Genomic DNA, 54788 nt, shown 5'->3' with positions numbered 1-54788 from the left:
TAAATCTAGGACGCCACCGGGCAAATTGCCAGAGGCAGTTGCGCGGGTGCGAACAGCTTTCGGTGAGGGGAGTGACGGGGCGCTGCGGCGGCCCGGGGGAAATCCCGCCGGGGTCGTTATTCCGGCCCGCGCAAGGGGGGACTGCCGAAGAGTCATCGCTAGGTCCCGGCTCTGCGCTCCGGCTGCGCCTTCGCTGGGCCGGGACACGATCGCACCGCTTCCCGGACAAACGGCGCGGGGCGCAGAGCCCGGACCCAGCCGAGCGACACCGGCCTCACCCCACCTTGAGCATGATCTTGCCGATATGGGCGCTGGTCTCCATGCGGGCATGGGCCTCGCTCGCCTTCTCCAGCGGGAAGGTCTGGTCGAGCACCGGCTTCACGGTGCCGGCCTCGATCAGCGGCCACACCTTCTCGACCAGCGACGCGGCAATCGCCGCCTTCTCCGACTTGGGCCGCGAGCGCAGGGTCGAGCCCATATGCGACAGCCGCTTGAGCATCAGCCGCATGAAGTCGATCTGCACCTTGGAGCCTTCCATGAAGGCGATCTGCACCAGCCGGGCCTGCGGCGCGGCGGCCTCGTAATTGCGGGCGATATAGGAGCCGCCCACCATGTCGAGGATGACATTGACGCCCTTGCCGCCGGATTGCTCCTTCACCACCGCGACGAAGTCCTCGCTCTTGTAATCGATGGCGACATCGGCGCCGAGTTGGCGGCAGACCGCGCATTTCTCGGCGCTGCCGGCGGTGGTGAACACCGTGGCGCCGAAGGCCTTGGCGAGCTGGATCGCCGTGGTGCCGATGCCGGAGGTGCCGCCATGCACGAGGAAACGCTCGCCCGCCTTCAGCCCGGCGAGGTCGAACACGTTGGTCCAGACGGTGAAGAAGGTCTCGGGCAGCGCCGCCGCCTCGACCATGGAGAGGCCGGCCGGCACAGGCAGCGCGGAGCCCTCGTCGGCCAGGCAATACTGCGCATAGCCGCCGCCGGAAACCAGCGCACACACCTTGTCGCCCAGCTTCCAGCGGGTCACGCCCTCGCCGAGCGCCACCACCTCGCCGGAGATTTCGAGGCCGGGAATGTCCGAGGCGCCGGGCGGCGGCGGATACAGCCCATTGCGCTGCATCACGTCCGGCCGATTGACGCCGGCAGCCGCGACCTTGACGAGGATCTCGCCGGCGCCGGGCGAGGGCACCGGCCGCGGCTCGGGAACCAGGGCTTCCGGCCCGCCGGGCGTGGGCAGGCCGATGGCGGTCATGGTGGCGGGCAGCTCGGTCACGGCGTTTTCCTCGTGCTGTCGTCGGCTTCGCGGTCGAAATCGTCTTCCGTCCTAGGTCAAGGCGCCATCGCTGGCAACCGCGGGCCCGGACGGGTAAGCTCAGCCGGCGTGCAGGCGACGAGAAGGAGCAGAGCGATGGCGATCGACGACGACCTCTTCCCCCTGGCGACACCGGTGCTGAGGCCGGCGGGTCACACTGTCGGCAGCGACATTTCCGCCCTCTCCGAGGCCGAGATAGAGGAGCGCATCGCCCAGCTTTCCGCCGAGATCGAGCGGCTGACGCGCGCGCTGGAGGCCAAGCGTGCCTCGCGCTCCGCCGCCGAAAACTTCTTCAAGCGTTGAGAAGCGACGACTTAACACGATATTAAGCTTTCCAACCTATTACTCGCGACGGTCCAGTTTTGACCGCGAGTGGCCTCTGTCCACTCTGTTTGACGCATCCCTGTCTACCACTTAGCGAGCCGCCCCCGGGCGGCTCTTTTTTCATCCCCGCTATCCCAAGCCGAAACGCGCTGAGGCCGAATCCGGCCCGGGCGACTGGACAGCGCGCCGGCGCTGCGCGACAGACTGGGGCGGCAGGCGCGCGGACGCGCCGTTCAGGAATGTCGGGGCGATGGGCAGCATCCGGGAAGATTCGGACGAGAACGGCACCTCCGAACAGGCGGGCCCGGCGCCCGGCGCCGAGATGATCCGCTTCGCCGAACGGCGCCTCGCCTCGCCCGCCTTCCTCGTGCTGTTCGCGGACGGCATGCAGCTCGTCGACGACACCGCCGCCTATCTCGACGGCGAAGGGCGCGAAGCCAGCCGCGCGCTCCCCCGGGGCGCGGCGGCGGCCTATGTGCAGCAGAGCATGCGCCACTCCACCCGCCTGATGCAGCTCGCGTCCTGGCTGCTGCTGTGCCGCGCCGTCGCCGAAGGCGAGATGAGCCGCGAGACCGCGGCACGGGAATCCGCCAGGATCGACCTCAAGGGCGCCCCGCGCGATGTCGACCAGGAGGCGCTGCTGCCGCCGCCGCTGGCGCGGCTGGTCCTGCGCGGTTTCGAGCTGCAGCGGCAGATCGTGCGGCTGGAGAGCGCCCTCGCCGGGCCATCGCCGGTGGAAAACGCCGGCCTGCGACCGAATGCCGTCGCCGGCCAGATCGGCCGCCTGCGGCGCGCCTTCGAGCACCGCTGAGCGACGCCGCGCATGCGATCACCGGAACGCCGGGCAAACGAAAACCCTCGCGCGGGGGCGTACCCGGCGCGAGGGTTGATATCGATGTGTCGCGAAGGCGCCCTGGGGCCGCCGCTCCCCGGCCGATCAGGCCTTGAGGAAGCCCGCGAACTTCTTCTGGAACTTGGACACGCGGCCGGCGCGGTCGAGCAGCTGCCCGGAGCCGCCGGTCCAGGCCGGGTGCGAGGTCGAATCGATATCGAGCTGGAGGACGTCGCCCTCCTTGCCCCAAGTCGTCCGGGTCGTGTACTCGGTGCCGTCCGTCATCACCACCTTGACGAAGTGGTAGTCGGGATGGATGTCGCTCTTCATGGGTAGCATCCTCAGCCGCCGCAGGCCGGCCCCTCGCGGGAACCACGCGGCGATCTACAAAACGATCCTGCCGGAAATCCGAGCGGCTCTATAACCGAGACATGCCTGTGACACAAGCCGCCTCCACACCTTCCGCCACCGCATCCACCGCCGCTTCCGCGACGCCGCCCCCGGCGCGTGCGCCGGAGAAGCCCGCCGCGCGGCGCCCGCGGCTGCGCCCGCTGATGGCGCTCTGGCCGCATCTGCAGCGCTATCGCGGCCGGGCGCTGGCCGCCGTGGCGGCGCTGGTGGTGGCCGCCATCGCCACGCTGGTGGTGCCGATCGCGGTGCGGCGCATGATCGATTTCGGCTTTGACGAAAGCCATGCCGGCTTCATCGACCGCTATTTCGCGGTGATGATCGGCGTGGTGGCGGTGCTCTCGCTGGCGTCGGCGGCGCGCTACTACCTGGTCATGACGCTGGGCGAGCGCATCGTGGCGGATCTGCGCGCGCAGGTCTTCACCCACCTGCTCACCCTCGACGGCGCCTTCTATGACGGTGCCAAGTCGGGCGAGCTGATCTCGCGCCTCACCGCCGACACCACCCAGATCAAGTCGGCGGTCGGCGCCTCCGCCTCCATCGCGCTGCGCAACATCGTGCTGTTCTTCGGCGCGACGGTGATGATGGTGGTCACCAGCCCCTGGCTGGCCGCCACCCTGCTGGTCGCCATCCCGGTCATCGTCGCGGTGCTGCTCGGCGCCGGGCGCGGCGTGCGCAAGCGCTCGCGCGGCGCGCAGGACACGCTGGCCGAAGCCTCCGCCTATGCCGCCGAGGCCATCGGCTCGGTGCGCAGCCTGCAGGCCAACACCGCCGAGGCCGCCGCCTCCCGCCTGTTCGGCGGCGAGGTGGAGCACGCTTTCGAGGCGGCGCGCAATGCCGTGCGGGCGCGCTCCTGGCTCACCGGCGTCGGCATCTTCCTGGTCTTCGCCAGCGTGGTCGGCATTCTCTGGGCCGGCGCCAACGCCGTGCTCGCCGGCTCGATGACCGCCGGCACGCTCGGCCAGTTCGTGCTCTACGCGGTGCTGGCGGCGAGCGGGCTCGGCCAGCTCGGCGAGGTGTGGGGCGAGATTTCGCAGGCCGCCGGCGCCACCGAGCGTATCGCCGAACTGCTCGACGAGAAGCCGAAAGTGGCGCCTCCCGCCCGGCCCGTGGCCCTGCCCGAGCCGGCGCGCGGCGCCGTCGCCTTCGACGAGGTCTTCTTCGCCTATCCCGCCCGGCCGGACCTGCCGGCGCTGGCCGGGGTCAGCTTTTCGGTGAAGCCGGGCGAGCGGGTCGCCGTGGTCGGCCCCTCGGGGGCCGGCAAGAGCACGCTGTTCCAATTGCTGCTGCGCTTCTACGATCCGGTCGCCGGCCGGGTGACGGTGGACGGCGTCGACATCGCCGAGGCCGATCCCGAGGCGGTGCGCGCGCGCATCGCGCTGGTGCCGCAGGACGTCGCCATCTTCGCCACCTCGATCCGCGAGAACATCCGCCTCGGCCGGCCCGACGCCACCGACGCCGAGGTGGAGGAGGCCGGCCGGCTGGCCCGCGCCGACGAGTTCGTGGCCCGTCTTCCCGAAGGCTGGGAGACGCCGGTGGGCGAGCGCGGGGTGACGCTTTCCGGCGGCCAGCGCCAGCGCCTCGCCATCGCCCGCGCCATCCTGCGGCGGGCGCCGATCCTGCTGCTGGACGAGGCCACCTCGGCGCTGGACGCGGAGAGCGAGACGCTGGTGCAGCAGGCGCTCGATCTCTCGATGCAAGGCCGCACGACGCTGGTCATCGCCCATCGCCTGGCGACGGTGCTCTCCGCCGACCGCATCCTGGTGATGGAGGGCGGGCGCATCGTCGAGGAGGGCACCCATGCCAGCCTGGTCGGACGGGGCGGCCTCTATGCCCGGCTCGCGGCGCTGCAGTTCGGCGAGGCGGGCGCCGGCAAGTAGGGGCCGGATGGCCTGAAGGTCAGGCCTTCGCCCGCGGGGGTCCGCCCCTGCGTTCCATGCGGAGCGTCGGGCGGCCGGAGGTCGGGTTGACGCCGTGGCCCACCACCGCGAAGCCGGCCTTCTCGTAGAAACGCACGGCACGCTCGTTCTGCTCGTTGACGTCGAGCACGAGATGACGCGGCGAGCGGGCGACGGCGGCGGCGACCAGCCGGCTCGCCACCCCCGCCCCCCAATGGTCGGGATGCACGACCAACTGGTCGACATAGCCGGTGCGCGGGTGCACGCAGACGAAGCCGAGCAGTTCCCCCGGCGCGCCGTCCTGCCCTTCCGCCAGCGCGAGATCGATAGCGGCGCCCTCCTCGATCAGCGAACCGATGCGGTGGCACAGCCAGCCGCGGCGCGCCTCGAAATCGATCTCCGGCAGCGCCTCCTGCCAGGCTTCAACCCACAGGTCGGTCATGTCCGGCATGCGGCTCCAGTCGAAACCGGTCAGCACGGTGGCGCGCGGCTCGCTCATCGCCGTCGGCTCATCGCTCGGTGAGCTTGAGCTCGATGCGGCGGTTGCGGGCGCGGGCCTCGTCGTCGCTGCCGGGGTCGATCGGCTGGTATTCGCCGAAGCCGGCGGCGACGAGATGCTGGGGCGACACGCCCTTCTGCGCCAGATACTGCACCACCGCGATCGCGCGCGCGGCCGAAAGCTCCCAGTTGGAGGGGTAGAGCGGGGTCGAGATCGGCCGGTCGTCGGTGTGGCCGTCAACCCGCAGCACCCAGGGCAGGTCGGCCGGTATCTCCTTCTCCAGCGCGATCAGCGCGCTCGCCAGTTTGTCCAGCGCCGGCAGCGCGTCGGGCCGCAATTGTGCCGCCGCGAGGTCGAAGAAGATTTCCGACTGGAACACGAAGCGGTCGCCCACCACCCGCACATCCGGCCGGTCGCCGAGAATGGCGCGCAGCCGGCCGAAGAACTCGGAGCGGTAGCGCGTCAGTTCCTGCACCCGCTGGGCGAGGGCGACATTCAGCCGCCGGCCGAGATCGGCGAGGCGGGACTGGCTTTCCTTGTCCTTCTGTTCGGAAATATCCAGCGCCTGCTCCAGCGCCGCGATCTGCCGCCGCAGGGCGGCGATCTGCTGGTTGAGGATGGCGATCTGTGCCGCCGCCTGGGCGGTGGCGTCCTTCTCCTGCCCCAGTTCGCGGGCGAGTTCGGCGCTGCGGCTCTGGGCCGAGGCGATTTCCTCGGGACTGGCGATGGCGGTCGCCGCCTCGCGCAGCGCGTCGCGCTCCTGCTCCAGCCGCAGCAGGCTGGCGCGCAGCGCGCCCATCTGGCTGTCGGCCTCGGCGTCGTTCGCCCGCTCCAGCGCCAACAGGTCGGTCAGTTCGCGGATCTGCGCCTGAAGACGCGCCATGGCGTCGTCCTTGGTGCCGATCTCCTGGGTAAGGACGAACTGCGCCAGCACGAACACCGACAGAAGGAAGACGAACACCAGCAGCAGCGTCGACAGCGCGTCGACGAAGCCGGGCCAGTAGTCGATGTGGCGCTCGCCACGGCGGGAACGTCCCAGTGCCATCAGGCGCTCTCGCGATCCGACTTGGTTTCGGCGATGCGCTCCAGCAGGCGCTTGATGTCGCGCTGCTGCTCGGCCTGGGCCTCGACCCAGTCGCGCACCATCTGCTGCTCGCTGCGCATGTGCTGCACCAGCCCCTGCAGACTCTCCGCCAGATGCGCCATGGCGGTGGTGACGCGCTGCGAGCCGGCCTCGGTCATGGTGCGCTCAAGCCGCGCGATGGCGGCCGACAGGTCGCTGAAATCCGGCGCCGGGGCCGGCGGTGGCGGCAGCGGCAGCGGGCCGACCGGCGCCACATGGGACGGCGCCGTATGGGAGGGCACCGGAACCGGCCCGCGGGCGCGCGCCGCTTCGGTGCCCAGGTCCTCGACCGTGGTCGAGAGCCAGTCTTCGAGGTCGATGTAGAAGCGGTTCTGCGCCTGCCCGGCCTGAAGATCGAGAAAGCCCAGCACCAGCGAACCGGCGAGACCGAACAGCGAGGACGAGAAGGCGATGCCCATGCCGCCGAGCGGGGCGGCGAGGCCGGTCTTCAGCGTGTCCAGCACGGAGGCCGATTCCGGCCCCACCTCAAGCGAGCCGATCACCCCGGCGATCGAGCTTACGGTCTCCAGAAGGCCCCAGAAGGTGCCGAGCAGGCCGAGGAAGACCAGCAGGCCGGTCAGGTAGCGCAGCAGGTCGCGGGCCTCGTCGAGGCGGGTGCCGATGGATTCGAGGATCCCGCGCATCGTCGCCTGCGAGATCGACATGCGCCCGATCCGGTCGCCAAGCAGCGCCGCCATCGGCGCCAGCAGCACCGGCGCCTGCCGCACCTCCAGCCCCGGATCGGCGATGCGGAAGCTGTTCACCCATTCGACTTCCGGCAGCAGCCGGACCACCTGGCGGAAGGCGAAGATGATGCCGATCAGCAGAACGCCGAAGATGACGCCGTTAAGGCCGGGATTGTTGAGAAAGGCCCGCCAGATCGGCTCGTGCAGAATAGAGGCGAGCGCCACGCAGAGCAGGATAAAGACGAACATCCGCACCAGAAAGATGCGGGGCGATGACAATTTATGAAATGAATCCGTAGCGCTCATACCCTCGGCCGTCCCTTGGAAGGACGGCGATGGCTCGAAAAACCGCCCTTCGGGCCGGACTATGCCACAGACGCACGGAAAAGGAACGCAGCAGCACCGCCGTGGCCGCGCGTTATCTCTCTACCGCTGCTGCTATTTTTGCTATGCCTTGTCGACCAGCGTCAGCAGGTCGCGCCGCACCGTCTCATTGCCGACGATGATGTCGCCCTTGGCCAGCATCTTGTCGCCGCCTTCGAGGTCCGACACATAGCCGCCGGCCTCGCGCACCAGCACGATTCCGGCCGCCATGTCCCACGGGCTCAGCCCGCGCTCCCAGAAGGCGTCGAAGCGTCCGGCCGCCACCCAGGCGAGGTCGAGCGCGGCCGTTCCGGTGCGGCGCAGGCCGGCCACCTTGGGGGCGACGGCGGCATATTCGCGGCCGAACTGCGCGAAGTCGCCGCGCCCCATATGCGGCAGTCCGCAGCAGACGACGCTGTCGGCGAGATTGCGCCGCGCCGCGACCCGGATGCGACGGTCGTTCATGAACGCCCCGGCGCCCTTTTCGGCCATGAAGAGTTCGTCGGTGACGGGATTGTAGATCACGCCCGCCACCGGCACGCCGTCGCGCGCCAGCGCCAGCGAGACGCAGAACAGCGGGATGCCGTGCAGGAAGTTGGTGGTGCCGTCGAGCGGGTCGATGATCCAGCGGTGGCTCTCATCGGCCCCGTCGACCTCGCCGGCCTCCTCCATGATGAAGCCGTAGTTCGGCCGCGCCTTGGTGAGTTCGTCCTGGAGGATACGCTCGGCCTTGCGGTCGGCATTGGAGACGAAATTGGCCGGCCCCTTGAGGGAAACCTGCAGGTTCTCGACCTCCCCGAAATCGCGGATCAGGGAGCGGCCGGCCTTGCGGACGGCCTGGACCATGACGGTCATCAGGGCGGTACGGATCATAGCGAATTCCAGATGAGGCGCGATGCGGGGCGATAGGACGGTCTGCTCCTGTGCGCCGGGCGGCAGGCCGCGTCAAGCCCGCCACCCCCGCCCGCGCCGCGCCATGAAGCGGCAAGGAGAGGCGAGGATTCAAGCCGGCGCAAGGGTTTCAGCCCATGCCGACACCGCTGGAGGGGCTGGTGCCGAGTTCGCGGGTCAGCCGCTCCAGGCGCTCGGCGGCGGCGCTGACGCCGCGCGCCACGCGCGCTTCGGTCTCGTCCAGCCGGCGGGTCGCGGCGCTGCGGGCGGCACGCTCGGCGGTGGCCTCCTGCTCCAGCGCCTGGATGCGCCGGCGCGCCTCGCTCAACTCGTCGGCGATGGTGATGGCGGCCATGATGCTCAGACGCTGGTCGCCGATCTCGCCGAAGGCGACGCGGAGCTGGTCGATGCGCGCATCGACTTCCTCGCCGAGGCCGCTGAGGTGGTCCTCCTGGCCGTCGTCGCAGGCCATGCGGTAGGCGCGCCCGCCAATACTGATGGTCACATAGGCCATTGCCGCCCCCTCAGCGTTCGTGCGCGGCGAGCACCGCGCGGATGGTTTCCATGGCGCTGCCGAGCCGGCGGGCGACCTCCTCATTGGCGGTGTCGAGCCGCTCGGCCCGCGCCTGCGCACCATCAAGGGCATCGGCGAGGCGCGAGCGGTCGGCCCCGAGCACATGAAGCTGCTGGGCGAGGGCGGCCTCCTGCCGCTCCACTTCCAGCCGGCGCTCGATCGCGCCTTCGAGCGCATCGACCGCGCTGTCGAAGCGCCGCAGCGCGGCTTCCAGGACGCTCGTCGGTTCGCCCGCCTCAGGCGCGTTCATGACATCTCCGCTCTTTTGCCCCGAAAGGCGGGAAGAAGGTGGGCAACGCGCTCTCTCACGCATCGCCCCGCGATTCATCTCCGGACGATTCCGGCGATATTGAGCCCGCGGGCCGGAACAGCGTCAACTGCGCGCCCCTGCCGGATGGCGCCGCCGGGCGCGTCGTGAACTTCGGTGGCCGCGCGCGGCGGGCAATTGGGGCGCAGGCGTGTCTTTGACAGCGCGCCCGGGGGTGCTATCACTCGCCGGCCTCGCCCGCATGCCGAACTGGCCGGCCCGAGTTGGCCAGTCTTGGAGCAACACCGCTCGGCCGCGGCCCCGATACGTCGCCGCATTTGACACACCAACCCATCTGTCTCGGAGACATCCGTCCTCATGTCGAACCGCGAGAAGCATGATCGCATGGCCAATGCCATCCGGGCACTGGCCATGGACGCCGTCGAAGCCGCCAATTCCGGCCATCCCGGCATGCCGATGGGAATGGCGGATGTCGCCACCGTCCTGTTCGGCAAGGTGCTGAAATTCGATCCGACCGACCCGCGCTGGCCGGACCGCGACCGCTTCATCCTCTCCGCCGGCCACGGCTCGATGCTGCTCTATGCCCTGCTCTACCTCACGGGCTATGAGGGCATGTCGATCGACGACATCAAGCATTTCCGCCAGCTCGGCTCGCGCACGCCCGGCCATCCGGAATATGGCCACACGGTCGGCGTCGAGACCACCACCGGGCCGCTCGGCCAGGGCCTCGCCAACTCGGTCGGCTTCGCGCTGGGCGAGCGCATGCTCGCCGCCCAGTTCGGCACCGATCTGGTCGACCACCACACCTATGTCATCTGCGGCGACGGCTGCCTGATGGAAGGCATCTCGGAGGAGGCGATCGAGATCGCCGGCCGGCAGAAGCTGAACAAGCTCACCGTGTTGTGGGACGACAACCACATCACCATCGACGGCTCCACCGCGCTGTCGGTGGCGACCGACCAGCTTGCCCGCTTCGAGGCCTCGGGCTGGCACGCCACCCGCATCGACGGCCATGATCCGGACGCCATCCTGGCCGCGCTGGAAGCGGCCAAGACCAGCGACAGGCCGACGCTGATCGCCTGCCACACCACCATCGGCTATGGCGCGCCCAACAAGGGCGGCACCAATGCCGTGCACGGCGCCCCGCTCGGCGCCGCCGAGATCGCCGCCGCCCGCGCCTTCCTCAACTGGGAATACGAGCCCTTCGTCATCCCCAGCGACATTCTCGACGCGTGGCGCCTCGCCGGCCTGCGCTCGCGCCAGGCGCACAAGAACTGGACCCAGCGGCTGAACGAAGCCGATGTCGCGCTGCGCGGCGAGTTCGAGCGCCGCGTGCGCGGCGACCTGCCCTCCAAGCTCGGCGAGACCATCGCCGGCGTGATCGCCAAGGCCCGCGCCGATGGCGGGGCGGTGGCCACCCGCAAATCGTCCGAGATCGTGCTGGAAGCGGTCACCGCGGCGCTGCCGGAGATGGTGGGCGGCTCGGCCGACCTCACCCACTCCAACAACACCAAGACCAAGGCGACCTCGGTCTATGTCGAGCCGCCGAAATATGACGGCCGCTACGTCAACTGGGGCATTCGCGAGCACGGCATGGCGGCGGCGATGAACGGCATCGCCCTGCATGGCGGCTTCATCCCCTATGGCGGCACCTTCCTGGTGTTCTCCGACTATTGCCGCCCCTCGATCCGCCTCGCGGCGCTGATGGGCGCGCGCGTCGTCTATGTCTTCACGCATGATTCGATCGGCGTCGGCGAGGACGGCCCCACCCACCAGCCGGTGGAACAGGTCGCCGCGCTGCGCGCCATCCCGAACCTCCTGGTGTTCCGCCCCTGCGACACGGTGGAGACGGCGGAAGCGTGGAAGATCGCGCTGGAGCACAAGACCGGCCCCAGCGTGATGGCGCTCACCCGCCAGAACCTGCCGCTGCTGCGCACCGACGACAGCGAGCGCTGCCTCACCGCGCGCGGCGCCTATGAACTGGCGGGCGCGTCCGACGAGGCGCAGGTGACGCTGTTTGCCTCCGGCTCGGAAGTGTCGCTGGTGATGAAGGCGCGCGAGCAGCTGGAAGCGCAGGGCGTGCCGACCCGCGTCGTCTCCGTGCCCTGCTTCGAGCTGTTCCTGAACCAGCCCGAGGAAAGCCGCCGCCAGGTGGTGGGCAAGGCGCCGGTGAAGATCGCCGTCGAGGCGCTGATCCGCCAGGGCTGGGACGAGATCGTCGGCTCCGACGCCGCCTTTGTCGGCATGACCGGCTTCGGCGCCTCCGGCCCGGCGCCCGAGGTGTTCGCCCATTTCGGCATCACCGTCGAGGCCGTGGTCGCCACCGCGCTCAGCCGCCTCAAGCGCTGAGCCCGTTCGGCGACAAGCCATGCGGCTGGCGCATACATCATGCGCCAGCCCTGCGCCCAGCTAGCAGCGTCAAAAGAGCGACTGGTGTCCTAGCGTCCGCCGCGCTATGAGGCCCACGCGCGGATCGTGATGAGACAGCTTACCTGGGGATTAAACGCATGACGCTCAAGGTTGCCATCAACGGCTTTGGACGCATCGGTCGCAACGTGCTGCGGGCCATCATCGAGTCCGGCCGTACCGATATCGAGGTCGTCGCCATCAATGACCTCGGCCCGGTCGAGACCAACGCGCACCTGTTCCGCTTCGACAGCGTCCATGGCCGCTTCAACGGCACGGTGACGGTCGACGGCGACACGATCGACGTCGGTCGCGGCCCGATCAAGGTGACGGCGGTGCGCAACCCTGCCGAACTGCCGCACACGGCGCTCGGCGTCGACGTGGCGCTCGAATGCACCGGCATCTTCACCGCCCGCGACAAGGCCGCCGCCCATCTCGCCGCCGGCGCCAAACGCGTGCTGGTCTCCGCCCCGGCGGACGGCGCCGACCTCACGGTGGTGTTCGGCGTCAATCATGACAAGCTGACCAAGGACCACCTCGTCGTCTCCAACGCCTCCTGCACCACCAATTGCCTCGCGCCGGTGGTCAAGGTGCTGAACGACGCCGTCGGCATCGACCACGGCTTCATGACGACGATCCACTCCTACACCGGCGACCAGCCGACGCTGGACACCATGCACAAGGACCTCTACCGCGCCCGCGCCGCGGCGCTGTCGATGATCCCGACCACCACCGGCGCCGCCAAGGCCGTCGGCCTGGTCCTGCCCGAGCTGGCCGGCCGGCTCGACGGCACCTCGATCCGGGTGCCGACGCCCAATGTCTCGGTGGTCGACTTCAAGTTCGTCGCCAGGAAGAAGGTGACGAAGGACGAGATCAACGAGGCGATCAAGGCCGCCGCCGCCAGCGGCCCGCTCAAGGGCATTCTCGGCGTCACCGACCAGCCGAACGTGTCCACCGACTTCAACCACGACCCCCATTCCTCGATCTTCCATCTCGACCAGACCAAGGTGCTGGAAGGCAATTTCGTCCGGGTACTGTCCTGGTACGACAATGAATGGGGTTTCTCGAACCGCATGTCCGACACGGCGGTCGCCCTCGGAAAGCTGATCTGAACATTCGGCCGGCCGGGCCTTCCGCCAAGGAGGTCCGGCCGTTTCGCATTCAGGATCAACAATCCAAGGGGAGAACACCATGAGCGAGGCTTCCGCCTTTCGCACCCTCGACGACGCCGAGATCGCCAATAAGCGCGTGCTCGTGCGTGTCGATCTGAACGTGCCGGTCGACAATGGCCGCGTCACCGACGACACCCGCATCCAGGCCGTGCTGCCGACCATCCGCGAAATTTCCGACAAGGGCGGCAAGGTGATCCTGCTCGCCCATTTCGGCCGTCCCAAGGGCGAGGACCCGGCTCTGTCGCTGGCGCCCATCGCCGGCGAAGTGGCGAGCCGGCTCGGCAGGCCGGTCGCCTTCGCCCCCGCCACCACCGGCCCGGTGGCCGAGGCGGCGGTGGCCAGGCTCCAGCCCGGCGAGGTGCTGCTGCTGGAGAACACCCGCTTCGACAAGCGCGAAGAGAAGAACGACCCCGACTTCGTGGCGGCGCTGGCGCGCCTCGGCGACCTCTATGTCAACGACGCCTTCGCCACCGCCCACCGCGCCCATGCCTCGACCGAGGGCCTCGCCCACAAGCTGCCCGCCTTTGCCGGGCGCTGCATGCAGGAAGAGATCGAGGCGCTGGCCAGGGCGCTGGAGAAACCCCAGCGCCCGGTGCTCGCCGTGGTCGGCGGCGCCAAGGTCTCCTCCAAACTCGACCTGCTCGGCAACCTCGTCGCCAAGGTCGACATTCTGGTGATCGGCGGCGGCATGGCCAACACCTTCCTCGCCGCCCAGGGCAAGAATGTCGGCAAGTCGCTGTGCGAGCACGAACTGGCCGGCACCGCGCTGGAAATCCTCGACAAGGCCAGGGCCGCCAGTTGCGAGATCGTGCTCCCGGTGGACGCCCTCGCCGCCACCGAGTTCAAGGCCAATGCGGCGCACCGTGTCGCCTCGGTGGATGACATCCGGCCGGACGAGATGATGCTCGACGCCGGCCCGGCCTCGGTCGAGAACGTCGTCGCCCGGCTCGAGGACGCGAAGACCATCGTCTGGAACGGCCCCTTCGGTGCCTTCGAACTGCCGCCCTTCGACACCGCGACGGTGGCGGTCGCGCGAGCGGCGGCGGAACGCACGGACGCCGGCGGACTTCTGTCGGTGGCGGGCGGCGGCGACACGGTGGCCGCGCTCAACCATGCCGGGGTCGCCGGGCGCTTCACCTATGTGTCGACGGCCGGCGGCGCCTTCCTCGAATGGCTGGAGGGCAAGGCCCTGCCGGGCGTCGAGGCGCTGAGACGTTGAACGGCGCCCGGGCGACCAGCGGTCCTGTCATTCAGGTTCGCGCCGCCCGGTGCTAGTATCCGATCGGTCCGGCCCCGCGCTCGATCCGGCTGCGGTGCCGGCCGGTCAGTTTCGCGCGGGAGAGAGAGAATGACGGCAAGCCTCGAAGAGGTCGCGTACAAGCTAGCGGCGGGCGGCAAGGGCCTGCTGGCGGCGGATGAGAGCGCCAGCACCATCAAGAAGCGCTTCGACGCCATCGGCGTCGAATCCACGTTCGAGAACCGGCGCGATTATCGCGAGATGCTGTTCCGCTCCGAAGCGATGACGCAGTACATTTCCGGCGTCATCCTGTTCGACGAGACCATCCGCCAGAATGCCAAGGACGGCACGCCGCTGGTCAAGCTGATCGAGGCGGCGGGCTCGATCCCGGGCATCAAGGTCGACCTTGGCGCCCGGCCGCAGCCGGGCTGCCCGGGCGAGACCATCACCGAGGGCCTCGACGGCCTCGGCCAGCGCTTCAAGGAATATTACGATCTCGGCGCCCGCTTCGCCAAGTGGCGGGCGGTGATCGACATCGGCCAGCACATTCCCAGCTACACCTCGATCCTCGCCAACGCGCAGGCGCTGGCGCGCTACGCCGCGTTGGCGCAGGCAGCCGGCATCGTGCCGATCGTCGAGCCGGAAGTGCTGATGGACGGCGACCACGACATCGACCGCTGCTACGACGTGACCGAATGGGTGCTGAAGGAAGTGTTCCAGCAGCTGTTCTACGCCCACATCAAGCTCGAAGCCATGGTGCTGAAGCCGAACATGGTCATTGCCGGGCGGAAGTCGCAGAAGCAGGCGTCGGTCGCGGAAGTGGCGGAGAAGACCGCGCGCTGCCTCAAGAACTGCGTGCCGTCGGCCGTTCCCAGCGTGGCCTTCCTCTCCGGCGGCCAGTCGGACGAGGAGGCCACCGCCCATCTCGACGCCATGATCCGCGCCGGCGGGCTGCCATGGAACCTCACCTTCTCCTATGGCCGCGCCCTCCAGGCGGCACCGCAGAAGGCGTGGTCCGGCAAGGAGGAGAACGTCGCCGCCGGGCAGGCCGCCTTCACCCATCGCGCCAGGATGAATTATCTGGCGGCGCTGGGGCAGTGGACGCCGGAGATCGAGCAGAAGAAAGCCGCCTGAAAAGACTGACTTCTAGGATTAACGGGGACGCCGCCGCAGGGCGGCGTCTTTGTTTTGTCGGCTTCTATTCGACAGATCGAAATATCGCCCCATCTTGACCTTGCGCAAGGTGCGAACGCCTCGAGCCTCTAGCCTTGCACCACAGCATGGGAGAGACGCGCGTGCGACACGATCTCAAGACAAGCTTTCCACCCAACAGTTTCGGAGCGCAGGGCCTCGCCGCCTCCGCGCGGGCGGGCGAACCTTTGCCGAGCCCGGTCAAGCTCGACCTCCGCCATGTCGGCTTCCGCTTCGGCTCCAAGCCGGCATTGCACGACATCTCGTTTCCGATCCACGCCAACCGGGTGACGGCACTGATCGGACCGTCCGGCTGCGGCAAGTCCACCCTGCTGCGGGTTCTCAACCGTATGGCGGACCTCTATGAGGACCAGCATGCGGAGGGCCAGGTGCTGCTCGACGGGCAGGATATCCTCGCCCCGGACGTCGACGTGCTGACGCTTCGCCGGCGCGTCGGCATGGTGACGCAGAAGCCCTCGCCGTTTCCGATGTCGATCTATGACAATGTGGCCATCGGCCTGCGGCTCAACGAGGAACTCACCGGCGCGCAACTCGACGCGCGGGTGGAGGACGCGCTGCGCCGGGCCGCACTGTGGGAGGAGGTCAGCGGCATTCTCGACCATTCCGCCCTCAGCCTCTCCGGCGGCCAGCAGCAGCGCCTGTGCCTCGCCCGTACCATGGCGGTGGGGCCGGAGGTCATCCTGCTGGACGAGCCGTGCTCGGCGCTCGACCCGATCTCCACCGCCAGGATCGAGGAGACGATGGAGGCGCTCCGGAGCGTGAGCACCCTTGTCATCGTCACCCATAATCTGCAGCAGGCGGCGCGCATCGCCGACTACACCGCATTCCTGTATCTCGGCGAACTGGTCGAGTTCGGCCCGACGGCGCAGATGTTCACCCGGCCACGCGAGGAGCGTACCCTGAGCTACGTCTCGGGCCGGATGGGCTGATCCCGCCTGGAGCAACGTGGCAAAAATCCCCGGCACGCGGCCGGGGATGAGGTGTCGCGATCGGTATCGAGCCGGCGCGGCTCAGCGGCGCCCGCCGCCAAAGCCGCCGTGGAAACCGCCGCCGAAGCCGCCGCCGCCGCCGAAACCGCCGTGGAAGCCGCCGCCGCCATAACCACCGAAATGGTCGCCGCCGCCAAAGCCGTCATAGCCGCCGGCGCGGGCGAAGCTGTCGGCGCGCTGGTCGCCATAGCCCTGGAACTGGCGCTGCTGGTCGAGCCGGCCGATCTGGTCGGCATCGGTGTCGCCCTTCCAGCCGTCGATGGACTGGTGCTGCCAGCCATTATTGCCGTCATACTGGTGAATCGAGCCGTCATGGTCGGTGTAGACGTGACCATTGTTCCAGGCCACGGCATTGCCGGTCTTGGCATTGCCCGCCACGCCGCGGCTGTCGACGCTGACATGGCCGTCATTGTCCACCACGCCGGTCTGCGAGGCATGGCCGATGCCGGTCGTCGGGTTATAGCCGGCCGATTCGCGGCCCGCCACGGCGTTGCCGGTATAGGCATTGCCGGCCACGCCGGCGCGCGCCTCGCCATGGGCGCCGGTATAGGGGTTGAAGAACGCGGCCGAGCGCCCGGCGGCGTAATTGCCGGTCCACGGGTTGAAGGCGGCGCCGGAGCGGCCGGCGAAGTCGGTGCCCCAGCCGGTCACGCCATGCACCGAGTTGCCGGCCCAGGCGGTGCCCCAGGGGCCGACGCCCCAGGCGTGGTCCCAGGTCGCCGCGCCGCCCCAGGCGCCATAGATGTTGGTGCGGGCGATGTCGACGCCGGCCCAGGGGCCGTACCACGGACCCGGACGCCAGTAGGGGCCCCACCAGGGATACATCGCACCCCAGCCGAAGGCGGCGTCGTAGCCGAAGGCGAAACCGGTGGTCCAGGCGAAGGCCGCGTCATAGCCATAGGTCGCCGGGCAGCCATACCAGTAGGCGCCGATATAGCCGACGCAATTGTAGCCGGTGCCGTAGACCACCGTACCGCCAGGCTCGATCACCACGCCCATATAGCCGGGTGTGTAGCCGACGGTCACCACGTCCGCGGTCGAGGCATAGACCCGCACATAGGTGACGTAATGGAGCGGCGAGGATACCGGGATGGTGTAGATCGCGTCCGGCACCACGTCGGTGACCAGCCACGGGCCGGTCGGCGTCGCCGAGACGAACCAGGCACCCTGGAACAGCGCGTAGTAGCGCGCCGGATCGAGCTGGATCACCGGGGTGCGGGTGTTCACCGCATAGGACAGGATGGTGCCCTTGATCGCCTCGAACTTGGGCGCGCCGCCGTCATATTTGATCGTCAGCTGGGTGTCGCGCTTGATCGAGGCGGTCTGCGGCACGGTGGCGGCGATCGCCGCCTCCTTGGCCTGCGGCGTGCCGGGCACCGAGACCAGCGCGTTGGACGCAGGATCGGTCGGCGCGATCTTGGCGAAGCCGGCCGGCAGGCTGGTGCCGGGAACGAAGCTCCATGGCCCCTTGAAGCCGGCGGCGCGGAACCAGCGGCCGGAGATCAGCACATAGTACTGGTTGCTGTCGGGATCGAGCAGAATCGCGTGGTCGGCGTTGCTCACGCGCAGCAGCGAGGTGCCGCCCACCGGCGTCATCTGCGGCGCGCCGGCGGTGATGACCAGTTCGGTCGGGGTGGTGGAGACGATGATCGCCGGCGGGCTGGCCGGCTTCTGGCCGTTGGCCGGCAGCATGGTCTGCGCCGGCTCCTCATAGGTCGCGGTGCTGCCTGCTGCCTCCAGCGTGGGGTCGGGCTGCGCGGTGACGGTCCACGGCCCCTCGACCGCGGGCGCCTGATACCAGGTTCCCGAGGCCTGCAGGTGATAGAGCCCGGCGCTGTCGACCAGCATCAGCGGCTGGGTGTTGACGATGCGCTGGAAGCCCTGCACCCCGTCGATCGGGCGCGGCACCGGCTTGCCGGCGACCAGCACCAGCAGGGTCGGCGTGTCGGCGAAGACGATGCGCGGCGGCGTGTTCTCCACCGGCTGGGTCATTTCCTTGTCGAGCTGCTTGGTGGCCGCGTAGCTGGTCATCAGATGGTCGAGGGCGACGGTCATGCCCTGCGGCGAGATGCGCGACTGCAGCGCGCTCAGCAGTACCGCGTCCTGCGACGTATCGGTCGGCACCTCGACCGAGGTGATGTGGATATTGCTGAGCTGCGCCAGCCTCGAGGGCTTGTCGACCACGACCCGTGCGGTGAAGCGGGCGAGGCCGTAGGTCGGGCCGGTCGCGGAGGGCGTCGCGGTGCCGGACGCACCCGTATCCGGCTTCGGCCCGATGGCGACCGCGGCGCGGCCGGAGAGCTGGTCGCCGTTCCATTCCTCGATGAGTGGCTGATAGACCTGCATCAGCTTGTCGCCGAGATCGAAGCTGCGCGGCCAGGCCAGCGCGGGCGGAAGGGCGGAAGGCGCGGCGGCCACGCCGGCCTGCGTCGCCGGGGCCGCCGGCTGCTGCGCGAGGGCCGGCGTGATGCTGACGGCGATGGCGGCCGCGAAGACGGCCAGAGACTGAGGATGAAGGCGCATGTTTCCCCCATACGGGCGGCGACGGCCGGCGACAGGCCGGGCATCTCGGTCCCGCGAAGCAATAGCACCGCCGGTTCGCGGCGATAAGACACCGTCCGGGCACGAAGCGGACGGGCGGGCAGAACGCCCTTAAAATGTTACCGCATTATGGCAACGCTCCGCATTCTCGCCGCCGCCCGCGCGCCCCACTGGCGCGCCTCACTGGACCACCGTAGGCCGCTCGCGCTAGAGAAAGCGCCGCGTGCCGTGCTTTCGCCGCCATCCTCGCCGATGGCTTCCCTATGGCTCGTCACAAGACTGTTCCCTGATGGCTCGTTCCTCCACCCGACCCAATTCCGAACCGGCACGCCCGGTGCCCCGCCTCTATGTTCTCGTGCCGGCCGCCGCCGGGGAGAGCGCCGTCGCGGCGCAGGCCGAGGCGCTGAGGCAGGCCGCGCGCGAGACCGATATCGCCGCCGTCCTGATGCGGACCCGGCAGGACAGCGCCTCGGCAACGCTGCAGCCGCTGCTTGACGCCTGCCACGCCGTCGGCGCCGCCGGCCTGGTGGAGGGCAACGCCGCGCTGGCTGCCGCGATGGGTGCCGACGGCGCGCATCTGGAAGGCGCCACGGCGCTGAAGGCCGCGGCGGCGACGCTGCACCCGCATGGCATTGCCGGTGCCGGCGGCCTGCGCAGCAAGCACGACGCCATGACGGCGGCCGAAGGCGGCGCCGATTATGTGATGTTCGGCGAGCCCGATGCGGAGGGACGCCGCCCGCCCTTCGAAGCGACGCTGGAGCGCACGCAATGGTGGGCGCAACTGTTCGAGCCGCCCTGCGTCGGCTATGCGCGCACGCTGGAGGAGGTCGAGGCGCTGGTCGAGGCCGGCGCCGATTTCATCGCCGTCGACAGCCTGATCTTCGAGCATCCGCATGAGGGTGCGCGGGCGCTGGCCGCGCGGCTGGCGGCCACCGGAGACGCCTCCTGATGCGCCCGCCGCGCGCCCCCGGTCGAGGCGCGTCCCTGCGGCTGGGCGCGGGCCTGCTCGCCGCCGGTCTCGCCGTCGCGGGCCTGGCGACGGCGGCGGCCGCTCAGGGAAAGGCGGCCTCCTCCCCCGCGCCCAGGACAACCGCGAAGCCCGCCTCGTCGAACACCGCGCCGGGGCAGGACCCCGATCCGGCCTACACCGCCTTTCAGCGCGGCAGGTTCCGGACGGCGCTCGACCTTGCCGTTTCGCGCGCCAACGGCGAAGGCGACGTGGCGTCCATGGTGCTGGCGGCGGAACTGCTCTCCCAGGGCTATGGCGTGCGCCAGGACCCGGCGGCGGCCCAGAAATGGTACGAGGCGGCGGCGGCGAGGGGCAATGCCGATGCGCTTTTCACCCTCGGCGCGATCCTGATGGCGTCGCCCTCGGCGGTGAACAAGGACCAGGCGGTCGACTTCTTCCGTCGCGCCGGCGAAAACGGCAGCGCCCGCGCCGCCTACAATCTCGGCCTCGTCTATCTCCAGGGCGAGGTGGCGCCGAAGGAGCCGGCGATCGCCGCGGAATGGTTCAAGCGCGCCGCCGAAACCGACCAGCCCGACGCGCTCTATGCGTTGGCGACGCTCTATCGCGACGGCAATGGCGTGCCGCGCGACCCGATCGAATCGGCCCGCCTGCTGCAACGCGCCAGCGAAGTCGGCAACGACGTCGCCACCACCGAACTCGCCATCGCGGTGTTCAACGGCATCGGCATGCCCAAGGATGAGGAGCGCGCCGCCGCGCTGTTCCGCAAGGCCGCGCTGCAGGGCAACGTCATCGCGCAGAACCGCTATGCGCGCATCCTCTCCGCCGGGCGCGGCGTTCCCAAGGACGTGATCGCCGCCGCCGGGTGGCACCTCGCCGCCAAGGCGCAGAAGCTCGACGACCCCATGCTGGACAAGCTGGTCGCCGGGCTCACGCCCGACCAGCGGGCGCAGGCGGAAAAGCTCATCAGGCCATGGGCGCCCCCCGCCGCCTATTAGCCGGGCGCCGGCGGTCCAAATAACGACCCAATTGCCGGCATGGTGCTTCGTCTCTCGGGCCGGACCAGGACGGCGCAACGCCCGAACCGCGCGCCGCGCCCATCGCGCCGGCGCAACGTGCCGTGCTCATCCTGCCTTGCTCATGCCGCCGGGCGTCGTTACTCATCGGGGCGCGTCGCCGTTGGGAGCCGGTGGCGCGGCGTACAAGGCTGCATTCTGGGGAATTCTCTTGGTCATCGCTGGTCCAGTCCCGTCGCGGGAAACGCCGCGCTCTCCCTCCCGCCGACCGGCTCTGGTCCGGGCGCTCGCGGTGGTGGCGACGCTGCTGGTCGCGATGCTGGCGCTGGGCGTGCCGGGCGCCCGTGCGCTGGAAGCGGTGGCGATCCGGCTCGACGCCCCCGTGATCGACCTCGCCCCGGCGATCGAGCGCCGCACCAGCGACACCGACCGCATCCAGGTTTCCACCGTGCCGGGCGCCGACGGCATCGTCCGCCGCATCGAGGTGCGCTCGGTGGCCCCCGGGCCGAATGGCAGCAAATGGGCGATTCTGGCCCTCGCCAACAACACCGACGAACAGGTCGACCGGCTGATCGTCGCGCCGCATTACCGCATGGTCGGCTCCGGCGTGTTCTGGCCGGACCTCGGCAATCGCCGCATCCTCAATATCACCACCAGCCAGGGCTTCCGCCCCGAACTGCAGAACGCGCCCGACGCCGACGTGTTCTTCCTCACGCTCGACCCCGGCACCACCGTGACGCTGGTGGCCGAACTCGGCGATGGCGGCCTGCCCCAGCTCTATCTGTGGGAGCCGGAAGCCTACAAGGACAAGGTCAACAGCTTCACCCTCTACAACGGCATCGTCATCGGCATTGCCGGCCTGCTGGCACTGTTCCTCACCATCCTGTTCGTGGTGAAGGGCAGCGCGATGTTCCCGGCGGCGGCGGCGCTGGCCTGGGCGGTGCTGGGCTATATCGGCCTCGATTTCGGCTTCTGGTCGAAGGTGTTCGGCATCTCGCCGCTGGCGCAGCAGTTCTGGCGGGCGGCGGGCGAGGCAATCCTCGCCGCGACGCTGGTGGTGTTCCTGTTCGCCTATCTCAACCTCAACCGCTGGCATGTGCGCTACGCCCATGTCACGGCCGGCTGGCTGGTGTTCCTCGCCGCCATTGTCGGCCTCGCCCTGCTCGATCCTTCCGCCGCCGCCGGCATCGCCCGTCCCTCGCTGCTCGTGGTCTCGTTCATGGGCTTCGGCATCGTGGTCTGGCTGGCGCTGCACCGCTATGACCGGGCGGTGCTCATCATCCCGACGCTGTTCCTGCTGATGGTGTGGGTCATCACCGCCGGCATGGCGGTCTCTGGCCGCATCGGCAACGACCTCGTCGCCCCGGCGCTGCTCGGCGGGCTGGTGCTGATCGTCATGCTGATCGGCTTCACCGTCATGCAGCACGCCTTCGCCGGCATCGGCTCGGTCGCCGGCAGCGCGCAGGAGCTGGAGCGCCGGGCGCTGGCGGTGGCCGGCTCGGGCGACATCGTCTGGGACTGGGACGTCGACACCGACCGCATCCATGTCAGCCCCGAGGCCGAGCACATGCTGGGCCTCAAGCAGGGCACGCTGGAGACCGAGGCCGCCGGCTGGCTCGACATCATCCATCCCGGCGACCGCGACCGCTTCCGCGCCACGCTGGACGGGCTGCTCGACCAGCGGCGCGGGCGCATCGACCAGGATTTCCGGCTGCGCGCCCATGACGGCCATTATCTCTGGTTCAACCTGCGCGCCCGGCCGGTGGTCGGTACCGATGGCGAGGTGGTGCGCTGCATCGGCACGCTCTCCGACGTCACCGACAGCCGCACCGCCGAGGAGCGCATGCTGCACGACGCGGTGCACGACAACCTCACCGGCCTGCCCAACCGCGAACTGTTCCTCGACCGCGTCGCCGCCGCCAGCGGCCTCGCCCGCACCGACGACCATATCCGCCCGACCGTTCTGCTGATCGACCTCGACCGCTTCAAGCAGGTGAACGCCACCCTCGGCATGCCGGCGGGCGATTCGATCCTGCTCACCGTTGCCCGGCGCCTGATGCGCCTCGTCAAGCAGCAGGACACGCTGGCCCGCCTGGGCAGCGACCATTTCGCGCTGATCCTGCTTTCCGAGCGCGACCCCGAGCGCATCACCGCCTTCGCCGACACGCTGCGCCGGACGCTGCGCGCGCCTATTACCTTCGGCGAACGCGAGATCTTCATCACCGCCTCGATCGGCCTGCTGCTCGCCGACGGCCAGAAGCGCACCCCGCTGGAGACGCTGAAGGACGCCGAGCTGGCGATGTACTTCGCCAAGCGCGTCGGCGGCGACCGCATCGAGGTGTTCCGGCCCAACATGCGGGCGCAGAAACTCGACCGGCTCACCATGGAGCAGGACCTGCGCCAGGCGCTGGAGCGCGGCGAGATCGGCGTGCTCTACCAGCCGGTGGTCGACCTCGCGACCCGCCAGATCGCCGGCTTCGAATCGGCGATGCGCTGGCAGCATCCCACCCTCGGCACGCTGGGGCCGGACGATTTCCTCAGCCTCGCCGAGGAATCCGGCCTGATCGTCGATCTCGGCCTGTTCATGCTCGACACCGCGGCCCGTCAGCTCGGCGTGTGGCAGCGCACCCTGCGCGGCGAGCCGATCTTCATCTCGGTCAACATCTCCTCGCGGCAGATGCTGCGCCACGACCTGTTGCAGGACCTGAAGGCGGTGCTGGCCCGCAACGTCGTCACCCCCGGCACGCTGAAGCTGGAACTTTCCGAATCGCTGGCGATGGAGAACCCGGAATATGCCGCGCAGATCCTCCTGCGCATGCGCGAACTCGAGGCCGGCCTGACGCTGGACGATTTCGGCACCGGCTATTCCGCCCTCGCCTATCTCCAGCGCTTTCCGTTCGACAGCATCAAGGTCGACCGCACCTTCATGAAGGCGCTGGGACGCAGCGGCGACAAGGCGCAGCGCCCCATCATCCTGCGCACCATCATCAACATGGCGAACGATCTCGGCATGGACATCATCGCCGAGGGCATCGAGACCGAGCAGGTCGCCGCCGCGCTCGGCAAGCTCGGCTGCCGCTACGGCCAGGGCCGTCTCTTCGGCGAGGCGATGACCGCGGACGAAGCGCGCAAGCGGCTGGTGCCCGAGCAGCCGCCCGCCTCGCTGCTGGAACGCGGCCGCCAGCTCTCGCGCGGCGCCAAGGCGGCCGTGAGTTCCGCCGCCGCCCGGCCCGCCGGCGCCGGCCAGGCCGCACCGTCGCCGCCGGGGACCCCGGCGCCCGCCACCGCCACCCCCGCACGCCCGGCGGCCACGCGCCCGGCGCCGACATCGAGCTGAAACCCCGACAAGGGTGAGATGTGCAACGCGGCGCCCAGCCGCGGCTCATGCGAGGGCAAGCGGGCGCTCAGGCGTGCCCGGCCTCGGTCGAGAGCATGCCCGGATCAATGCCGATCTTGCGCAGGGCGAGATCGTATTTCTGGCTCGCCTCGGCCTCGAACACCAGCGCCGGATCGGCCGGGCAATGCAGCCAGCCATTCTGCTGGATCTCGTTTTCCAGCTGCCCCGGCGCCCAGCCGGCATAGCCGAGCGCCAGCATCGCGCTGGCCGGCCCGCTGCCGGTGGCCATCGCCTTCAAAATGTCGAGCGTGGCGGTGAGGCAGATGCCGTCGTCGATCGGCAGGGTCGAATCCTGGATGAAGAAATCGGCGGTGTGCAGCACGAAGCCGCGCCCGGTCTCCACCGGCCCGCCGCGCAGCACCTTCACCCCGCCGGCGGAATGCGGCAGACGGATGCGCTCATCGTCCGGGATGACGTCGAGCTGCACCAGAAGATCGGGAAAATTCACGTGATTGGCCGGCTGGTTGACCACGATGCCCATGGCGCCCTCGGAGGAGTGCGCGCACAGATAGATCACGGCACGGGCGAAACGTTCGTCGCGCATGCCCGGCATGGCGACCAGCATCTGTCCATCGAGGAAGGTCCCGTCCATGGTGCCGCCGAAACCTTGGGAGCGCTCTCGTCCGATCCACATGAGGGAAAGCGTAAACCCCGCCGGGGCATTTTCAAGCCCGTACCGGTGCGGGCCTGCTGCCGGGACGGCAGGCTCACACGAAAGTGCGACCCGCGCCGCTTCCCCATCCCGGCCTGAAGGGCTATCGCCAAGGCCATGCTTGCTCGTCTGCGCCCCCTCCTTCTGTGCTCGCTCGCCCTCGCGCCGTTCGCCGGCTCCGCCCTTCCCGGCATCGCCCTGGCCGGCGAGATGTCCGCCTGGTCGGCGCCGCAAGGCACCGCCGCGAGGCTGGTGGCTGGCGGTTCGGAAGACGGGACCCTGCTTGGCGGAGTCGAGATCCGGCTCGCGCCCGGCCTCAAGACCTATTGGCGCTATCCCGGCGACAGCGGCGTGCCGCCGCATTTCGACTGGAGCGGCTCGCACAATGTCGAGGCCGTCGAGGTGCTGTGGCCGGCGCCTGTGCGCTTCGACGATGGCGGGTCGTTCTCGATCGGTTACAAGCACGATGTCGTGCTGCCGCTGCGCATCACGCCGAAGGACCGCGCCAGGCCGGTCGAACTGAAGCTCAACCTCGATTTCGCCGTCTGCGGCAAGATCTGCCAGCCGGCCAATGCCGCGCTCGGCCTCGCCGTGCCGGCGGGCGGCGCCGGCGCCCCCTCCCCCGCCCTGCTGCAGGCGCTGGCCACCGTGCCGCGTCCCGTCGCGCTCGGCGTCGCCGGCGCCCCCGGCATCGCCACCGCGGAGCTGCGCCACGACGCGGGCGGCGCGGCGATCCGCATCGAGACCCATGTCGGCGATGCGGACAAGGCCGACCTGTTCGTCGAGGGACCCGGCGAGGACTGGGCGCTGCCGCTTCCGGCGCGCGAGACCGGGGCGGACGGACGGGCCATCTTCGTGCTGCCGGTGGACGGCGTTCCCAAGGGCGCGGATGTCGCCACCGCACGGCTTCGCTTCACCCTTGTCGACGGCGATCGGGCGATCGAGGTGAATGCCCCCCTTTCCACCCGCTGAAACTGCTTCCCGCCACGCGGGAAGCGGCTATGGTACCGCCGGCCGGGCCCGCCGGCCGCGGCGGGTGTCCTTTGGCACGGCCCTTCGGCGGGTGCCGTTCGTTTCTCCACCCGCCGTATGAAAGGAAACACCGATGACGATCAAGGTCGGCGACCAGCTTCCCAGCGTCACCTTCCGCGTGGCCACCGAGGACGGCCCGGTGCCGAAATCCACCGACGAGATCTTCAAGAACAAGAAGGTCGTGCTGTTCGCGGTGCCGGGCGCCTTCACCCCCACCTGCCACAAGAACCACCTGCCGAGCTTCATCGCCCGCGCCGAGGAAATCCTCGCCAGGGGCGTCAGCACCATCGCGGTGACGGCGGTCAACGATCCCTTCGTGATGGCCGCGTGGGAAAAGGCCTCCAACGCCGGCGGTAAGATCGTCTTCCTGTCGGACGGCAATGGCGAGTTCGCAAAGGCGGTCGGCCTTGATTTCGACGCCGCCGCCGCCGGCCTCGGCGTGCGCTCCAAGCGCTATTCCATGCTGGTCGACGATGGCGAGGTGCTGATCCTCAATGTCGAGGACGTGCCGAGCAAGGCCGACAAGACCAACGCCGACGTGCTGCTCACCCAGTTCTGAGCGGGCCACCTTTCATCCCGGCCGATGGCGCCGCCCTCGCGCCGGGATGTTCCGCCCCGCCCTTCATGCCCGTCAGGCGATGATGTCGGGGCAGATCTGGTCTTCGATATAGCCGATGCGGTCCCGCAGCTGCAGCTTGCGCTTCTTCAGCCGCGCGAGCTGAAGCTGGTCGCTGCCGGGCATGTCCTGCAATGCATGGATCGCGATGTCGAGATCGCGATGCTCCTGCCGCAAGCGCTCCAGAAGGTCCTGGAACTCGCGTTCCTCATCCGCCGTCATCTGTGTCAAACGCCCGACCCGAAACCCGACTCAGCCCTCGCCCCCGCGGGACTTCGGCCCAAGTATCGCCGCCCTCGACGCCAGCCGCAACAGCGGCGCGGCAGCGCCCGCCCACGCTGCGGCGCAGCATAGCCGGCCATCGACAGCGCCGGCCTCTCGTGACAGACTAATGACGTTCACTTCGGAAGACAGGAGAAGCTGTCCATGACGATGCAGTCGCATGTTGCCGAGCTGGAACGACGCCATCAGGCATTGGAAAAGCAATTGCGGGAGGAGGCCATCCGTCCCGCGACCGACGATACCCGGATTGCCGATCTGAAGCGGCGCAAACTGATCCTCAAGGACGAGATCGCCCGACTGAAGGGCGCGACGCTGCACTAGCCGCGTCGGCCTTGCCGGCCCTTCCCCCTCTTGAACGCAACTCCGGCCGCCGGCACCCCGCCGGCGGTTCGCGTTTGGGGCCCGGACAGACAGGCGCGAGCCGGCACGCGCTCTACGAAGGGCGTACGCACTTCAGCGTTCTTGCCACGGCGGCGGAGAAGGCGGAATCCTCCAGGCAACAAGAAGGATGAGCGAACAAGAACGATCCTCTGGGAGACGCCCGCCATGACCGACGCCGCCAGCCGCTACCGCGCGCTTCACGCCCGCTCCATCCACGACCCCGAAGGCTTCTGGCGCGAGGCCGCCGGCGCCATCGACTGGTTCGGCGAAGGCGAACGGGTCTTCGACCCCTCGCGCGGCGTCTATGGCCGCTGGTTTCCGGGCTGGACCACCAATGTCTGCCACAATGCGGTGGACCGGCATGTCGCCGACGGGCGCGGCGCGCAGCCGGCGATCTTCTACGACAGCCCGGTGGCCGGCGCGAGGCGCACCGTCACCTATGCCGAGCTGCAGGACGAGGTGAGCCTGCTCGCCGGCGTGCTGCGCGATTTCGGCGTCGGCAAGGGCGACCGCGTCGTCATCTATATGCCGATGATCCCCGAGGCGGTGTTCGCCATGCTCGCCTGCGCCCGCATCGGGGCGGTGCATTCCGTCGTGTTCGGCGGTTTCGCCGCCGCCGAACTCGCCGGCCGGATCGAGGACGCCCAGCCCAAGGTGGTGCTCTCCGCCTCCTGCGGCATCGAGCCGTCGCGCGTCGTCCAATACAAGCCGCTGCTCGATCTCGCCCTCACCATGGCCAGGCATCGGCCCGACGCCTGCCTCATCTTCCAGCGTCCGCAAGCCGAGGCCAACCTCGTGGCCGACCGCGACCATGACTGGGCGGCCCGGCGCGAGGCGGCGCGCGCCGCCGGCACCCGGGCGGCCTGCGTGCCGGTGGAGGCCACGGACCCGCTCTACATCCTCTACACCTCCGGCACGACCGGGAAGCCCAAGGGCGTGGTGCGCGACAGCGGCGGCTACATGGTGGCGCTGCGCTGGTCGATGGAGGGGCTCTATGACGTACGGCCGGGCGAGGTCTACTGGTCGGCCTCCGACATCGGCTGGGTGGTCGGCCATTCCTACATCATCTACGCGCCCCTGCTCACCGGCTGCACAACGGTGCTCTACGAGGGCAAGCCGGTCGGCACGCCGGACGCCGGCGCCTTCTGGCGGGTGATCGAGGAGTACAAGGTAGCGGCGCTGTTCACCGCGCCCACCGCCCTGCGCGCGATCAAGAAGGAGGACCCGGAGGGGCGGCTGATGCAGCGCTACGACCGCGCCAGCCTGCGCACCCTTTTTCTCGCCGGCGAGCGCGCCGACCCCGACACGGTGGAATGGGCGAAGGCGCGGCTCGGCGTGCCGGTGGTCGACCACTGGTGGCAGACCGAGACCGGCTGGGCCATCGCCGGCAACCCGGTGGGGCTCGGCGCCCTGCCGATCCGCGTCGGCTCCACCGGCGTGCCGATGCCCGGCTATCAGGTCGACATCCTCGACGAGGGCGGGCACAAGCTGCCCCCCGACCGCATGGGCTCCATTGCCATCAGGCTGCCGCTGCCGCCGGGCTGCCTGCCCACGCTGTGGCGGCAGGACGAGCGGTTCCGCGAGAGCTACCTCATCGATTTCCCCGGCTATTACAAAACCGCGGATGCCGGCTTCGCCGACGCCGCTGGCCAGCTCTTCATCATGGGTCGCACCGACGACATCATCAATGTCGCCGGCCACCGGCTCTCGACCGGCGGCATGGAGGAAGTGCTCGCCGCCCATGCGGATGTCGCGGAATGCGCGGTGGTCGGCATCCATGACGCGGTGAAGGGCGAGGTGCCCTGCGGCTTCGTGGTGCTGAAGGCGGGCGTCGGGCGCTCGCCGGCCGACATCGAGGCGGAGATCGTGGCGCTGGTGCGCGCGCGCATCGGACCGGTGGCGGCGTTCCGCCTCGCCATCACCGTCAACCGCCTGCCCAAGACGCGTTCCGGCAAGATTCTGCGCGGCACCATGAAGAAGATCGCCGATGCCGAGCCGTGGACCATGCCGGCTACCATCGACGACCCGGCTGCGCTCGACGAGATCGCCACCGCGCTCACCGCGCGGGGGCTGGCCCGGGACCCCGCAGCGTAACCCCCTCATACAGAAAAAGCCCGGGGCGCGGTGCGCTCCGGGCTTTCGCGTTCAGGCGCGGCGTCGCCGCGAAAAGAGGATCACTCCTCGTCTTCGGCCTCGCTCTTGCGCGAGCCGCCCAGCTTGGCGAACACCGTCTCCAGGTTGATCGGTTCCTCGCGCGGCTTGCCGGCCGGCACGAAGGGTTCCGGCGCCTCGCCCGTCGACACGTCGACCGGCAGCAGGGTGGCCTCGTTCTCGCCCGGCACGGCCGTCGTCGCGGGACGGTCCTTGGAGGAGCGCTGCACCTCGATATCGAGGTCGATCTGCGAACACAGGCCGAGCGTCACCGGGTCCATCGGCGTCAGGTTCGGCGCGTTCCAGTGGGTGCGCTCCCGGATCGATTCGATGGTCGTCTTGGTGGTGCCGACCAGCCGCATGATCTGGCTGTCTTTCAGCTCGGGATGGTTGCGCAGCAGCCAGAGAATGGCGTTGGGGCGGTCCTGGCGCTTGGAGACCGGGGTGTAGCGCGGCCCGCGCCGGCGCTTCGGCTCGGGCAGGCGCACCTTCGATTCCAGCAGCTTCAGCCGGTGATTGGGGTTGTTCTCGGCACGCTCGATTTCCTCGCGGGCGAGCTGCCCCGTGGTCATCGGGTCGCTGCCCTTGATGCCCTGCGCGACCTCGCCATCAGCGATGCCCTTCACTTCGAGCACATGCAGCTTACAGAAATCCGCGATCTGCTCGAAGGTCAGGGCGGTATTCTCGACCAGCCACACGGCGGTGGCCTTCGGCATGAGGGGGGCGTTCGCCATGGGACGCAGCTCCATCCAGTGATGCGCCGGCAGGCGGTGGAAACCGAGCCGGCGCGCAGATTTCAGGTCTTCGGCCGCGCAAACTTCTCCCCGCGCCCCACCACCCGGAAGGGGCGGAGCCTCGGACCGTCTCGCGATGACCGGGATACGTCGAATATAAGCCTGTGCGCGCCGTCCTGCAAATCCTAAGACGAAAGGACAGTGTGGCCCCGGGCCGAAGCCGCTGATAGCGTCCGCCTCCCGAAACGAGGAGAAAGCGATGAAGCCTGTTCGACTTCTGGCGACAGCCCTGCTGATCGGATTCACCGCCGGCGCCGGCCAAAGCCTCGCCCAAGAGAGTTCGGCGCAGGAAGCCCCGGCCCGGCAGAGCCCGGCGCCGGAAATGCCCGGCACCGACGATGTGACACGCATCACCGGCGGCACCTATGCCGTGGACCCGGACCACACCCAGATCGTCTGGACCGTCGACCACATGGGCATCACCCCGCTCGCCGGCATGTTCGGCGCCTCGACCGGCACGCTGGTTCTCGATCCGGCCAGCCCCGACGAGGCCACGCTCGAACTCACCATCCCGATCTCCGGCCTGCGGGTGACCTCGGAGGGCTTCGCCGCCCATCTGGCGAGCCCCGAACTGCTCGACACCGCGAAATTTCCCACCGCGACCTTCAAATCCACCCAGGTATCGGTCGAGGACACCGACGCCACCGTCGAGGGCGAACTGACGCTGCACGGCGTCACCCGGCCGGTCACGCTGGACGTCAGCTTCTTCGGCGCCGGCATCAACCCGATGACCAAGGCGGAGAATATCGGCTTCACCGCGACCGCCGACATCAAGCGCAGCGATTTCGGGCTGGGCCTCGGCGTGCCCGTCATCTCCGACGAGGTTGCGCTCGACATTGTCGGCGCCTTCATCAAGCAGCCCTGATCCGGCCACGCTTGACAGCGCGGGCCTCGGCACCCATGACGGTGGCGAGGCCCTGCTGGACCCTGCGATGACCGCCGAACAAGCCGCCCAGAAACCTGCCCTCCGCGTCCTTCTCTGCGCCCCGCGCGGGTTCTGCGCCGGCGTGGTGCGCGCCATCGACGCGGTGGAGCGGGCGCTGGTCATGTATGGCCCGCCGGTCTATGTGCGGCACGAGATCGTGCACAACAAATATGTGGTGGAAGGGCTGAAGGCGAAGGGCGCCGTCTTCGTCGAGGAACTCCACGAGGTGCCCGCCGGCACCACCGCCCCGGTGATCTTCTCCGCCCATGGCGTCGCCCGCGCGGTGCCGGAAGACGCCGCGCGGCGCAACTTCTTCGCCATCGACGCCACCTGCCCGCTGGTGACCAAGGTCCACCGCGAGGCCACCGTGCACCACAAGCGCGGCCGTGAGGTCGTGCTCATCGGCCATGCCGGCCACCCCGAGGTCATCGGCACCATGGGCCAGCTCCCCGAGGGCGCCGTCTCGCTGGTGGAAACCGCCGAGCAGGCGCGGCTCTTCCAGCCCCGCGACCCGGGGAACCTTGCCTACACAACGCAGACCACGCTCTCGATCGACGACACCGCCGAGATCGTCGCCATCCTCAAGCGGCGTTTCCCCGCCATGGTGGCGCCGCACAAGGAAGACATCTGCTACGCCACCACCAACCGGCAGGAGGCGGTCAAGCGCGTCGCACCCGAGGTGGACGCGATGATCGTGGTCGGCGCGCCGAACTCCTCCAATTCCCAGCGCCTGCGCGAAGCCGCCGAGCGCGAAGGCTGCGCGCGCGCCGTGCTGGTGCAGCGGGCCGGCGAGATCGACTGGAACGTGTTCGGCGCCCTGTCCTCGCTCGGCGTCAGCGCCGGCGCCTCGGCCCCCGAGATCCTGGTCGAGGAGATACTCGACGCCTTCGCCGCGCGCTACACGCTCCATGTGGAGACGGTGCACACCGCCCATGAGGACGTGTTCTTCCCGCTGCCGCGGCAGCTCCGCTCCGACGCCGCCGAATAGGCCCGCCCCCGCCCCATGGCCGTTTACACCGACGTTTCCCCCGAAGAACTCGACACGTTCCTCGCCGCCTACGATCTCGGCCGGCTGCGCGCCTTCAAGGGCATCGCCGAAGGGGTCGAGAACTCGAACTACCTGTTGCAGACCGAGGCCGGCAGCTTCATCCTCACCCTCTACGAGAAACGGGTGAACCCGGCCGATCTGCCGTTCTTCGTCGGGCTGATGCAGCATCTGGCGACCCGCGGCATCGACTGCCCGCAGCCGGTGAAAAACCGCGACGGCGTCGCGCTCGGCACGCTGGCCGGGCGGCCGGCGCTCATCGCCACCTTCCTGGTCGGCATGTCGGTGCGCCGCCCCAGCGCCGCCAACTGCGCCGCGCTCGGCGCCGCGCTGGCGGGCCTGCACAAGGCCGGGGCCGACTTCACCGCGCTCCACCGCGCCAACGCGCTCTCCGTCGCCGGCTGGCGCCCGCTCTACGCGCAGGCGCGCGCGGGCGCCGACACCGTCGCGCCGGGCCTTTCCGCCCTCATCGCCGACGAGTTGTCGGTGCTGGAGGCGCGCTGGCCCACCGGGCTGCCGGCCGGCATCATCCATGCCGACCTGTTCCCCGACAACGTGTTCTTCACCGATGGGCGGCTGTCGGGGCTGATCGACTTCTACTTCGCCTGCAACGACCTCTTCGCCTATGACGTCGCCATCTGCCTCAACGCCTGGTGCTTCGAGCCGGACGGCGCCTACAACCAGACCAAGGGCCGCGCCCTTCTCGCCGGCTATCAGGCCGAGCGGCCGCTGGAGGCGGAGGAGATCGCGGCGCTGCCGCTGCTGGCGCGCGGCGCGGCGCTGCGTTTCCTGCTCACCCGGCTGGTCGACTGGCTGAACGTGCCGCCCGGCGCGCTGGTGCGCCCGCACGACCCGCTGGAATATCTGCGCAAGCTGCGCTTCCACCGCTCGGTGGCGAGCCCGCGCGACTACGGCATCCTCGAAGGGGCCACACCGTGAAGACAGCTCCCGGAACCGCCCGCGTCTTCGCCGACGACGCCACCCCGGAAGCGCCGAAGGGCATCGTCGCCATCTGGACCGACGGCGCCTGCTCCGGCAATCCCGGCCCCGGCGGCTGGGGTGCGATCCTGCGCTATGCCGGTTCGGCGAAGGAGCTTTCCGGCGGCGAGAGCCCCACCACCAATAACCGCATGGAGCTGATGGCGGCGATCTCCGCACTGGAGGCGCTGAAGCGCCCCTGCACGGTTGATCTGCACACCGACAGCGAATACATGCGCAACGGCATCACCAAATGGATCGCCGGGTGGAAGCGCAACGGCTGGCGCACCGCCGACAGGAAGCCGGTGAAGAATGTCGACCTGTGGGAGCGGCTGGAAGCGGCCATCGCCCGCCACGACATTCGCTGGCACTGGGTCAAGGGCCATGCCGGCGACGAGATGAACGAGCGTGCCGATGAGCTCGCCCGCGCCGGCATGGCGCCCTACAAGGCGGGGCGCGGCGGGCTCTGAACCGGATGGCGGAGCAAGTCATGGCGAACGCGACTGAAACGCCGGCAGGCGGCGCGGCAATAGGCGCGCCCGCTGTCATCCTGCGGGCCGAAGGGCTGGCCGTGTTCGGCGTGGGGGTCATCGCCTACAGCGCGCTGGGCGCGAGTTGGTGGCTGTTCGGCGCGCTGATTCTGGCGCCGGACCTCTCCATGGCGGGCTATCTCGCCGGGCCGCGATGGGGTGCCCTCCTCTACAACGCCGTGCACAGCTATGTCGGTCCCGCCATGCTCGGCGCCGCCGCCTATGCGCTCGGCTCGTCTCTGGCCGGGGCGCTCGCCCTCATCTGGGCGACGCATATCGGCCTCGACCGCGCCCTCGGCTACGGCCTGAAATATACCGCCGGATTCGCCTTCACCCATCTCGGCCGCATCGGCCGAAGCTGAGGAAGAGCGGGCCGGGAGCGGCCGCGCGGATTGACAAAGCCCCCTCCGCTCCGCTATCAGCCGGGCCTCAATTTCTGCTGGCGGATCGGGACGCGGCCATGGGCGCCGTCTCATACGCAGGCGTTTCGATCCGAAGGTTAGTGTCATGAAGATCCGCAACTCGCTCAAGTCGCTGCTCGGCCGTCACCGCGACAACCGTCTGGTGCGCCGCAAGGGCCGCGTCTACATCATCAACAAGACCCAGAAGCGCTTCAAGGCCCGCCAGGGCTGAGCAAGGCCCGCTGAGCCTTCCCCAGGGCGGCCGCGTTCACGATTTCGCGGCCATCCGACCGGCAATATTGATCAAGGGCGCCGTGGCTCCTAACATGGGGACATGCGCGCCCTTTTCGCTGTCCTGATCGTCGCCGCCGCGCCGCTCGGCGCCATGGCCCAGACCGCCACCCCGCCCGCCGCGGTGGAGCGGCCTGAGGCTGCGCCATCGGCCGAGGCCGCCCCACCTGCTGCCGCCGGCCCCGAGGCCGCGAAATCCGCCGAGCCCGACCGCGCCAAGCGGCTGGACGCCCTGTTCGCCGCGCTGAAGGCGGCGCCCGACTCCGAATCCGCCAAGGCCATCGCCGCCCGCATCGACGTCGCGCTCACGCCATCGGGCAGCGACACCGCCGACCTGTTGATGGCCCGCGCCTCGCAGGCGACGCAGGCCAAGGAGTTCGACCTCGCGGTCGATCTGCTCGACGGGCTGCTGCGGATCGAGCCGGACTATCTGGAGGCGTGGAACAAGCGCGCCACCGTCTTCTTCCTGCGGCAGGACTTTTCCAACGCCTTGACCGACCTGCGGCAGGTGGTCGCCCGCGAGCCGCGCCATTACGGCGCCTGGGCCGGCATCGCCATCATCTGCAAGGAGATCGGCGACGAAAAGCGCGCGCTGGAAGCCGCCCGCCACGCCCTCGCCCTCTATCCCCATCTCGACGAGATCGAGGACATGGAGGAGGAACTGTCGATCAAGGTCGAGGGCCGGCCGATCTGAGAGCGGCCGTTCGCAAGGTCGAGGGCCGGCCGATCTGAGAGCGGCCGCTCTCGCCCGCCGCCGCTCAGGCCCGCTCGTAATCCACGAAGCTGAAGGCGAACTCGTCCTTTTCGCCCTTGATCGGCCCCTCGCGGCCGACCTCGCGCCAGGCCTCGCGGGCGAAGGCGGGAAAACGCACGTCGCCCTCCGGCTGGCCATGCACCTCGGTGAGGCGCAGCCGCGCGGCGTGCGGCAAGGCCTGCGCATAGACCTGCGCCCCGCCGATCACCGCCATCTCGTCGACGCCGAGCCTTTCGGCTTCCTGCGTCCCGCGCTCCAGCGCCGCGCCGAGCGAGGACACCACCAGCACGCCCTCCGGCGGCCGGAAGCCGGTGTCGCGGGTGATGACGAGGCTGGTGCGCCCCGGCAGCGGCTTGCCGATCGACTCGAAAGTCCGCCGCCCCATCAGGATCGGCTTGCCCCAGGTGATCGCCCGGAACCGCTTGAGATCGCCGGAAATGTGCCAGGGCAGCGCGTCGCCGCGCCCGATCACGCCGTTCTCGGCCACGGCGGCGACGAGGGTGAGCACCGTCACGCCGCCCTCCCGCGCAGCAGCGCCAGCGCCGTGTCCGCCGCCGCGAGGCCGGTCTGGTGCGCCCCGTGGGCGGTGGAATAGGCGTGCGGAGAGGCCGCCTCGCCGGCGAACAATATCCGCTCGCCCACCGGCTCGGTGAGCGTCCGCGTCAGCCGCGCGCGCACATGGGCAAGGCCCGGCAGCGCGCAGCTATAACCGCCGCCGATCAGCGGGTCGGCCACCCAGCCGGTGGTGGCGACGCCGGCGATGTGCCTTTCGATGTCCGCGCCGAAGGCGTCCTTCAGCGCCGCGAGGGCGAAATCGCGCATCGCCGCCGGCCCCGCCTGCACCAGCCGCGCCGCGTTGTCGCCGCCGAGCTGGCCGATCGCCATCGGCGCGCCGAACGGGTTGAGCACGAAATTGACCGGCTTGCGGGCGGGGTCGCGCCGGTCGAGCGTGTCGATATAGCTGGTCGGCTCGACGCCGAACACGTCACGGTCGAACAGGAAGGCCACCTTCTCCGCCGCCCCCAGCGGCAGCGCCTCGAACGCCTCGGCGAGATCGGGCGGCAGCAGCGGCGCGAAGGCGAGGCCGCCGCGCGCGATCACCGGGGTCGGCACCGCGACAATGGCGAGCCGCGCCCTCAGCGTGCCGCGCGCGGTGGCGAGCGAAACGCCCTGCCCAGACCAGTCGATGGTGGAGACCGGGCATCCGGTCACAACGGCCAGTTCCGGCGCCGCGCGGGCGGCAACCGCCTGCACCAGCGCGCCATAGCCCTTCTCGACCGGGTAGTTCTCGCCCGTATCGGCATAGGCGGCGTAGTCGAGCGTGGAGAGCCGTTCCGGCTCGGCCGCCGAGAGCAGGGTCAGCCAGTGCCGCGCAAGCCTTGTCCATGGCGTGGGGGTCCCGAGCACCTCGCTCGCGGCGATGTCGCGCCCCTCCTCGCCCGCCTTGTGGATCGCCGCGTAGCCCTCCTGGATCGCGCGCCAGATCGCCTCGCATTCGGCCTCGTCGGCCCAGCGGTCGCCGAGATGGGTGGCGCGCGCCTTGCGGTTGCCGCGCGCGAGATAGGCGAGGCCGAGTTCGTCCGCCGCCGCCCGCAGCGGGTTGACCGACGCCGAGTGCAGCCAGTGGCAGCCGCGATCCCAGGCGACGCCGAAGGTCGCGGTGTCGGTGAAGGCCCGCCCGCCGCGGCGCCCGGCCGCCTCCAGCACGACGACATCGACCCCGGCCCGCGTCAGCCGGGCACCCGCGGCAAGGCCGGCCGCGCCGGCACCGATGACGATCACCTCATGCTGTGCGGCCACGGTCACTTCCGGTTTCAGAGGGGATTGGGGCGAGGGGCGACGGCGTTGCGGCGACGAGGCGCGGTGATTCGACGTCCGGCGGCCGCGCTATTTCTTGCGAAACGCATCGAGCCGCACGACCTGCGCGCCGCCGGGACCGTCATCCTTCGGTTCGCCCTCGTCCGTCACCTTCTTCGGCCCGGCCTTCGCCCCCGCCGGCTTTGTTTCCGCCGGTTTGGCGTCTGAAGGTTTGGCGTCGCCCGATCTGGCCCCCGCAGAGCCGTCGCCATCCTGAGGCTTGCCATCCTGAGGCTTGCCGTCCGCCGGCTTCGGCGACGCTTTGGCGGCCGGCACGGCGACGGGGCCGGTGGGCCGCGCCGCCGCCGGCCTGCTGGCCCCGTCGGTCCGCGACGTGGCGGGCTTTTCCGGCGCGCCCCGGGGCGTCACCTCGGCCAGCCGCGAGGGCCCGCGGGTGGAGGGAACCGAGGTCGGCCGGCCCTCGCCGAACGGCGTCGGCGGCGCGATATCGGGATCGGTGATGCTGTCGGCGGCCTCGTCCCCGTCCTCCGCCTCGTCGAGCGGCTCGAACTGCAGCCCGAACTTGACGGACGGATCGAAGAAGCCCTTCAGCGCCTCGAACGGCACGTGCAGCCGCTCGGGAATGCCGTTGAACGACAGCCCGACCTCGAAGAACTGCTCGGTGACGATCAGGTCCCAGAACTGGTGCTGGAGCACGATCGTCATCTCCTCCGGGTAGCGCTCCTTCAGGCGCGGCGAAATCCGCACGCCGGGCGCGCAGGTATCGAAGGCGAGATAGAGATGGTGCTCCCCGGGCAGCCCGTCGCGGGCGACATCGGTAAGGACGCGGCCAACGACGCCGCGCAACGCATCCTGCACCAGCAGGTCATATCGGATCAGATCGACGCTCATGCCGGCAATGAACCCGATTTCAGCCCTGACTGCCAGTAGGACGAGAGAATGAAGTGCAGGCTTCTGTTGCCAGGTGCCTGCGAACCCCGCCTCACGGTGCTACCCGCTTGGACTTATTTTCCGTAGATCAAACCGCTCACGCGGCCTGAGCAACCGGAGCATAGTTGTCGTTGGCAACTATATGTTTGGTCCGATGACGGCGGTACCATGCCGGGCGAAAGAAGACCCTTTACGCTCTCGTCGATCCTGTTTCGCCCCCGCCGGAAACCACCGTTCTCGATGGGCTCGGGTGGAGGCGCCGGGTACTGCCCCCGGGTCCGAAGAGTTTATTCCGATGTCCGTTTATCGCCATAGCCGGCTTGCGTCGGCAAAACGAATATAGGGGTTCGCCCGCCCGGTTGGAAGGGGGCATGCGCGATGCCCCCAGCCCGATCGCCGATCCCCGGCGCCCTCACGCTTCGGTCTGGTCGCCATATTGCAGATGCTCGATCGGCCGGTTGCCGCCCACCGTGCCGAACAGCTTCTGCTCCAGTTCGGCGATCGAGGCCCGCAGCGCCCCCAGCACCAGCTCCCGCACCATGTCGTAGTCGAGCCGCACGTCGGAATGCGCGCTGCGCAGCGCCTGCCCTCCGCGCAGCACCAGCGCCGGCGCGGTGTGCGAATGCTCGACGGTGAAATCGAGCGGATGCGTCGTGTCCTTCTCCAGCAGGTTCAGATGCATGCGCAGGCGATGCAGCTCGGTGTTGAGCGCGTCTGTGCTTCGGGTCATGTGTTCCTCCCTCGACCTTCGTCTCTGGCCGCCCGGGAACAAGTCGGGCCCGGCGGGAATGTTCCCCGTTACCGCCGCCTCCTGGGTCGTTCTCCCCACGTGGGCAATGAACTGTCGATAGCGTGCGGGCGGCCAATGCGCCGCCGCCACGGCATGCTATATATAGTGGGCAGGAACGCCTCAGGGACCACCGGCATGCGGCAATATCACCAGCTTCTGGAACGGGTGCTGCGCGAGGGCACGCGCCGGGACGACCGCACCGGCACCGGCACGCTGTCGGTGTTCGGCCACCAGATGCGGTTCGACCTCTCCGAGGGGTTTCCGCTCGTCACCACCAAGAAGCTGCACCTGCGCTCCATCATCCACGAATTGCTGTGGTTCCTCGCCGGCGACACCAACATCGCCTATCTCAAGGAAAACGGCGTCTCGATCTGGGACGAATGGGCCGATGCCAACGGCGATCTCGGGCCGGTCTACGGCCATCAATGGCGCTCCTGGCCGGATGGGCAGGGCGGCGTCATCGACCAGATCGCGCAGGTCCTCGCCGATATCCGCCGCAACCCTGATTCGCGCCGGCTGATCGTCTCGGCGTGGAACCCGGCCGACGTGCCGAAAATGGCGCTGCCGCCCTGCCACTGCCTGTTCCAGTTCTACGTGCAGGACGGGCGGCTCTCCTGCCAGCTCTACCAGCGCTCGGCCGACATCTTCCTCGGCGTGCCGTTCAACATCGCTTCCTATGCGCTGCTCACCCACCTCATGGCGCAGGTGACGGGGCTGAAGGTCGGCGATTTCGTCCACACTTTCGGCGACGCGCACATCTATCTCAACCACCTCGAACAGGTGCACGAGCTGCTCTCGCGCGCCCCGCGCGCCCTGCCGCAGTTGAAGCTGAACCCGGAGGTGGGCGACCTCTTCGCCTTCCGCTTCGAGGACATCGCCATCGAGGGCTATGATCCGCACCCGGCGATCAAGGCGCCGGTGGCGGTCTGATGTCCCTCGCCCTCCGCCCCGCCCGGCCGGACGATGCCGCGCTTATTCTCGCCTTCGTGCGCGAGCTCGCCGATTACGAGAAGCTGCTGCACGAGGTGGAAGCGACCGAGCCGGATTTCGCCCGCGACCTGTTCGGGCCGCAGCCACGGGTCTTCTGCGATATCGCCGAATGGGAGGGCGCGCCGGCCGGCTTCGCGCTCTGGTACTACACCTTCTCCACCTTCCGCGGCCGGCACGGCATCTTCCTGGAAGACATCTTCGTGCGTCCCGCCTTTCGCGGACGCGGCATCGCCACGGCGCTGATGCGGGGCCTCGCCCGGCGCTGCCTCGCCGAGGAGCTTGGCCGCTTCGAATGGAACGTGCTGGACTGGAACGCGCCGGCCGTCCGCTTCTACCGCTCGCTCGGCGCCGTGCCGCTCGACGCCTGGACGATGCAGCGCGTGACGGGCGAAGCGCTGGAAAAGCTGGCGGCGGGCTGATTCTTCGCGACAGGCCCTTCGCGCGCGGCCCCTGCCCGCGCAGCCCTGTGCGCATGAAAAAGCCGCCGGCGCGAGGCCGGCGGCAGGTGCGAGCGAAGCCGCTCGGGTTGTCGGTCCAGCGGGGAGCCGCTCAGAGCGGCTCGCCGTCCGGGCCGCCATCGGGCCCATCGTCCATCGGGCCGGGCGGCATGCGATGGTGCATCGGCCCGTCCGCGCCATGGCGGCCGGGGCCGAAGCGATGCGGGCCATGCTTGCCCTCGCCGTGCCGGCCGGCAAACGCCATGCGCGGATGCTCCGCATGCTTGAACAGGATGGCGAAGCGGCGCTGCTGCCCCTCGTCGAGGCTGTCATAGAGCGGGGCCGCGGCGTCGGCGACCTTCTTCATCGTCTCGCCACGCCCGATCATGCCGTCGGCCTGCGCGCGCAGGCGTTCGATCACGTCGGGACGCTCGCCGTCGGGCCGGTCCGCCTGCTCGGCCCGGCGCTCGGCGCGCCGGTCCATCCGCTCCTTGGCCGCCTGCTGCAGGGCGGTCTCCAGCGCCGGCCACAATTTTTCCTGCTCGGCGCTCAGGCGCAGCCCGGCCTTGAGCGCGGCGATGCGCGCGTCGCTCATGGCGCCGGCGAACTCGGCCATCTGCGCCGGGCTGGGACGGGCATGCTCACCCATGCCGGATTTCGGCGCGGCGACGCCGAAAGTGACACCGGCGAGCAGGGCGGCGGCGGTTGCGGCAATGATCGTGCGTTTCATCGGCCTCATCTCCTGTTAAGGTGAGGCCGATGTTGGGTCAGGGACTGACGATGTTCAAATGAAACTTCGGTAATGTACCTCTATTACCTTCCGAAACATAGATGAACGGGCATTCATATTGATGAATATTCATTAACCAGGCGATATCATCTTTTCCGGACGAACGACCGCATCGAATTCCTCATTGGTAACATAGCCCCCGCCGACCGCTTCCTCGCGCAGGGTGGTGCCGTTCTTGTGCGCGGTCTTGGCGATCTTGGCCGCGTTGTCGTAGCCGATCTTCGGCGCCAGCGCGGTGACCAGCATCAGCGAGCGTTCCAGCGCCGCCTTGATGTTGTCCTCGCGCGGGGCGATGCCGACGACGCAATTGTCGGTGAAGCTGATCGCCGCATCGGCCAGCAGGCGCACCGACTGCAGGAAATTATAGGCCATGACGGGATTGTAGACATTCAGTTCGAAATGGCCCTGGCTGCCGGCGAAGCTCAGCGCGGCGTTGTTGCCGAACACCTGCACGCACACCTGGGTCAGCGCCTCGCACTGGGTCGGGTTCACCTTGCCCGGCATGATCGAGGAACCCGGTTCGTTCTCCGGCAGCGACAATTCGCCGAGGCCCGAGCGCGGGCCCGAGCCGAGCAGGCGGATGTCGTTGGCGATCTTGAACAGCGACACCGCCACCGTGTTGATCGCCCCGTGCGCGAACACCATGGCGTCATGGGCGGCCAGCGCCTCGAACTTGTTCGGCGCCGTGGTGAAGGGCAGCCCGGTGATGGCGGCGATCTTCTCCGCGACTTTCTCGGCGAAGCCGATCGGCGCGTTGAGGCCGGTTCCCACGGCGGTGCCGCCCTGCGCCAGTTCCATCAGCCGCGGCAGGCTCTGCTCGATTCGCTCGATGCCGATCGCCACCTGCTGGGTGTAACCGGAAAACTCCTGGCCGAGCGTCAGCGGCGTGGCGTCCTGGGTATGGGTGCGGCCGATCTTGATGATGTGCTGCCACTGCGCGGCCTTCTCGCCCAGCGCGTCGCGCAGCTTGGCGAGGGCGGGCACCAGGCGCTGGACGATCTCCTCGGCGGCGGCGACATGCATCGCCGTCGGGTAGGTGTCGTTGGACGACTGGCTCATATTGACGTGGTCGTTCGGGTGCACCGGCTTCTTGGAACCGAGCGTGCCGCCCAGAATCTCGATGGCGCGGTTCGAGATCACCTCATTGGCGTTCATGTTCGACTGCGTGCCCGAGCCGGTCTGCCAGACGGCGAGCGGGAAATGCGCGTCGAGCTTGCCGTCGATCACCTCCTGTGCCGCCTCGACGATGGCCGCGGCGAGCGTCGCATCGAGATGGCCGAGTTCCCGGTTGGTTTCCGCCGCCGCCCGCTTGACGATGCCCAGCGCGCGCACCACCGGCAGCGGCTGCTTCTCCCAGCCGATCTTGAAATTGCCGAGCGAACGCTGCGCCTGCGCGCCCCAATACTTGTCGTTCTCTACCTCGATGGGCCCGAACGTATCGGTTTCGGTGCGGGTGTTGCTCATCGTCAAAGCCTCTCGGGGACAGGCGTTGCAAGGGGGTGCCCAGGCGGCCGGACACCGGATCGGCGCCGGTTTAGCACGCGACGCGAAGGGGTGAAATGCGGCCTCGGGCGAGCGCCGTGTTGGCACCAGTTCCCGACATCAAGATCACAAATACGTGACAGCCACGGGGACAACTGCCCTTCCGGCCGGTTTTAGCCGGGTTATTTTACCGCTAATCGCAGAGAAGCGCTCCGCCAGCCCGCTACCTGCAACGACCCCGCACCCTCTTCGGGGCGAGAGGCCTTTCATTGCCAAGTTGTGTCAAATTCTTGGAAAGGACTAATTATTGTCGATATTATGAGAGCACTAATGAAGCCCGCGCGCAGGACTCTGCGACCCCCATCAACGGAGCCCCGGCGCCCATGGGCGACATCCTGAATCTCAACCGCCACCGCAAGCGGATCGCGCGATCCCAGGCGGAACAAACAGCCGCGGTCCGGCGTTCTGAATTCGGCCGGACAAAGGTTCAGCGTGAGTTGGAAGCGGCCAGGCAACGGAAGCAGGACGACATGCTCGAAGGGCACAGGCGTATACGAGAGGACGACACATGAAGAGCCCCGTGGTGAAGCGATCGATCGTGATTGCAGGGCACAAGACGAGCGTCAGTCTGGAAGACCAGTTCTGGGACGCTCTCAAGGAGATCGCGGCCAACCGGCGCAGCACTCTGTCGGAAATAGTTGCCTCGATCGATTCGGGACGCAATCAGGGCAACCTGTCTTCTGCGATCCGTCTTTATGTCCTGGCGCATTACCGCAGCCCCTCTGCGGCCCGCGAACCGGCTGAAATGTCGGAACGCAACGGATCCATGCGCTCTACCGTTGCGTAAACCCGTCGCAGACCCCATATCGTGAGGTGGCGGCGCGTTGTAACCTGATGCCTCGTCACCTATAAACGCCTCGTCGCGCTGATCGAAGGCGAGGCGCGGGTTTTTGTTGCACGGTGGCGTCTGCCGGTTCTGCGCTTGCGAGCCCGGACAATGCCGGGCGCGCAAACGGAGTTGGCGCGGAATGTCATGGAAGAACCAGAGCGGCGGGCCATGGGGCGGTGGTCCGCGCGGCCCCTGGGGCACTGGTCCGCAATCGTCGGGTCCGAACTCTCCCGATCTTGAAGATCTCATCCGCCGCGGCCAGGAAAAGCTGCGCACGGCCATTCCCGGCGGCTTCGGCAGCGGCAAGGGCATCGTGATCGTGGTCGTTCTGGCCCTGGTCGCCTGGATGCTCTCCGGTTTCTACCGCGTCGAGCCCGACGAGCAGGGCGTGGTGCTGCGCTTCGGAAAATTCGTCGGGACCACCAATCCCGGCCTCAACTACCACCTGCCCTACCCGATCGAGACCGTGCTGACCCCCCAGGTCACCCGCGTCAACCGCATCGATATCGGCCTGCGCACCGGCGAGGACCCGCGCCGCGGTGCGGCCGCGCGCGACGTGGCGGAAGAAAGCCAGATGCTGACCGGCGACGAGAACATCGTCGACGTCGACTTCGCCGTGTTCTGGATGGTGAAGCCCGCGGCCTCCGGTTCGCTGGAAGATGTCGGCGCCGCCGACTTCCTGTTCAACGTGCAGAACCCGCAGGGCACCATCAAGGCGGTGGCCGAGAGCGCCATGCGCGAGGTGGTCGGGCGCACCGACATCCAGCCGATCCTCACCGGCGCCCGGCAGAACATCGAGACGGCGGTGCAGGAACTCATGCAGCGCACGCTCGACACCTACAAGGCCGGCGTTCTCGTGACCCAGGTCCAGTTGCAGAAGGTCGACCCGCCCTCGCAGGTGATCGACGCCTTCCGCGACGTCCAGGCCGCGCGTGCCGACGCCGAGCGTCTGCAGAACGAGGCCCAGGCCTATGCCAACCGCGTGGTGCCGGAAGCCCGAGGCGACGCCGCGCGCATCACCCAGGGCGCCGAAGGTTACAAGGAGCGGGCCATCATCGAAGCCCGCGGCCAGGCGGCGCGCTTCCTGAGCGTTCTGGGCGAGTACCAGAAGGCGCCCGAAGTCACGCGCCAGCGCCTCTATCTCGAAACAATGGAACGCGTGTTCGGCGGAATGGACAAGGTGATCATCGATCCTGCGGCGGGCGGCTCCTCTGGAGTCGTGCCCTATCTGCCGCTCGCCCCGCTCACCGGCAGCGGCACCGCTGCGGCCGCCGGCCAGGGAGCCGCGAAATGAGAAACAGTGTCGGTCTCATTCTCGCGATCCTCGTCGCCGCCGTCCTGATCGTGCTCTATTCGTCCCTGTTCAGCGTCTACCAGACCCAGCAGGCGCTCGTGCTGCGGCTGGGCGAGCCCATCCGCGTCATCGAGGATCCGGGCCTGCACGCCAAGATTCCGCTGGTCGACAGCGTGATCCTCATCGACAACCGCATCCTGGATCTCGAAAACCCGTCCCAGGAAGTGATCGCCTCCGACCAGAAGCGCCTCGTGGTGGACGCCTTCGCGCGCTACCGCATCGTCAATCCGCTGCGCTTCTACCAGTCGGTGGGCACCATTGAGGGCGCCAATTCGCGTCTCGCCACGGTGCTCAACTCGTCGCTGCGACGGGTGCTGGGCGAATCCACCTTCATCGACGTGGTGCGCGACCAGCGCGAGAACCTGATGGCGCGTATCCGCGATCAGGTGAACCGCGAGGCGGCCGGCTTCGGCATCAACATCATCGATGTGCGCATCCGCCGCGCCGACCTGCCGGAAGCCAACAGCCAGGCGGTGTTCCAGCGCATGCAGACCGAGCGTCAGCGCGAGGCGGCCGAAATCCGCGCCCAGGGCGGCGAGGCCGCGCAGACCATCCGCTCCCGCGCCGACCGCGATTCGACGATCATCGTCGCCGAGGCCAATGCCACCGCCGACAAGCTGCGTGGTGAGGGCGAGGCGCTGCGCAACGATATCTTCGCGCAGGCCTACAACCAGGACCGGGGCTTCTTCGACTTCTACCGGTCGATGCAGGCCTATGAAGCCTCGCTGAAGGGCTCGGACACGCGGATGCTGCTGGCGCCGGATTCGGAATTCTTCCGTTTCTTCGGCAATCCGGCCGCCCGCCCGGAGGGAGCGCTGGCTTCCCCCGCCGCACCGGCCGCCGCAGCCCCGGCACAGCCGGCCGCGCCGGCCACCCCCGCCAACTGACGCGGCGCGACGATGTATGATCTCATCGTCGCGCTCGGCCTCGTGCTGGTGATCGAGGGGCTGGTGCTTGCGGCCGCACCGGGTGCGGTGCGCCGCTCTGCCGAGGCGATCGGGCACCTGCCCGATTCGCCGCTGCGGGTCGCCGGCATTGTCGGCGCCGTCATCGGCGTCGCCATCGTCTGGCTGATCCGGGGATAAGCCGGCAGGGGCGTCATGCCCCTGCGTCCTCGCGCTCTTTTGGCTTGCATCGCTTCTAGCGGCGGGTAGCGTTTGGCTTGGCGCACGGCTTCCGGCCGTGCCGCCCGGTTCGGCGCGGCGGCGCCAAGGAGGCTTCATGAACCACTGCCTTGAGCGTCTCGTCATCGGTCGGCCCGGCCCGTCTGCCCCCATGCAACCGCTGGCGTTCGGCCGCCTCGCCCGGCGTCTCGCCGCCGCCACGCTCATCGCCGCTTCGCTGGCCGCCAGCCTCGTCGCCGCCCCGCAGCCGGCGGGTGCCGCCGCGGTCAAGGGTCCCGACACGGTCGCCGACACCGCCGCTCTCATCATGGACGCGGTGGTCAACATCTCCACCTCGCAGACCGTCGCCCCCTCGCGCAGCGTGCCGACGCCGGAACTGCCGCCCGGCTCGCCCTTCGAGGAATTCTTCGAGGAGTTCTTCAAGCGCCGCCAGCAGCAGGGCGAGGATCAGGCCCCGCGCCGCGTCTCCTCGCTCGGCTCGGGCTTCGTCATCGACGAGGCCGGCTTCATCGTCACCAACAATCACGTCATCGCCGACGCCGACGAGGTGTTCGCCAATTTCGCCGACGGCACGAAGCTGAAGGCGGAAATCGTCGGCCGCGACACCAAGATCGACCTCGCTTTGCTCAAGGTGACGCCCGACCCCGACAAGCCGCTCAAGGCGGTGAAGTTCGGCAATTCCGACATATTGCGCGTCGGCGACTGGGTGATGGCGATCGGCAACCCGTTCGGCCTCGGCGGCACGCTCACCGTGGGCGTCATCTCCGCCCGCAACCGCGACATCAATTCCGGCCCCTACGACAATTTCCTGCAGACCGACGCCGCCATCAACCGCGGCAATTCCGGCGGCCCGCTGTTCAACATGGACGGCGAGGTGATCGGCATCAACACCGCCATCATCTCGCCCTCCGGCGGCTCCATCGGCATCGGCTTCGCCGTGCCCTCCAACACCGCCATCCCGATCGTCGCCCAGCTCAAGGAGTTCGGCGAGACCCGGCGCGGCTGGATCGGCGTGCGCATCCAGCAGGTCACCCCGGAAATCGCCGAAAGCCTGTCGCTGGACAGCGCGCGCGGGGCGCTGGTCGGCTCGGTGAACGAGGACGGGCCGGCCGCCAAGGGCGGCCTCAAGGCGGGCGATGTCGTCGTCAGCTTCGACGGCAAGGAAGTGAAGGACATGCGGGCGCTGCCGATCATCGTCGCCGACACGCCGGTCGACAAGGAAGTCTCCGTCGTCGTCATCCGCAAGGGCGAGGAGCAGACGCTCACGCTGGTGGTCGGCCGGCTCGACGAGGGCACCCCCTCGCCCAGCGCCGCCGAGACCCCCGAGCCGAAGCCGGACGCCCCGCCGCCGGTGGAAACCAGCAAGCTGCTGGGCATCGAGATGGCGGAGATGACGCCCGAGCTGCGCACCCGCTTCAAGATCAAGGACGAGCTCAAGGGCGTGGTGGTGATGGCGGTCGACGCTGGCTCGGTCGCCGCCGAGCGCGGTATCGCGCCGGGCAACCTCATCGTCGAGATCAACCAGGAGGTCACGCTGACCCCGGGGGATGTCGAGGAGCGCGTCGCCGCGCTGAAGACGGAAGGCCGCCGCTCGGCGCTGCTGATGGTGGCGGACCCCGAGGGCGAGGTCCGCTTCACCGCGCTGCCGATCGAGTGATCGGGCCGGGCCCGGCCTCGTCTGTTGCGGATACGCCCCGGGGCGCGTGCTCCGGGGTCGTCATTTCCGGGAAATGTCGCGAGGAGCGGGCGAGGAGCGGGGCGGCGATCAGGGCCGCGGCGGCGGCAAGGGCGGCGGCCCGCCCGGCGGCAGAGCGGCCTCGGCCTGCGAGGTCTTGCTCTCGGTGAGCTGCACGGTCCAGCTCTTCTGTTCGTGGGTGTCGACCTCGAAGAAGCCGGTGCGGTCGAAGCCGCGCGCCAGGCAGTCCTGGATGCCGCGAATGGTGAATTCCTTCTCGCGCGTGCACATGAAGGCCTTTCCGGCCCACTCGCCGCCGAGATCGTAGTCGATGGCGTAGACATAGTAGAAGCGCGCGACCAGGTCGCCGCGCAGCAGCGTCTCGCAGCTATTGGCGGCGATGTTCCACCAGCCCTCGGTGGACCAGGCATTGCCGTCCTTGTAGCCGAGCGCGATGCCCACCCGGCTGCTGGAACGGTTGCACAGGCGGAAATCCGCCGCCGCCGGCTGCGGCATCAGCGCGGCCAGCACCGGCACCGCCAGCACCGCCGCCAGCAGCACGCGCGTCACCGCGCCGCCCCGGCGCGCCGCGTCACCAGCGGCCGCGCCTTGGCGATAAGTGTCACTCGTCGACGAGAACGGCTCGGAAATCATTGACGTTCGTGCAGGTCGGCCCCGGCGTGAGAAGGTCCCCGAGGGGCTCGAAGAAGCTGGTCGAATCGTTATTGGCGAGAAAGGCGGCAGGATCGAGACCCGCCGCCCGCGCCCGCGCCAGCGTGTCCGGCATCACATAGGCGCCGGCCGGGTCGGAGGCGTCGCCGCCGCCGCCATCGGTGCCGTCGGTGTCGCCGGCCACCGCATAGATGCCCGGCGCCCCGTCGAGCGCCACCGCGAGCGCCAGCGCGTATTCCTGGTTCGGGCCGCCCCGGCCCTGGCCGCGCATGGTAACGGTGAGTTCCCCGCCCGAGAGCAGCACCGCCCTGCGGCCCGCCGCCTTCAGCTCCTTAGCCGTCGCCGCCTGCGCGTCCGCCACCTCGCGCGCCTCGCCCTCCAGATTGTCGCCGAGCAGGATCGGCTCGATGCCGGCCTCGCGGGCGATCTTTTCCGCCGCGACGAAGGAATCCGCCGGCCGCGAGATCAGGATGTACTGCGAGCCGGCGAAAGCGGCGTCGCCGGGCTTGGGCGATTCGTTGGCGGGATCGCGCAGCGCCACCGCGACCGAGGGCGGCGGGTCGATGCGGTAGCGCGCGAGCACGTCGCGGGCTTCGGCGAGTGTGGTCGGGTCGGGCACGGTCGGGCCGGAACCGATCACCGCCGGGTCGTCGCCCGGCACGTCGGAAACCGACAGCGTGACCAGCCGGGCCGGCTGGGCCAGCGCCGCGAGCCGCCCCCCCTTGATGCCCGAGAGGTGCTTGCGCACCGTGTTGATCTCGGTGATGTTGGCGCCGGAGCGCAGCAGGGCGCGGGTCAGCGCCCGCTTGTCGTCGAGTTCGACGCCTTCGGCCGGGGCGATCCAGTTGGCCGAGGCGCCGCCCGAGAGCAGCACCAGCACGAGGTCGTCGGCGGTGGCCGAGGCGGCGAGGTCGATCGCCTTCTGCGCCCCGGCGAGGCCCGCCGCGTCCGGCACCGGGTGGCCGGCCTCGACCATCTCTAGCTGGCGGGTGGGGCGGCCATAGCCGTGGCGGGCGACGCCGATGCCTACCAGCCGGGCCGGATCGACGCCCATCTCGTCGAGATAATGCCGCTCGGCGACTTCCAGCATCGAGCCGGCGGCCTTGCCGGCCGCCAGCAGGATCAGGCGGCCATGGGCGGGGGGTGGTGGCAGCGCCGGCGGCAGGCAGGTCGAGGGGTGGGCGGCCGCGACAGCGGCGGTGAACAGGCGATCGAGAAAGCTACGCGCCGAAACGTCAGTCATCACACCCTACCCTGCCCCCGAAGGGCCCTCCTGCCGGTCCAGTGGCCAGCCTTTGCTTATTGCGCGCGGGGGCACGCGAATCCCGCCCCGCGCGACGCGAAACGGGCGTATTCCTATGGCACGGCAGGCGTCACGTCGATATCCTGTTGAACACTTCGCCGCAGCTCACGGGCAATAATGCGCCGCCTCACGACAGATGGCTCCACCGCGACCGACAGCGCCGCCGACACCTGCGCGCCGTTCCCCGCCTTCGAGCGGATTCCCGGCGCGCGGACCTGTGGGCTTATCCTGCTGTGCGACCACGCCGCCAACGCCCTGCCGCCGGGATATGGCTCGCTCGGCCTGCCCAAGGCCGAGCTGGAGCGGCATATCGGCTACGATATCGGCGCCGCCGGCGTCACCCGCATGCTGGCGCACCGGCTGGGCTGCCCGGCCGTGCTCACGCGCTATTCGCGCCTGTTGATCGACCCCAACCGCGGCGAGGACGACCCCACTCTGGTGATGCGTCTGTCCGACGGCGCGGTGGTCCCCGGCAACCGCCATGTCGACGAGGCGGAGATCGAGCGCCGGCTGGCGCGCTTCCATCGCCCCTACCACGACGCCATCGACGACGAGATCGAGGCCGCGCTGGCGCAGGGCGTGGTGCCGGTGCTGCTGTCGCTGCACAGTTTCACGCCGGTGTGGCGCGGCCTCGCCCAGCCCTGGCACGCCGCCGTGCTGTGGGACAGCGACCCGCGCTTCACCCGCGAACTGATCGACGCGCTGGAGGCGCCCGGTGACCTCATCGTCGGCGACAACGAGCCCTATGACGGCGCGCTGCGCGGCGACTGCCTCTATCGCCACGCCACGTTGCGCGGCCTTGCCAACACACTGCTGGAAATCCGCCAGGACCTGATCGCCGAGGTTGAGGGCCAGCGCGCCTGGGCCGACCGGCTCGCCGGCCTGTTGCCGGAGATCCTCGCCCGGCCGGAACTGCACGAAATGCGTGCCTATGGCTCGCGCACCGGCCCGATACCCCCCATCTGAGCGGAACACCCCTACCGGGAGGCTCCGATGAGCGAACTCGACGACACCACCCGCACCGAGCTGGAGGCCGCCGCCTTCCGCCGCCTCGTCGCGCATCTGCGCGCCCGCACCGACGTGCAGAACATCGACCTGATGAACATGGCCGGCTTCTGCCGCAACTGCCTGTCCAACTGGCTGGTCGACGCGGCCAGCGAGCGCGGCGTGCCGCTCACCAAGGACGAAGGCCGCGAGGCGGTCTACGGCATGCCTTACGAGGAATGGAAGGCGCGCCACCAGAGCGAGGCGACGCCGGAGCAGAAAGCTGCCTTTCCCGGCCCCGGCGCGCACTGAGGCGCCGCACCGGCGGCACGTCGCCGGTCGCCGTGGCGCCTTGGCGGCCGGATTGGCGGTGGATAGCGGGGTCAGCCGCCGCGCAAGGGCCGGCGGCGCGCCGCTTCGCCTTGACGGCCCGCCGCGCTTGCGCTCCTCATCGCCGCCCGATTTGCCGTCTAGATGCCGGGCCCCGCCCGCCGCTCCGGAGAAAACATGTCCGATATTCCCAACGACCAGCCCCTGTCCGACGCCGCCGCCGGCTTCGCCAAGGAACAGCTCAAATCCTTCATTGAGCGCATCGAGCGGCTTGAGGAAGAGAAGAAGACCATCGCCGACGACATCAAGGACGTGTTCGCCGAGGCCAAGGGCACCGGCTTCGACACCAAGGCGCTGCGCGAGATCCTCAAGATCCGCAAGCAGGACGCCGACCAGCGGGCAGAGCATGAGGCGATCGTCGACCTCTACATGCAGGCGCTGGGCATGCTCGCCAGCGACTGACGCGGCCGCCGCCTCGGTGCGGCCCGACAACCGAATCAGAGCGACCGGGCGGCCTCAGGGCCGCCCGCGCCGTTTCCAGCCTATGTCAGCGAAGGTCAGAGCGGCTTCTTGAGCGGGGCGGGGCCGGTCATCATCGCCACCACCGGCACCGCCACCACCGCCTCGCCGGAGAACTGCGTGGTCGACAGGCCGCCCGCGCCCTCGCGGCGGAACCGCGCGGCGACGATGCGGCGCGGCGGCAGCACGAAGGCGGCGAAGCGGCGCAGCTCCGGCAGGTGCATCGAAACGTTCCGGGCGACGCTGGGGCCGGCGAACAGGCGGCGGATCTGCGCCACCATGTCCGGCGAATAGGGCTGCGGCTTGCGGGCCTGCGCGGCCTGCGACGGTGCAGGGCGCGAAGCGCGGGCGGGCGCCGCCTCCGGCTCCGGCGCACGGCCGGGCTGCAGGCGCGGGGCGGAGAACAGGCTGCCGGCGGCGTCGGCATAGGCGAGCGCGGGGCCCGCGCCGCCGGTGCCGCGCACGATCACCTCCGGCAGCCCGCCGCTCTCGCCGGCGCGCACCGGCGCCACCGAGAGCGCGGTGGCGATCTGCCGGTCGGTGGCCGCCTCGGGCGTGCCGGGCAGCGGAATGGCGGCGGCCAGCGCGGCGAGGTCGCCCTTGTCGCTCGCCGATGCGCCGGGCGCGGCGGGACGCGGCACCGGTGCCGCAGCGGCGACGGCGACGGCCGTGCGCGGTAGCGGATTGGGCTGCGGCAGCGGCACCGGCCCGATCGAGGCGACCTCGAACGGTGCCACTTCCTCGATCGCTCCGGCGGGCGTGGCGGGCCCCGCCGGCAGCGCCGGGCGCGGCATCGGCGAGGGAACCGGCCCGGCCAGCGCGAGCTGGGTCGTGGCCGAGGGTGTCGCGGCGGCGGGCGGCGCAGCGGCGACGGCCGGCGTGGCCTCCTCCTCGTCGTCGCCATCCTTGCCGAACAGGCTGGCGAAGATGTTCTTGGCCGGCGCGCCGGCCGTGCCGCCATTCGCACCGCCCTTGCGCTTGGGATCATTGCCGCCGGAAAGCCCGGCGAAGGCGGCGCCGGCGCCGCCCGGCTCCTTGCCACGTGCTTCCACCTCGGCCAGCGCCAGCGCATAGCCCGGCATCGGCTTGCCGTCGGCCGGCACGTGGACGGTCTTGCCGTTGGGGAACACGCGGGCCAGTTCCGGCCGGCTCATGCGCGGCCAGTGGCGGATGCCGCCGGTGTCGAGATGCACGAAAGGCGAGCCGGAGGTCGGGTAGAAGCCGACGCCGCCGCGCTGCAGCCGCAGGCCCGCCTCGCGAATCTTCGCCAGCGGCACGCCGGGAATGTAGAAATCCATCGCCCGCCCCTGCATGTGCAGGCTGGTCTGGGCGACGCCGCGCGAGCGCGAGCGCAGCATGGCGTTGGTCGCCGGCGAGCGATAGCCGCCGATCACCTGGATCGGCTGGGTGGCGTCGACCTCGCGATAGACTTCCCAGACGATATCGAACAGCCGGGGGTCCATCTTGGTCGATTCCTTGCGCCGCCAGTCCTGCATCAGGACATCGAGCTGCTTCAGCGCCGCCGGGTCGTAGCGGCCATTGCGCTTGAAGGTGATCGTGGCGGTGGCGCCGGAATGGACATGGTGGAAGGTGAGCGTGCGGGTGTCGCCATTCGCCACCGCGTCCTGCAGCAGGTCGGCGCCGCACAGCGTGGCGACCGCGGCGATGGCGGCGGCCCTGGCGAGCCTGGACGAGCGAAGAGCGGCTGTGATTCGCAACGGCTTGAACCCGATACTCAACGTTTCCTGAGACGATACGGGCAGGAGCGCCCGGACCGCGCATGGTGAACATAGTCTTCTCGGGTTTGGTTAAGAGGCCGTTACGACCTCACCCCCACGCCTATTGGGTCTCTGGCTAGAAAACGACTGTGGCAAAAGAGTGCCGCGCGGTCACATTCGCGAGGGATTACCTCCGTCGGGCAATTTTTCTGCTCGACCGTGCCCTCAATGCCACGCTTGGCTGGTGCGGGGCTGCCATCGGGGCGAGCCGTGCCCGCCAGCGGCCTCAGCGCCGCACCGCCTCCGTGCGGCGGTCGGCGAACTGGCGCGCGCCGCCGAGGCCGAGATCGGCCTTGGTGGCGGCGTTGATGCCGTAGAGGTCCTCGCGCGTCACCAGCCGCCCGTCATCCCCGACGAAGGTGGTGAAATAGACCAGGTGCACCGGGAATTTCTGTTTCAGCGGCAGCGATTTCTCCCGGCCGCCAAGCAGGCGCGACAGCCGCTGCTGGCTCCAGCCCTCCTTCGGCAGGCCGAGCGAGAACAGCACCTCGGCGAACTCCAACGGCTCGTGCACCCGCACGCAGCCATGGCTGAAGGCGCGCCGGTCGCGGGCGAACAGCGCCCGGCTCGGCGTGTCGTGCAGATAGACCGCGTGCTTGTTGGGGAACATGAACTTCATGCGGCCCAGCGCGTTGCGCTCGCCCGGCTCCTGGCGGAAGGCATAGCCCTGGGTGCCGCGGCGCCAGTCCACCATGCCGGGGTCGATGACGCGGCCATTGCGCACCACGTCGATCCCCTGCCGCTGCAGCGCATAGGGGTCGGCCCGCAGCTTGGGCAGCATCTCGTTGCGGATGATGCTCGGCGGCACGTGCCAGGACGGGTTGAACACCACGTACTGCAGGGTCTCGCTCATGATCGGCGTCTGCGTCTCCGGCTTGCCGACCACCACCCGGGTCTCGTGCACGGGGCGCTCGTCCACCACCACGCGCACGGTGAATTCGGGAATGTTCACCATCACATAGGCCGGCGCCACGGCATGCGGCAGCCAGCGCCAGCGTTCCATGTTGGCGATGATGTCGGCCACCGGGTCGGCGCCGATATCGTTCAGCGCCGCCAGCGTGCCGCGCCCAACAATGCCGTCGGTCGACAGGCCGGAAAGGCGCTGGAACGTGCGCACCGCCGCCACCAGCTGCGAATCATAGGTGTCGTCGGCAATCCCCGCATTGTCGCCGGGCGCGACGTCAAGGCGCGCGCGCAGCAGCGGCACGCGCGGGTCGCTCTCGCCCGGCCGCAGCGACGGCCCCGGGGGAATCGGCACATGCGCCACCGCCGGCGCCTTGGTCGCCAGCTCGGCCAGGCGCTGCTTCAGCCGCCGGTACTGCTCGTATTGCGGGGCGAAGCCGGCGAAGGCCGCGCGCGCATCCGGCGCGTCCGTCACCGCCGCCAGCACGCCCGCCGGGTCGGGCACGGTCGGGGTCGGGTCGACATCCCGGGAAATGCTCTTGGGGTCGAACCGCCCGCTCTGCACATGGCGGGCATAGGTGAGCGTCGTGGCGGCGAGCCGCATCTCGGTCTCCGCCAGCAGCGCCGTTCCCGCGCCGTCGGGCAGCGGCGGCACCGCGTAGTCGGCCGGGTCGAGCCCCTCTTTCGCGGCCGAGTCGAAGGTGTCGCGCGCGGCCTGGCCGAGCGGCGAGAGCCGGTCGCCGGCGATGAAGGCGGGCTGGAAGGCGCGGGCGGCGTAGAAGGCGGCCAGCGCCTGCTGGTCGGCCGGGCGGGATGCGAAGCGCGCCAGCTCGCCGCTGACGATCTCGGTCAGGCGCGCCGGCAGTTGCTGCTCGGCGACCTGCGGAGACGGCGACGCCACGCCCGGGGTCGCGCTCGCCGACGCGGCCGGCGTCGCGGTGGAGGCGGTGGCCGCGCCCGGTGTGGCGGCGCCGGTGCCGGGCGCGCCATCGCCGACCGTCGGCGCCGCCGCCCCACTGGCGAAGGGTTCGGCGGCCGGGGGCGTGGTGCCCAGGCGGGCGGCATCGCCG

General features: G+C 69.5%; 55 protein-coding genes and 1 other RNA gene. 33 read left to right on the top strand and 23 right to left on the bottom strand.

The features are described 5' to 3' along the window. Positions 1 to 274: 274 nt before the first annotated feature. Entirely contained in the window at positions 275 to 1276 is a 1002-nt protein-coding gene (locus KHC23_RS16805) for an NAD(P)H-quinone oxidoreductase (RefSeq protein WP_213373913.1), read from the bottom strand. Positions 1277 to 1411: 135 nt separating this feature from the next. Between KHC23_RS16805 and KHC23_RS16800 the strand changes: the two genes are divergently transcribed. Both KHC23_RS16800 and KHC23_RS16795 read left to right on the top strand, forming a co-directional pair. Then, a complete protein-coding gene (locus tag KHC23_RS16800) occupies positions 1412 to 1618 on the top strand; it encodes a DUF1192 domain-containing protein (protein ID WP_213373911.1) in 207 nt (68 codons plus the stop codon). Positions 1619 to 1889: 271 nt separating this feature from the next. Further along, positions 1890 to 2450 (top strand): DUF1465 family protein, encoded by a 561-nt coding sequence (locus tag KHC23_RS16795; RefSeq protein WP_213373909.1) that lies wholly within the window; start codon positions 1890 to 1892, stop codon positions 2448 to 2450. A 126-nt stretch (positions 2451 to 2576) separates the two neighbouring features. On the opposite strand, the gene rpmE is transcribed toward KHC23_RS16795, so the two are convergent. Then, the gene (gene rpmE / locus KHC23_RS16790) at positions 2577 to 2801 is read right to left on the bottom strand and encodes a 50S ribosomal protein L31 (protein ID WP_091441615.1); all 225 of its coding nucleotides are present in this window, start codon (positions 2799 to 2801) and stop codon (positions 2577 to 2579) included. Between the two features lie 101 nt (positions 2802 to 2902). Here rpmE and KHC23_RS16785 point away from each other — a divergent pair, with 101 nt between their 5' ends. Continuing rightward, the gene (locus tag KHC23_RS16785; RefSeq protein ID WP_213373907.1) at positions 2903 to 4759 is read left to right on the top strand and encodes an ABC transporter transmembrane domain-containing protein; all 1857 of its coding nucleotides are present in this window, start codon (positions 2903 to 2905) and stop codon (positions 4757 to 4759) included. 19 nt (positions 4760 to 4778) lie between these two features. On the opposite strand, the gene KHC23_RS16780 is transcribed toward KHC23_RS16785, so the two are convergent. The 6 genes from KHC23_RS16780 to KHC23_RS16755 form a co-directional block, all read right to left on the bottom strand. Further along, the gene (locus KHC23_RS16780; protein WP_213373905.1) at positions 4779 to 5276 is read right to left on the bottom strand and encodes a GNAT family N-acetyltransferase; all 498 of its coding nucleotides are present in this window, start codon (positions 5274 to 5276) and stop codon (positions 4779 to 4781) included. A gap of 10 nt (positions 5277 to 5286) precedes the next feature. Next, the gene (locus tag KHC23_RS16775; RefSeq protein WP_213373903.1) at positions 5287 to 6321 is read right to left on the bottom strand and encodes a peptidoglycan -binding protein; all 1035 of its coding nucleotides are present in this window, start codon (positions 6319 to 6321) and stop codon (positions 5287 to 5289) included. Continuing rightward, positions 6321 to 7391 (bottom strand): flagellar motor protein MotA, encoded by a 1071-nt coding sequence (locus KHC23_RS16770; protein ID WP_213373901.1) that lies wholly within the window; start codon positions 7389 to 7391, stop codon positions 6321 to 6323. The genes KHC23_RS16775 and KHC23_RS16770 overlap by 1 nt, the downstream gene beginning before the upstream one ends. 141 nt (positions 7392 to 7532) lie before the next feature. Continuing rightward, entirely contained in the window at positions 7533 to 8321 is a 789-nt protein-coding gene (locus tag KHC23_RS16765) for an inositol monophosphatase family protein (protein WP_213373899.1), read from the bottom strand. A 148-nt stretch (positions 8322 to 8469) separates the two neighbouring features. Next, positions 8470 to 8853, bottom strand: coding sequence for a cell division protein ZapA (locus tag KHC23_RS16760; protein ID WP_213373897.1), 384 nt, complete (start codon positions 8851 to 8853; stop codon positions 8470 to 8472). A 10-nt stretch (positions 8854 to 8863) separates the two neighbouring features. Continuing rightward, entirely contained in the window at positions 8864 to 9163 is a 300-nt protein-coding gene (locus KHC23_RS16755; protein ID WP_213373895.1) for a DUF4164 domain-containing protein, read from the bottom strand. Positions 9164 to 9538: 375 nt separating this feature from the next. Between KHC23_RS16755 and tkt the strand changes: the two genes are divergently transcribed. From tkt to pstB, 5 genes are all read left to right on the top strand, one after another. Next, complete coding sequence (tkt, locus tag KHC23_RS16750; RefSeq protein WP_213373893.1) at positions 9539 to 11530, top strand: transketolase; 1992 nt, start codon at positions 9539 to 9541, stop codon at positions 11528 to 11530. 158 nt (positions 11531 to 11688) lie between these two features. Continuing rightward, positions 11689 to 12699 carry a type I glyceraldehyde-3-phosphate dehydrogenase gene (gene gap / locus KHC23_RS16745; protein WP_213373892.1) on the top strand — a complete coding sequence of 337 codons (1011 nt, stop codon included), beginning with the start codon at positions 11689 to 11691 and terminating at the stop codon, positions 12697 to 12699. 79 nt (positions 12700 to 12778) lie between these two features. Then, positions 12779 to 13978 (top strand): phosphoglycerate kinase, encoded by a 1200-nt coding sequence (locus tag KHC23_RS16740; RefSeq protein ID WP_213373891.1) that lies wholly within the window; start codon positions 12779 to 12781, stop codon positions 13976 to 13978. A gap of 129 nt (positions 13979 to 14107) precedes the next feature. Beyond that, positions 14108 to 15130: a class I fructose-bisphosphate aldolase gene (locus KHC23_RS16735; protein WP_213373890.1), complete on the top strand. Its 1023-nt coding sequence runs from the start codon at positions 14108 to 14110 to the stop codon at positions 15128 to 15130. Between the two features lie 245 nt (positions 15131 to 15375). Further along, positions 15376 to 16137, top strand: coding sequence for a phosphate ABC transporter ATP-binding protein PstB (gene pstB, locus KHC23_RS16730; protein WP_213374478.1), 762 nt, complete (start codon positions 15376 to 15378; stop codon positions 16135 to 16137). 81 nt (positions 16138 to 16218) lie between these two features. Here pstB and KHC23_RS16725 read toward each other — a convergent pair whose 3' ends face one another. Further along, positions 16219 to 18720 carry a carbohydrate-binding family V/XII gene (locus KHC23_RS16725; protein ID WP_213373889.1) on the bottom strand — a complete coding sequence of 834 codons (2502 nt, stop codon included), beginning with the start codon at positions 18718 to 18720 and terminating at the stop codon, positions 16219 to 16221. Between the two features lie 307 nt (positions 18721 to 19027). Between KHC23_RS16725 and KHC23_RS16720 the strand changes: the two genes are divergently transcribed. From KHC23_RS16720 to KHC23_RS16710, 3 genes are all read left to right on the top strand, one after another. After that, on the top strand, positions 19028 to 19687 hold the full coding sequence (locus KHC23_RS16720; RefSeq protein ID WP_213373888.1) for a thiamine phosphate synthase: 660 nt from the start codon (positions 19028 to 19030) through the stop codon (positions 19685 to 19687). Then, complete coding sequence (locus KHC23_RS16715; RefSeq protein WP_213373886.1) at positions 19687 to 20703, top strand: tetratricopeptide repeat protein; 1017 nt, start codon at positions 19687 to 19689, stop codon at positions 20701 to 20703. Before KHC23_RS16720 ends, KHC23_RS16715 begins: the two co-directional genes overlap by 1 nt. Before the next feature lie 334 nt (positions 20704 to 21037). Next, positions 21038 to 24058, top strand: coding sequence for an EAL domain-containing protein (locus KHC23_RS16710; protein WP_246544731.1), 3021 nt, complete (start codon positions 21038 to 21040; stop codon positions 24056 to 24058). Between the two features lie 67 nt (positions 24059 to 24125). Here KHC23_RS16710 and KHC23_RS16705 read toward each other — a convergent pair whose 3' ends face one another. Continuing rightward, positions 24126 to 24752 carry a YqgE/AlgH family protein gene (locus KHC23_RS16705; protein WP_213373884.1) on the bottom strand — a complete coding sequence of 209 codons (627 nt, stop codon included), beginning with the start codon at positions 24750 to 24752 and terminating at the stop codon, positions 24126 to 24128. A gap of 135 nt (positions 24753 to 24887) precedes the next feature. Between KHC23_RS16705 and KHC23_RS16700 the strand changes: the two genes are divergently transcribed. Together KHC23_RS16700 and KHC23_RS16695 are read left to right on the top strand one after the other, a co-directional pair. Then, entirely contained in the window at positions 24888 to 25742 is an 855-nt protein-coding gene (locus KHC23_RS16700) for a protein-disulfide reductase DsbD domain-containing protein (protein ID WP_213373882.1), read from the top strand. A gap of 133 nt (positions 25743 to 25875) precedes the next feature. Continuing rightward, entirely contained in the window at positions 25876 to 26361 is a 486-nt protein-coding gene (locus KHC23_RS16695) for a peroxiredoxin (RefSeq protein WP_213373880.1), read from the top strand. A 72-nt stretch (positions 26362 to 26433) separates the two neighbouring features. Here KHC23_RS16695 and KHC23_RS16690 read toward each other — a convergent pair whose 3' ends face one another. Next, complete coding sequence (locus tag KHC23_RS16690; RefSeq protein WP_213373878.1) at positions 26434 to 26640, bottom strand: YdcH family protein; 207 nt, start codon at positions 26638 to 26640, stop codon at positions 26434 to 26436. Positions 26641 to 26844: 204 nt separating this feature from the next. Here KHC23_RS16690 and KHC23_RS16685 point away from each other — a divergent pair, with 204 nt between their 5' ends. Together KHC23_RS16685 and KHC23_RS16680 are read left to right on the top strand one after the other, a co-directional pair. Further along, the gene (locus tag KHC23_RS16685) at positions 26845 to 27021 is read left to right on the top strand and encodes a YdcH family protein (RefSeq protein WP_213373876.1); all 177 of its coding nucleotides are present in this window, start codon (positions 26845 to 26847) and stop codon (positions 27019 to 27021) included. Between the two features lie 225 nt (positions 27022 to 27246). Continuing rightward, positions 27247 to 29175 (top strand): propionyl-CoA synthetase, encoded by a 1929-nt coding sequence (locus KHC23_RS16680; protein ID WP_213373874.1) that lies wholly within the window; start codon positions 27247 to 27249, stop codon positions 29173 to 29175. An 80-nt stretch (positions 29176 to 29255) separates the two neighbouring features. Here KHC23_RS16680 and KHC23_RS16675 read toward each other — a convergent pair whose 3' ends face one another. Continuing rightward, on the bottom strand, positions 29256 to 29966 hold the full coding sequence (locus KHC23_RS16675) for a DUF1013 domain-containing protein (protein WP_213373872.1): 711 nt from the start codon (positions 29964 to 29966) through the stop codon (positions 29256 to 29258). Positions 29967 to 30225: 259 nt separating this feature from the next. Here KHC23_RS16675 and KHC23_RS16670 point away from each other — a divergent pair, with 259 nt between their 5' ends. The 7 genes from KHC23_RS16670 to KHC23_RS16640 all read left to right on the top strand — a co-directional run bounded on the left by KHC23_RS16670 (position 30226) and on the right by KHC23_RS16640 (position 34890). Then, positions 30226 to 30891 carry a YceI family protein gene (locus KHC23_RS16670; RefSeq protein ID WP_213373870.1) on the top strand — a complete coding sequence of 222 codons (666 nt, stop codon included), beginning with the start codon at positions 30226 to 30228 and terminating at the stop codon, positions 30889 to 30891. 67 nt (positions 30892 to 30958) lie between these two features. Next, positions 30959 to 31939, top strand: a complete 981-nt coding sequence (gene ispH / locus KHC23_RS16665) for a 4-hydroxy-3-methylbut-2-enyl diphosphate reductase (RefSeq protein WP_213373868.1) — start codon at positions 30959 to 30961, stop codon at positions 31937 to 31939. A gap of 15 nt (positions 31940 to 31954) precedes the next feature. Next, positions 31955 to 32935 carry a homoserine kinase gene (locus KHC23_RS16660; RefSeq protein WP_213373865.1) on the top strand — a complete coding sequence of 327 codons (981 nt, stop codon included), beginning with the start codon at positions 31955 to 31957 and terminating at the stop codon, positions 32933 to 32935. Beyond that, on the top strand, positions 32932 to 33444 hold the full coding sequence (gene rnhA, locus KHC23_RS16655) for a ribonuclease HI (RefSeq protein ID WP_213373864.1): 513 nt from the start codon (positions 32932 to 32934) through the stop codon (positions 33442 to 33444). The genes KHC23_RS16660 and rnhA overlap by 4 nt, the downstream gene beginning before the upstream one ends. A 20-nt stretch (positions 33445 to 33464) precedes the next feature. Beyond that, complete coding sequence (locus KHC23_RS16650) at positions 33465 to 33866, top strand: DUF4260 domain-containing protein (protein WP_213373862.1); 402 nt, start codon at positions 33465 to 33467, stop codon at positions 33864 to 33866. Between the two features lie 145 nt (positions 33867 to 34011). Continuing rightward, positions 34012 to 34137, top strand: coding sequence for a type B 50S ribosomal protein L36 (gene ykgO, locus KHC23_RS16645; protein WP_013167868.1), 126 nt, complete (start codon positions 34012 to 34014; stop codon positions 34135 to 34137). A gap of 102 nt (positions 34138 to 34239) precedes the next feature. After that, entirely contained in the window at positions 34240 to 34890 is a 651-nt protein-coding gene (locus KHC23_RS16640) for a tetratricopeptide repeat protein (protein WP_213373860.1), read from the top strand. A gap of 64 nt (positions 34891 to 34954) precedes the next feature. On the opposite strand, the gene KHC23_RS16635 is transcribed toward KHC23_RS16640, so the two are convergent. From KHC23_RS16635 to KHC23_RS16615, 5 genes are all read right to left on the bottom strand, one after another. Further along, complete coding sequence (locus KHC23_RS16635) at positions 34955 to 35464, bottom strand: dihydrofolate reductase (RefSeq protein ID WP_213373859.1); 510 nt, start codon at positions 35462 to 35464, stop codon at positions 34955 to 34957. Beyond that, on the bottom strand, positions 35461 to 36750 hold the full coding sequence (locus KHC23_RS16630; protein WP_271188581.1) for a flavin monoamine oxidase family protein: 1290 nt from the start codon (positions 36748 to 36750) through the stop codon (positions 35461 to 35463). The genes KHC23_RS16635 and KHC23_RS16630 overlap by 4 nt, the downstream gene beginning before the upstream one ends. An 87-nt stretch (positions 36751 to 36837) precedes the next feature. Next, the gene (locus KHC23_RS24905; RefSeq protein ID WP_213373857.1) at positions 36838 to 37659 is read right to left on the bottom strand and encodes an SspB family protein; all 822 of its coding nucleotides are present in this window, start codon (positions 37657 to 37659) and stop codon (positions 36838 to 36840) included. Positions 37660 to 37711: 52 nt separating this feature from the next. Continuing rightward, positions 37712 to 38067, bottom strand: a transfer-messenger RNA (tmRNA) gene (gene ssrA / locus KHC23_RS16620). Between the two features lie 43 nt (positions 38068 to 38110). After that, positions 38111 to 38428 (bottom strand): hypothetical protein, encoded by a 318-nt coding sequence (locus tag KHC23_RS16615; protein WP_213373856.1) that lies wholly within the window; start codon positions 38426 to 38428, stop codon positions 38111 to 38113. A gap of 195 nt (positions 38429 to 38623) precedes the next feature. On the opposite strand from KHC23_RS16615, the gene KHC23_RS16610 reads away from it, so the two are divergent. Both KHC23_RS16610 and KHC23_RS16605 read left to right on the top strand, forming a co-directional pair. Then, complete coding sequence (locus tag KHC23_RS16610; protein ID WP_213373854.1) at positions 38624 to 39418, top strand: thymidylate synthase; 795 nt, start codon at positions 38624 to 38626, stop codon at positions 39416 to 39418. After that, the gene (locus KHC23_RS16605) at positions 39418 to 39897 is read left to right on the top strand and encodes a GNAT family N-acetyltransferase (protein WP_213373852.1); all 480 of its coding nucleotides are present in this window, start codon (positions 39418 to 39420) and stop codon (positions 39895 to 39897) included. The genes KHC23_RS16610 and KHC23_RS16605 overlap by 1 nt, the downstream gene beginning before the upstream one ends. Before the next feature lie 130 nt (positions 39898 to 40027). On the opposite strand, the gene KHC23_RS16600 is transcribed toward KHC23_RS16605, so the two are convergent. Together KHC23_RS16600 and fumC are read right to left on the bottom strand one after the other, a co-directional pair. Then, complete coding sequence (locus tag KHC23_RS16600; RefSeq protein ID WP_213373850.1) at positions 40028 to 40645, bottom strand: Spy/CpxP family protein refolding chaperone; 618 nt, start codon at positions 40643 to 40645, stop codon at positions 40028 to 40030. 132 nt (positions 40646 to 40777) lie between these two features. After that, positions 40778 to 42169 carry a class II fumarate hydratase gene (gene fumC, locus KHC23_RS16595; protein WP_213373848.1) on the bottom strand — a complete coding sequence of 464 codons (1392 nt, stop codon included), beginning with the start codon at positions 42167 to 42169 and terminating at the stop codon, positions 40778 to 40780. Between the two features lie 401 nt (positions 42170 to 42570). Here fumC and KHC23_RS16590 point away from each other — a divergent pair, with 401 nt between their 5' ends. From KHC23_RS16590 to KHC23_RS16565, 6 genes are all read left to right on the top strand, one after another. Next, a complete protein-coding gene (locus KHC23_RS16590) occupies positions 42571 to 42759 on the top strand; it encodes a DUF4169 family protein (protein ID WP_213373846.1) in 189 nt (62 codons plus the stop codon). Next, positions 42756 to 43034: a ribbon-helix-helix domain-containing protein gene (locus KHC23_RS16585; RefSeq protein WP_213373845.1), complete on the top strand. Its 279-nt coding sequence runs from the start codon at positions 42756 to 42758 to the stop codon at positions 43032 to 43034. Before KHC23_RS16590 ends, KHC23_RS16585 begins: the two co-directional genes overlap by 4 nt. Before the next feature lie 181 nt (positions 43035 to 43215). Further along, positions 43216 to 44370: an FtsH protease activity modulator HflK gene (gene hflK, locus KHC23_RS16580; RefSeq protein WP_213373844.1), complete on the top strand. Its 1155-nt coding sequence runs from the start codon at positions 43216 to 43218 to the stop codon at positions 44368 to 44370. Continuing rightward, positions 44367 to 45317, top strand: coding sequence for a protease modulator HflC (gene hflC / locus KHC23_RS16575; protein ID WP_213373843.1), 951 nt, complete (start codon positions 44367 to 44369; stop codon positions 45315 to 45317). The genes hflK and hflC overlap by 4 nt, the downstream gene beginning before the upstream one ends. A 12-nt stretch (positions 45318 to 45329) precedes the next feature. Next, positions 45330 to 45515 carry a DUF2065 domain-containing protein gene (locus KHC23_RS16570; protein WP_213373842.1) on the top strand — a complete coding sequence of 62 codons (186 nt, stop codon included), beginning with the start codon at positions 45330 to 45332 and terminating at the stop codon, positions 45513 to 45515. A 190-nt stretch (positions 45516 to 45705) separates the two neighbouring features. Further along, positions 45706 to 47211 carry a Do family serine endopeptidase gene (locus tag KHC23_RS16565; RefSeq protein ID WP_213374477.1) on the top strand — a complete coding sequence of 502 codons (1506 nt, stop codon included), beginning with the start codon at positions 45706 to 45708 and terminating at the stop codon, positions 47209 to 47211. A 108-nt stretch (positions 47212 to 47319) separates the two neighbouring features. Here the strand turns inward: KHC23_RS16565 and KHC23_RS16560 are convergent, their stop codons facing one another. Together KHC23_RS16560 and KHC23_RS16555 are read right to left on the bottom strand one after the other, a co-directional pair. Then, entirely contained in the window at positions 47320 to 47883 is a 564-nt protein-coding gene (locus KHC23_RS16560; protein WP_213373841.1) for a DUF1036 domain-containing protein, read from the bottom strand. Next, complete coding sequence (locus KHC23_RS16555) at positions 47852 to 49144, bottom strand: glycerate kinase type-2 family protein (protein ID WP_213373840.1); 1293 nt, start codon at positions 49142 to 49144, stop codon at positions 47852 to 47854. The genes KHC23_RS16560 and KHC23_RS16555 overlap by 32 nt, the downstream gene beginning before the upstream one ends. 177 nt (positions 49145 to 49321) lie before the next feature. Here KHC23_RS16555 and KHC23_RS16550 point away from each other — a divergent pair, with 177 nt between their 5' ends. The 3 genes from KHC23_RS16550 (at position 49322) to KHC23_RS16540 (ending at position 50980) form a co-directional block, all read left to right on the top strand. Further along, positions 49322 to 50170 carry an N-formylglutamate amidohydrolase gene (locus KHC23_RS16550; RefSeq protein ID WP_213373838.1) on the top strand — a complete coding sequence of 283 codons (849 nt, stop codon included), beginning with the start codon at positions 49322 to 49324 and terminating at the stop codon, positions 50168 to 50170. A gap of 27 nt (positions 50171 to 50197) precedes the next feature. Continuing rightward, entirely contained in the window at positions 50198 to 50500 is a 303-nt protein-coding gene (locus KHC23_RS16545) for a DUF1244 domain-containing protein (RefSeq protein WP_213373836.1), read from the top strand. Between the two features lie 195 nt (positions 50501 to 50695). Then, positions 50696 to 50980, top strand: coding sequence for a DUF2312 domain-containing protein (locus KHC23_RS16540; protein ID WP_213373834.1), 285 nt, complete (start codon positions 50696 to 50698; stop codon positions 50978 to 50980). A gap of 95 nt (positions 50981 to 51075) precedes the next feature. Here KHC23_RS16540 and KHC23_RS16535 read toward each other — a convergent pair whose 3' ends face one another. Both KHC23_RS16535 and KHC23_RS16530 read right to left on the bottom strand, forming a co-directional pair. Next, a complete protein-coding gene (locus KHC23_RS16535) occupies positions 51076 to 52755 on the bottom strand; it encodes a peptidoglycan L,D-endopeptidase MepK (RefSeq protein ID WP_213373832.1) in 1680 nt (559 codons plus the stop codon). Positions 52756 to 53041: 286 nt separating this feature from the next. Beyond that, on the bottom strand, positions 53042 to 54788 hold a 1747-nt coding region (locus KHC23_RS16530), incomplete at its 5' end, for a L,D-transpeptidase family protein (protein ID WP_246544693.1).

This window comes from Ancylobacter dichloromethanicus (assembly GCF_018390645.1).
GTDB classification, from domain to species: domain Bacteria; phylum Pseudomonadota; class Alphaproteobacteria; order Rhizobiales; family Xanthobacteraceae; genus Ancylobacter; species Ancylobacter dichloromethanicus.
Note: the sequence above shows the minus strand (reverse complement) of the source record. Positions and strands in the feature narration are given on the sequence as shown.

Coding starts and splice junctions, on each gene's coding strand:
- KHC23_RS16585 (WP_213373845.1), top strand. CDS start 42,756: ATGAAGAGCCCCGTGGTGAAGCGATCGATCGTGATTGCAGGGCACAAG.
- KHC23_RS16675 (WP_213373872.1), bottom strand. CDS start 29,966: ATGGCGAACGCCCCCCTCATGCCGAAGGCCACCGCCGTGTGGCTGGTC.
- KHC23_RS16640 (WP_213373860.1), top strand. CDS start 34,240: ATGCGCGCCCTTTTCGCTGTCCTGATCGTCGCCGCCGCGCCGCTCGGC.
- KHC23_RS16650 (WP_213373862.1), top strand. CDS start 33,465: ATGGCGAACGCGACTGAAACGCCGGCAGGCGGCGCGGCAATAGGCGCG.
- KHC23_RS16545 (WP_213373836.1), top strand. CDS start 50,198: ATGAGCGAACTCGACGACACCACCCGCACCGAGCTGGAGGCCGCCGCC.
- KHC23_RS16770 (WP_213373901.1), bottom strand. CDS start 7,391: ATGAGCGCTACGGATTCATTTCATAAATTGTCATCGCCCCGCATCTTT.
- KHC23_RS16565 (WP_213374477.1), top strand. CDS start 45,706: ATGCAACCGCTGGCGTTCGGCCGCCTCGCCCGGCGTCTCGCCGCCGCC.
- KHC23_RS16800 (WP_213373911.1), top strand. CDS start 1,412: ATGGCGATCGACGACGACCTCTTCCCCCTGGCGACACCGGTGCTGAGG.
- hflC (WP_213373843.1), top strand. CDS start 44,367: ATGAGAAACAGTGTCGGTCTCATTCTCGCGATCCTCGTCGCCGCCGTC.
- KHC23_RS16700 (WP_213373882.1), top strand. CDS start 24,888: ATGCTTGCTCGTCTGCGCCCCCTCCTTCTGTGCTCGCTCGCCCTCGCG.
- KHC23_RS16570 (WP_213373842.1), top strand. CDS start 45,330: ATGTATGATCTCATCGTCGCGCTCGGCCTCGTGCTGGTGATCGAGGGG.
- KHC23_RS16695 (WP_213373880.1), top strand. CDS start 25,876: ATGACGATCAAGGTCGGCGACCAGCTTCCCAGCGTCACCTTCCGCGTG.
- ispH (WP_213373868.1), top strand. CDS start 30,959: ATGACCGCCGAACAAGCCGCCCAGAAACCTGCCCTCCGCGTCCTTCTC.
- KHC23_RS16615 (WP_213373856.1), bottom strand. CDS start 38,428: ATGACCCGAAGCACAGACGCGCTCAACACCGAGCTGCATCGCCTGCGC.
- KHC23_RS16600 (WP_213373850.1), bottom strand. CDS start 40,645: ATGAAACGCACGATCATTGCCGCAACCGCCGCCGCCCTGCTCGCCGGT.
- KHC23_RS16660 (WP_213373865.1), top strand. CDS start 31,955: ATGGCCGTTTACACCGACGTTTCCCCCGAAGAACTCGACACGTTCCTC.
- KHC23_RS16735 (WP_213373890.1), top strand. CDS start 14,108: ATGACGGCAAGCCTCGAAGAGGTCGCGTACAAGCTAGCGGCGGGCGGC.
- KHC23_RS16780 (WP_213373905.1), bottom strand. CDS start 5,276: ATGAGCGAGCCGCGCGCCACCGTGCTGACCGGTTTCGACTGGAGCCGC.
- KHC23_RS16610 (WP_213373854.1), top strand. CDS start 38,624: ATGCGGCAATATCACCAGCTTCTGGAACGGGTGCTGCGCGAGGGCACG.
- KHC23_RS16740 (WP_213373891.1), top strand. CDS start 12,779: ATGAGCGAGGCTTCCGCCTTTCGCACCCTCGACGACGCCGAGATCGCC.
- KHC23_RS16720 (WP_213373888.1), top strand. CDS start 19,028: ATGGCTCGTTCCTCCACCCGACCCAATTCCGAACCGGCACGCCCGGTG.
- fumC (WP_213373848.1), bottom strand. CDS start 42,169: ATGAGCAACACCCGCACCGAAACCGATACGTTCGGGCCCATCGAGGTA.
- KHC23_RS16755 (WP_213373895.1), bottom strand. CDS start 9,163: ATGAACGCGCCTGAGGCGGGCGAACCGACGAGCGTCCTGGAAGCCGCG.
- gap (WP_213373892.1), top strand. CDS start 11,689: ATGACGCTCAAGGTTGCCATCAACGGCTTTGGACGCATCGGTCGCAAC.
- KHC23_RS16560 (WP_213373841.1), bottom strand. CDS start 47,883: ATGATTTCCGAGCCGTTCTCGTCGACGAGTGACACTTATCGCCAAGGC.
- KHC23_RS16670 (WP_213373870.1), top strand. CDS start 30,226: ATGAAGCCTGTTCGACTTCTGGCGACAGCCCTGCTGATCGGATTCACC.
- tkt (WP_213373893.1), top strand. CDS start 9,539: ATGTCGAACCGCGAGAAGCATGATCGCATGGCCAATGCCATCCGGGCA.
- KHC23_RS16710 (WP_246544731.1), top strand. CDS start 21,038: ATGCTGGCGCTGGGCGTGCCGGGCGCCCGTGCGCTGGAAGCGGTGGCG.
- rpmE (WP_091441615.1), bottom strand. CDS start 2,801: ATGAAGAGCGACATCCATCCCGACTACCACTTCGTCAAGGTGGTGATG.
- KHC23_RS16715 (WP_213373886.1), top strand. CDS start 19,687: ATGCGCCCGCCGCGCGCCCCCGGTCGAGGCGCGTCCCTGCGGCTGGGC.
- KHC23_RS16690 (WP_213373878.1), bottom strand. CDS start 26,640: ATGACGGCGGATGAGGAACGCGAGTTCCAGGACCTTCTGGAGCGCTTG.
- KHC23_RS16760 (WP_213373897.1), bottom strand. CDS start 8,853: ATGGCCTATGTGACCATCAGTATTGGCGGGCGCGCCTACCGCATGGCC.
- KHC23_RS16550 (WP_213373838.1), top strand. CDS start 49,322: ATGCGCCGCCTCACGACAGATGGCTCCACCGCGACCGACAGCGCCGCC.
- KHC23_RS16775 (WP_213373903.1), bottom strand. CDS start 6,321: ATGGCACTGGGACGTTCCCGCCGTGGCGAGCGCCACATCGACTACTGG.
- KHC23_RS16765 (WP_213373899.1), bottom strand. CDS start 8,321: ATGATCCGTACCGCCCTGATGACCGTCATGGTCCAGGCCGTCCGCAAG.
- KHC23_RS16795 (WP_213373909.1), top strand. CDS start 1,890: ATGGGCAGCATCCGGGAAGATTCGGACGAGAACGGCACCTCCGAACAG.
- KHC23_RS16605 (WP_213373852.1), top strand. CDS start 39,418: ATGTCCCTCGCCCTCCGCCCCGCCCGGCCGGACGATGCCGCGCTTATT.
- KHC23_RS16705 (WP_213373884.1), bottom strand. CDS start 24,752: ATGTGGATCGGACGAGAGCGCTCCCAAGGTTTCGGCGGCACCATGGAC.
- KHC23_RS16540 (WP_213373834.1), top strand. CDS start 50,696: ATGTCCGATATTCCCAACGACCAGCCCCTGTCCGACGCCGCCGCCGGC.
- KHC23_RS16725 (WP_213373889.1), bottom strand. CDS start 18,720: ATGCGCCTTCATCCTCAGTCTCTGGCCGTCTTCGCGGCCGCCATCGCC.
- KHC23_RS16590 (WP_213373846.1), top strand. CDS start 42,571: ATGGGCGACATCCTGAATCTCAACCGCCACCGCAAGCGGATCGCGCGA.
- KHC23_RS16785 (WP_213373907.1), top strand. CDS start 2,903: ATGCCTGTGACACAAGCCGCCTCCACACCTTCCGCCACCGCATCCACC.
- KHC23_RS16685 (WP_213373876.1), top strand. CDS start 26,845: ATGACGATGCAGTCGCATGTTGCCGAGCTGGAACGACGCCATCAGGCA.
- KHC23_RS24905 (WP_213373857.1), bottom strand. CDS start 37,659: ATGAGCGTCGATCTGATCCGATATGACCTGCTGGTGCAGGATGCGTTG.
- hflK (WP_213373844.1), top strand. CDS start 43,216: ATGTCATGGAAGAACCAGAGCGGCGGGCCATGGGGCGGTGGTCCGCGC.
- ykgO (WP_013167868.1), top strand. CDS start 34,012: ATGAAGATCCGCAACTCGCTCAAGTCGCTGCTCGGCCGTCACCGCGAC.
- KHC23_RS16555 (WP_213373840.1), bottom strand. CDS start 49,144: ATGACTGACGTTTCGGCGCGTAGCTTTCTCGATCGCCTGTTCACCGCC.
- KHC23_RS16680 (WP_213373874.1), top strand. CDS start 27,247: ATGACCGACGCCGCCAGCCGCTACCGCGCGCTTCACGCCCGCTCCATC.